The sequence below is a fragment of the Lactiplantibacillus daowaiensis genome (assembly GCF_005405085.1).
Taxonomy (GTDB): domain Bacteria; phylum Bacillota; class Bacilli; order Lactobacillales; family Lactobacillaceae; genus Lactiplantibacillus; species Lactiplantibacillus daowaiensis.
Genome location: NZ_BJDJ01000010.1, coordinates 57,672 through 102,251, shown reverse-complemented (window position 1 = coordinate 102,251; position 44,580 = coordinate 57,672). Strand labels below are relative to the sequence as shown.

Sequence of the window (44,580 nt, the reverse complement as noted above, 5' to 3'; positions counted from 1 at the left end):
GTTTGTGGTAAACACCATTTTAAAGGAAGCTGATCTTTTTTGTCCGAACAGCGTTCGGATTAATTTTACAATCTACCTAAAGAAAACTAAAATGACTTTTTGGACCGCGCTGAAGTTGTCATTTACGAATATCAAGACTAAAAAGGGCCGGACCGCGTTGACCGCGTTTGCCTCTAGTATTGGGATTATTGGGATTGCGATTGTGTTGGCTCTGTCGAATGGCTTCCAAAAGCAAATTGATAAGACGCAAAGTAACACATTAGCGCAAATGCCGATTACGATTTCGCAGACCGTTTCGAGTTCAACCGGCACTAAAGATACCACTACGGTGGCTAAGACTGGTCAAATTAAAGCGAAGACCAGCCAGGCTGACCAAGCCACCCATACGAATAAACTCACGACATCGTATTTGACTTATATCAAAAATTTGGATCCTAAGTTGAGCAAAAACGTGACCTATACGTATTCAACCGGGATGAATTTGATTCGCAAAGTCGATGGCAAAGTCAAAACGGTGTCATTTTCAAATCAAAATAGTAAGAACAGTAACAGTGCTTCAGCCGCAATGGCTAGTATGACCGGTGTCGGGACTTCCGTTTATCCCAGTGCTGAAACGAGTAAAAATAGTTTCTTGAAGAAGCACTATACGGTTTTAAATGGGAAGTTGCCAACGAAGGCTAATGAAGTTGTTTTAATTACGGATCGTAAGCGTAATACGAACATCAATGCTTTGAAAAATTTAGGGTTTGATGTTAAAAGTAATCAAAATCTGACCTACGCCAAAGTAGTTGGCACGACCGTTAAGTTGGTCACGAATAATGACTATTACCAAAGCCTGCCAACTGGGAATTACTTGCCAAATAAGTTGACGACTAGTTTGTATCAAAAGGCTGACAATCAAACCATTAAAATTGTGGGGATTTTAAAAGCCAAGAATAAGGATTCTGAAAATGTCTTGGCGACTGGGATTGCTTATAGTGATCAACTGTCGAAGAATGTCATTCAAGCTAATAAAGCGTCCAAGATTGTCAAAGCTCAGAAAAAGAGTGACAGCAATGTCATGACTGGGGCTAAGGTGGATAGTGATACAAAGACCAGCCTGATTAGTTATTTAGGTGGTTCAACAACACCAGCTAGTATTTTGATTTATCCGAATAGTTTTAAGAACAAAGATAAAGTATTGAAATATTTGGATAAATATAACAAGGGTAAGTCCAAAGCTAACAAGGTGATTTACACGGACTTGGCCGGGACAGTGTCCACGTTAACTGGGAGTTTGATGGACGCAATCACGTATGTCTTGATTGCATTTGCGGGCATCTCATTGGTGACAAGTATGATTATGATTGCAATCATCACCTACACCTCGGTTCTGGAACGGACTAAAGAAATTGGAATTTTGAAAGCTTTAGGGGCGCGGAAGAAAGATATTACCCGCGTATTTGATGCTGAAACAACCATTCTTGGGGTCGCATCAGGTTGCTTAGGGGTCTTGATTGCTTGGGCGTTGACTTTCCCAACCAATGCAGTGCTCAGTAATATTACCGGGTTGAAAAATGTGGCCCAGCTCAATCCAATGCATGGGCTGATTTTAATTATTATTAGTACTGTTTTGACCGTTCTGGGTGGCCATATTCCAGCACGGATGGCTGCGAAAAAAGATGCAGCAACTGCGTTACGTTCTGAATAGTGTTAGCGACAATGTGCCGCATGACCTTCGGGTGATGCGGCTTTTTGCTAGATATAATGACTAGCGGCCACTAGTAACTGATATGATTAGGTTATACAAAGATAAATTTTATCAAACTTTTATAAATAAAAATAAGTCAAAATAAAGTTAAATAAGCTGACGTGAACCTTGTTGTTACAAGGGTATAAAAATATAAATCAACGGATATAAAACATTATGTTATGTAACGATAAGTGTCGTCTGGTAAATGTTTTACGATTAAACAGTAACGCGATAAACTATATTTACGGCATATCAAAAGGAGGATGTTTAAAAATGTCAAAGTTATTGAAAGCCGTATTATTGAGCAGTGCCTTGTTGTTGAGTTTGAGTGCGCCAGTTAAGAGTCATGCGGCGGATACGACGCCTAGTCCAGATGCGTCTTCGGATAGTGGTTCGGCACCGGCTAGTGAAAACCGTAGTGGTAAAACAACGGTACATGCGAGTTTTACACAAGGCGATAAAAACATTAATCCAATTGACCCTGCACATCCAGATAATGATACGACAACGATTGCTAATAATGGGGCGCAAGCCGGTGGCGGTCTTTCGTTAGTTTATATTACGAATGTGTTGGATTTTGGGAGTCATCCACTGGATATCTTGCATGATCAAAGCTATCCAGCTAATTATCAAGATCCTAATAAGCGTGATAATAATGCCAATACCGATGCACTTTTGAATGGAAAAGCCGTGGTTGAAGTTTCGGATGTTCGTGGGACCAATGCTGGCTGGCAACTATCAGTTAATGGTGAACCGTTAAAAGGTACTGATGGCACGACGATCGATGGTGCGACCTTATCGGTTAATAATGGCTCAGTTAGTACACCGCTCAAAACTAGTGAGACCAATGGTGTCAATTTATCAAAAGTAACCAATGCTTTAGCAGCCAGTAGTACGCCGCTATTAACTGCCCCAATGAATAAAGGTGCTGGTTTGACGATCGCACAAGTTGATCCAAGTGATATTAAGTTGAATATCCCAGCTAATCAGGCTAAGTCACAAGGTTATGATACGACAGTGACGTGGAATTTAGGTGATTTACCAAAAAATTAGCTTAAGTACAATCCGGGTATTAGTGATGTTATAAGATACCTGGATACATAAATAGCCTGAAAAAAAGGGGGAATGACCGTGAAAATGAGTCAGCGGCTGAAATTACTATTGGTAGGGCCTGTGATGGTTGGAATATTGGGGGGCTTAGTCGGTCAAGCTGCAGTTACCAAACCGGTCAATAATATTGGGTTTAGTGTCGGGGCTAAATTACCAACTAATCAACAAAATAAGCGAGAATCGTTCTTTGATTTGGCCATGAAGCCGGGGAAGCAACAAGTCCTAAAGACCGTTATTTATAATGTTACCAATCGCGATATTCAAGTTCAAACGGCCATCCATACAGCTTATACGAATAGCAACGGGGTCATTGAATATGTCGTGCCGACCAAAACGCTTGATGCATCGCTACGGTATCCGATGCATCAAGTGACCAAATTGCAATCTGCAAAGGTGGTCACGGTACCAGCCAATGGCAATAAAACCGTGACAGCTAAAGTTAAAATGCCGCAGTCTCAGTTTAGTGGCGTGATTTTAGGGGGCTGGTTTTTTAAACGGGTGAATCAAAAAGCCACCAGTACGGTCAAAAATTCCATGAATATTCGGAATCAATATTCCTATGTGATTGGCTTAAAGTACACCGAAGATAAGCCACCTGCCCCAAACTTAAAGCTTGGGAAAGTTACTGCTGGAATGGAGAACTATCATCGAGGTGTTTTCCCTGAATTGCGAAATATTGCGGCTGTGATTGTGCCTAATTTGACAGTGAAAAGTACAGTCACGAGTAAACAGGCCGGTCGGGTTGTACATCAGGCCCGTAAAAAGAATGTGCAATTAGCACCCAATTCACGGTTTCGTTACCCCTTATTAACTGGAACAAAGCCATTGCAGGCCGGCGATTATCATTTACATCTGGTGGCAACCAATGCCGCGCATCATTGGATATTTGATCGAGATTTTACGATTAGTCCGGCAGCGGCCAAACGATATAATCAGCAGTCGGTGGATAATGCCGGTTTGAGTATTTGGTGGTTTGTCGGTGCTGGAGCGTTAGGAACCTTAGTGGTTGTTGGTAGTGCTTGGTTAATACGCAATTGGCATCGGCGACGTACGATTTAAGGGAGATGAGTAGATGCGGGTGGTTGGTTTGTTAATCAGTATACTAGTTCTGGCGACTTGGATACCGATCACCGTGCTGGCCGGTTCGACACCGGCAACGCGGGTCACAGTCGAGTTCTATCGCACAAAACAACCGGTGCCGCTGGCTAGCGCGACCACGGTGGCCATCCCAGATGGGCGAACGCCGTATCGGACAGTGACTAAACCAGCACGTCAAATTAACCGGCGCGCGCCCCAAGGCTTACCACAAACGGGAAATCACGGCGAGTGGATACTAAGGGTTTGGGGGATCTTATTAAGTTTTCTTGGTGGTATCGGTTGGTTGCTGATCCATCAATGGCGAAGGGGGTAAAGCGATGCGCGTACAGAGACAATGGTGGATAGGACTAGTGGTTGTTGGTCTAGTGCTATTAAGTCACAACATGTTGTTGGCGGTCCGTGCCGATAAAATGATGGATGTGATGAGTGGGACTTCGTTTCAACCTTCGCGAACACCTGGGGCATTAACAGCGACTGGTGGCTCACTGTCTTACCCAGATTTAACGGGAGTAACGGCTAATAATATTGAAAATGGGCGGTTGACAACGAAAACGACTAAAATCGCGATCACGTTTAGCGGCAGTGTCAGTATTAGTGGGAACAATACTAAAATGAATAATTTGTATTTTGATGTCATGACTGCGAATGGTGTTTCGCTACGTACAGACAAACCGGCCATTATAGCGAGTGGGTTTACAAGTCATTCATTTGATAGTTTCTTTTCTAGCGGCTATACCCAGACGATTAGTGTAGATTTAACTGATTTGAAAGATAAACTCCCCGTCTATGTTGGCTTTCGGTATACCCCATCAAGTAATCCCGGCTTGAATATCGGTTATCAATTCGGCGCTTTTCCAGCGGATGTGACGGTGGCGGCGCAATTAAAGCCAACAATTGATGGCAAGCTTAATGCAACTGATACGGTTATCAAAGGAACTGGGAGTCATCCCGGTGATACAATTTCCAGTAATGTGAATGGAGTAACGACCACGGTTGGTAGTGATAAGACTTATACCCTTGACTTAGGCACGAATCTAGCGTCACAGAATGCGGTAACAATCACGGAGAGTAATAGTAACGGCGATAGTGGTCATGTGACAGCCACTGTGATGCACAAGACCTTGGCGTTAACACCTAATCAACCAGTCTTAATGTTGGGGCCAAGTGATATTACCACTGAGATGAGTGATCAAGCAGTAATCGCTTGGCTGGTTAAGCAGGCCAACTTTACGGTGAATTACACGGATGGAACACCCACGACACAAGTTGAGTTTAAAAGTGAAGCTTCAAATTTAGCACGGCAGTTATTGGCACTAACCGATGGCATGAGTACGACGGTGTCGATTTACGCCCAAGACGGCGCTAATCGATCGGCTTCACAAATAGTAACGATTCGTCGGTTGCAAGGGACACTATCATTTGGAAGCCTCAGCGGGACGCTTAACTTTGAGCACTTGATGGTGCCGGTAAAAACAACCACCTATGCGCCAAATGGACCTTGTGACGTTCAACTTAGTGATACGCGTGCACCAAAGTCAACTTGGTATTTATATGCTAATGCGACAACCTTAACTTCGGTGACACATCAATTGACGGGAGATTTGATTTATCAAAATGGGCAACAAACAATGGTGATGACGAACCAGTCGACCTTAATTGCTAGTGGCACGCGTGGTGATACCGCAACTACCTCAATTACTAAAGATTGGTCTACCAATAAAGGTATTTTCTTGCGGGTTAAGCCTGGTGTTTATGCCGGTCAATACGCTGGTCAGATTAATTGGAGTTTACAAGATATCCCAGCAAGTTAAGGGAAAGCCTTGCATAGCACAAAAAAACGAGTCTGGTAAGTCCAGGCTCGTTTTTGTGAAGTTAACCGATACTAGTGGGCTGTTTTGGCAACGCTACTAGCTGTTGATCGGTTAATTGAATGCTGTCCTTAAAGTGAAAGTCGCCGGAATTTTCATTCTGGGAGGAGGCTTGGTACACTTTAACGACGTGATCGGCGATATTTAATTGATAGACTGACCGTTGACCGTCGACATCAACGCAAACCGCGGTACGACCGAATGGCTGCCACCAAAACGGCTTTGTCGGTAAAACGTTGATTTGCTTGAGGTAAAGTACTAAATCATTTGGGCTCATTAAGATGACTCCCTTCACTTTTTGAACCAACTGTATTATAAAACTTTAGGACTTAAATTTAAATTATTTTGGCTTACCTAATTTAAAATAATCAAAAACTGCGTCATTTTAACAAAATCGTTAAAGTGACGCAGTTATCTATTCTAATTCAAAGCCAGCGGTTGTTAAGACTGACTGGACTTTTTCGACTTGGTCACCAGTGATGTGTAGTTCGATAATCCGTTGGTTTTGACGACGAACGACCATCAAGGTTTCGATGCTTAAATCGTGTTCGGCTAACACTTGACCGATTTTAAAAATCACGCCAGGGTGATCATGTTGAATGACGACACGACTAATGACCGTGGCTTCACCATAGCCAGTGATATTTAAAAAGGCCGCTAAAATATCATTATTTGTAATGATACCAACGATTTGATGCGCATGCATGACCGGTAGAACACCAATTTTATGTTGGCGCATTTGATAGATGGCGTCTTCGAGTTGGTCGGTTGCATTAATCGTTTGAACGTTGGTCGTCATAATATTGGCGACGGTTGCTTTAGTCAATAAATAATTGGTTTCGTAAACGGATAAACTGGTGGCGGTGGACGGTAGTGCTCGCGAAATAATTCCCTGAGTCACTAGACCGACTAATTGATTGCCATCCATTACCGGTAAGCGATGAATATCGTTGGTGCGCATTAAGTCGACGGCCACACTGACGGTAGTTTCGGGATGAACGACGACTAATTTTTTTGTCATATAATCTGCAACACTCATGTTTAACCCCCTAAATAAGCTTTTTGGACGGCCGTATTGGCTAATAATTCGGTACCAGTCCCACTTAATTTAATTTGACCGCTTGCTAGGACATAACCGCGATCAGCAATTGCTAGTGCTTTGTTCGCATTTTGTTCAATCAATAAAACGGTGGTACCAGCGGCGTTGATGGCTTTAATGATGTCGAAAATTTCATTAATAAAGATTGGTGCCAACCCCATCGAAGGCTCATCTAGCAACATTAATTGTGGCTTTGCCATTAGCGCTCGACCCATGGCCAGCATTTGTTGCTCGCCACCAGACAAGGTGGCCGCATCTTGATGACGCCGTTGCTTTAAGACTGGAAAGTAATGATACACGTCATCGTAGGTTTTACTGATAGCGGTGCGATCTGTACGTAAAAAGGCGCCCATTTGTAAATTTTCTTGTACGGATAGGCCGGGAAAAATATGCCGTCCTTCGGGGACTTGGGAAATTCCAGCACGAACGATTTTAGGTGCAGTGACTTTCTTTAGTGGTCGATCTTGGTAAATGATTTCACCACTGACGGGATGCAAGATGCCAGAGATCGTTTTTAAAATTGTTGATTTACCCGCACCGTTGGCACCAATCAAGGTCACGATTTCACCAGTGTGAATCTCAAAACTGACTTTTTTAACGGCTTGAATGGCACCATAGTTTACCACTAGATCTTTAACAGTTAGCATTATGCGTCATCCCCTAAGTAGGCCTTGATTACGGCCGGATTTTTTTGAATCTCACTGGGCGTGCCTTCTGCCAATAAAGCGCCGTGTTCCAAGACGTATAGTCGTTCGACAACATTCATCACTAGTGACATATCGTGTTCGATCAAGACCACGGTAATATGAAAGTCTTGTTGAATTTGTCGAATCAAGCGGGTTAAATCTGCAGTTTCTTCAGGATTCATGCCAGCTGCTGGTTCATCTAAGAAGAGTAATTTAGGTTTGGTTGCTAGTGCCCGCACAATTTCTAGGCGTCGTTGCACCCCATAAGGCAAGTTCTTAGCGGGTTGATCAGCGACCGCAGTTAGGTCAAACAAGGCTAATAATTTTTGTGTAGCAGCTGTCATTGCGGCCTCTGTTCGATAAAAATGGGGTGTGCGTAATAAACAGCTATAAAAACTTTCATGATAATGGTTTGTCATCGCAATCCGGACGTTGTCACGGACACTAAGTGCCTTGAATAGCCGGATATTTTGAAAAGTTCGTGATAAACCAGCTTGGGCAATTTGGGCCGGCTTCTTGCCATTTAAAGTTTGGACACCATGGTCAGTATAAAGACTGATGGTACCAGAACTAACTGGCGTCACACCAGTGAGCAAATTAAATAACGTGGTTTTACCTGCCCCATTTGGCCCAATTAAGCCGATCAATTCGTTTTGATCAAAATGTACGGAGACATTCGCAACGGCAGTTAGGCCACCAAAGTTTTTGACTAATTGGGTGGCAGTTAATAATGGACTACTCATGATTGGTGACCTCCTTTAGATGATGACGATTGAGGCGACGAAACGATAATTCCCAAGTACCCAAGAGACCAGATGGTTTGAAGATCATAATTAAAATCAAGGCGAGGGAATAAATGATCATGCGTAAGGTCCCAAAGTTTTGCAAGATGGTATCTAGCGCACCTAGGCCAACGGCAGCAACAAAGGTACCGGTCATACTACCGACACCACCAAGGACAACGACAATCAAGATTGCGATCGAAGCCATAATGTTGAAGTCACTTGGCGCAATTGTTTGAATATAGGCGGCATGCAAAGAACCACCGATAGCTGCTGTAGCGGCGCCGAAAACAAAGGCTGCCAGTTTCCAGCGCGTGGTATTAATCCCCATTGCTTCAGCAGCGATCTCATCTTCGCGGACCGCCATAATTGCCCGCCCACTGCGACTATGAATGAAGTTGACGGTCACAATCGTGGTCAAACACATCAAGACATAAACGGTTGCCCATGAGGCTAATGCGGGAATATTGAATAGTCCCGCGGCGCCATTTGTGATTTTTAAGTTATTAATGAGCAACCGAATGATTTCGGCGGCACCCATCGTGGCAATGGCCAGGTAATCGCCACGTAGCCGCAAGGTTGGAATGCCAACGATTAACGCCGCAACGATGGCAATGAGCATCCCGACGACCATCGAGATAAAAAAGCCAGCTGGGGTCGCCATAGTTTGGGTGATGATGCCAGTGGCATAAGCCCCAATGGCCATGAAGCCGGCATGACCGAGTGAAAATTGACCAGAAAAGCCAATAATCAGATTTAAACCAGTTGCTAGAATCACGTTAATGCCGATCGTGACCAACATATTTTCAATAAAGGTATTAATTAGACCCGTAAATTCGCAACTATCGATCACGACAAAGCCTAAAACCATCAATGCTAACCAAGTGAGATTAGCGCGCAAGCGTGCTTTCATGACAATCACCTACACTTTCTCTTTAGTATGTTTGCCAAAAATCCCTGCTGGCATAACGAGTAAGATGACAATTAAAACGAAGTAAACCACGGCATCTTTATAGGCGGATAACCCAATTGCTTGGACACCAGTTTCCAAAATACCGATAATAAAGCCGCCTAATGAAGCCCCGGGAATTGAGCCAATCCCGCCAATTACAGCAGCGACAAAGGCTTTGATGCCAGGTGTCATGCCCATTAGGGGATCAATCGAGTTGTAGTACAAGCCGATGAGCACGCCAGCGGCACCCGCCATGGCTGACCCCAACGCAAAAGTAAATGAAATCGTGTGGTTCAAGTTGATGCCGACGAGTTGGGCAGCCGTTGGATCAACGGCAACTGCGCGCATGGCTTTCCCCATTTTGGTCCGCTTGATAATCAGTTCGAGTAATAGCATCAGGAAACAAGCTGATCCTAAGATCAGTAATTGAATATTTGAAATTCGCAGGCCAGCGACATGATAAGTCACGGTTTTAATGACTTGCGGGAAGCTGCGAGTATTAGCCGTAAACAAATAGGACATGCCGTTTTCAAGTAAGAATGAGACCCCAATCGCTGTAATCAATGCGGTGATGCGTGGGGAATGACGTAATGGTCGATAGGCAAAATATTCAATCACGACGCCGACCAATGCACAAAATAACATGGCTGAAAGCATTGCTAAGATAAAATTAAAATGTAGTTGATTAATGACGTAATAGCCCCAAAAGGCACCTAACATATAAATATCACCGTGGGCAAAATTTATTAGTTTGATAATGCCATAGACCATCGTATAGCCCAGGGCCAATAGGGCGTAAATACTCCCGAGCGAAAGACCGTTAATGAATTGTTGTCCAATGGTTTGCATCTGATTCCTCCTAACGTGGCGTCTTATTTGACGTTGTAAGTCTTTTTAACACTACCGTTGGTCAACTTTTCAACAACGATGGATTTTTCAGGATTATGCTGTTTGTTCATCGTAATTGTACCGGTGACCCCTTTAAAGTTTTTCAAACTAGCAAGGCCGTTAGCGATCTTAACCGAGTTGGCGGAACCCGTTTTTTCAATGGCAGCTTTGATCATATAGACTGAATCGTATGCCAAGGCTGAGAACGTTGGTGCCGTTGTGTGGTATTTGGCTTTAAAGGCACGCAAGAATTTTGCGGCGGTTGTATTGGTCGTCCCGGATTTAGTTGAAAATGGGGTCGTGTAGTAAATGTTGTTGGCATTCGTTTTACCAGCGATTTTGGTCAACTTGGCATCAGCCATCCCATCGCTACCAACGATTGGGACTTTGATGCCAGCTTGGCGGGCTTGTTTGATAATGAGTCCCAATTCAGAGTAATAACCAGGCGCATAAATGGCATCGATCTGCTTATGTTTCAAGGCAGTCAAGATGGCATTGAAATCTTTGTCGCCTTCTTGGAAGGTTTGACTGCTAGCAATTGTGCCGGTATAGGTTTTTTTAAACGCTTTGGTCAAGCCGGTACCGTAGTCACTGGAGTTGTCAGTTAGGATGGCAACACGTTTGGCTTTCAGCGTTTTCGTGACAAACTTGGCCGCTGATGAGCCTTGGAAGTTGTTTTGATAACAAGCCCGGAAAATGTATTTTTGAACACTGCCATTTTTTTGCAGGGTATAGTCAGGATCAGTGGCGGAAGGACTAACTGAAGGTACCTTAGCTTTCGTCATATTTGGAATTGACGCCGTCCCAGCATTAGTTGCGGCTGGGCCAACAACTGCGACGACTTTATCGTTGTTCACCAATTGCGCGGCAACGGAAGCAGCCGTGGTGTTAGACGTTTTGTTATCACGAATGACGAGTTGAATTTTCTTTTTAGTCTTGCCGACTTTGATCCCACCGTTTTGATTGATTTGATTGACCGCTAGTTGAATGCCTTCTTTTTCTTGTTCCCCGTAACCGGCCGCCGAACCAGAGAGTTCCATGTTGACCCCAATCTTAATCGTCTTGCCGGGATTGTTTCCTTGGCTGCTACCATTAGACTTGGCGGTACTACAGCCAGCAAGTGTCATCGCAATCGTTGCGAGTGCTGTCAATTTCATCGTTACTTTTTCCCATTTTTGCATATGTATATCCCACTTTCTTTTTTAGGTTTGTTGCTGGTTGTGAACTTCGATCCTCCTTGAAACTAACAAAAAAGCCTCATCCACCGTAGTGAATGAGGCTAAATCGCTAGTACCAAGCCTCATTACCACAATGGGAAAGAAGGGCTCAGCACTTGAATTTTGAGGGGTTAGCTCATGGTCAAGTGACCGGGTCCTTCTGCGTTAATAATAAGGCTAAGTTTTGAACGGCAAGGGTCGTTACTAGGTTAGTATGGTTAGTCAAATAAATTTTCATCATGGTAACGCCCTCGCTTTCAAAATTGTTTTGGTTTAGTTGATGTGCTCTAGAATAATTAAAATTAAATTAGATGTCAAGCTGATTTTTAATTTTAAATAGGGCTAGCGCAACATCAAAGTGGGTCATTTAGTAGTACATAACGGTCAATAAAAAAATAAATAAATTTGATGAAGCGACTAAAATTAAGCATGCGAATAAATTACTTGCAGGATTGCCATTGGTCGTTTATGATATGAATCATAAACATTAAGCTTTGATGAGAAGAGTAATGCGTCATGGACTGACTAGCGACCGTGGATCGTGTAAGCACGGCAGCATGTGACGGATGAAGATGAACTCGGAGCGTCAGTCATGGTGCAAGCTGTGGGTGCGGTTGGCCGCGTTATTTGGCTACTAAGTGGTTGCAATAGATGATGATAGCAACCAATAAGGTGGTACCACGGGTGACGCTCGTCCTTTTTTTAGGACGGGCGATTTTTTAGTTTTTGGGAGGAATTGGTGATGAAAAAAAGGTGGCAGTTAAGTCTGGTATTAGCGGTAACCCTACCGTTGCTAGCAAGTTGTGGGGCCCAGTCTCAAAGTAAGTCTAGTTCGACGAAAAAGACGTTGAATTTAATGCAGACGTCAGATTTAACGACGTTAGATAGTACCAATCAAGCCACGTTACCGGAGTTTTCGACCTTAGTGAACACGACGGAAGGGTTATATCGACTGAATCATAAAGATCAACCGGTGGCAGCGATGGCGACTAAAGTTGTCAAACCGACAAAAAATGGGACGCAATATGTCTTCCATATCCGTAAACAGGCCAAGTGGAGCAATGGGGACCCGGTATTAGCCAGTGATTTTGAGTACGCGTGGAAGCGGGCGATGAATCCGGCGAATAAACCAGTCTATACGTATATCTTTAGTGGCATTAAGAACGCGGACAAAATCAATGCCGGCAAGCTATCTTATAAAACCTTAGGTATTAAAGCGACGGGAAAGCGGACCTTAAAAATTACGCTGGATCATCCAATGAAGTCGTTTAATAAATTGGTCACCGTACCAGTCTTTATGCCACAAGATCAAAAATTTGTGCAAAAGGTCGGGACGAAAGCTTATGGGACGACGGCGGCGAACACGGTATCTAACGGGGCGTTTAGAATCACGGGCTGGACTGGCACCAATGACACGTATACGTTGAAGCGCAATAAATATTATTATGATCAAAAAGCCATTAAATTAAATCAGATTAAGTATACGACCGTCAAAGATGCCAATACCGCGCATAATTTATTTGCTGATAACAAACTAGATGATGCCACGATTACGGGGGTTACCGCCAAGAGTCTGCAAAATGATAAAAGTGTCAAACATGTTAGCAAGGCGTGGACTTATTATTTACAAGTCAATCAACGGTCGGGCCAACCATTGAAGAATCGGAAGTTACGCGAGGCATTGTCATTGGTTATTAATCGGCAACAATTGACGAAAAATATTTTAGCGGATGGTTCTAAGCCGGCCTCAAGCTTTGTTAGTCCGGGCACCGCGACTGATCCGACAACGGGCAAAGATTTTAGTACGGAAACCAGTTATTCAACCAAAGTTAATATCGCCAAGGCGAAAAAGTTGTGGGCGGCGGGCTTAAAAGAAGCTAAAATTAAAGGGACCGTTAACTTGAAAATTGTTGGTGATGACCAAGATGTGACTAAGAATGTGGCTCAATTTGTCCAAAAACAGATCGAACAGCATCTTACCCATGTCAACGTTGCCATTAAAAATGTGCCTGATAAAGGGCTACAAACCCTTAAGAGCAGTGGCAGTTTTTCGTTGAGTCAGTGGTATTGGTTAGCAGACTTTGCTGATCCAATTAACTACTTGGGCGTCTTACAAACTGGCAATACGATGAATAGTGGTCACTTTAGTGATCGCCAATATGATAAGCTCGTTAATGCCGCCAAAAAGACCAATAATACTAAGCAGTATTGGCGTTATTTGCGTCAGGCCGAACGACGCTTACAATCCCAAGCAGGGATCATTCCGTTGTATTATGTTAATGAAACGCATTTAGTGAACCAAAAACTGGCCGGAGTTGACTATCATAGTGGTGGTCAAGCCGATTACACCCGGGCTTATTTTAACTAATTAGGAGGATTTTTGACTGATGGAACGTTTACCAGAAATAACAGAAGCAGCTTTAATGGATCGCATCGCGCAAGGTAATTATATCTTGTATTTCGGGGCAGATTGGTGCCGCGAATGCCAATACATTCGGCCAAAGTTACCGGCAATTGAAAATAACTTTCCCGCTTATAAGTTTTTGAAAGTTGATCGTGATGAAAATACGCAATTATGCTTAGATTTAAACGTGCGAGGGTTACCAAGTTTTGTTGGCTTTCACAATGGCCAGGAAAATGGGCGCTTTGTCAATGGCGATTTGAAGACCCAACCAGAAATTGAAAACTGGATTCGCAGTTTGTCTATTAAGTAATCAAAGTGTGATCAAGCCGTGTCGGGCCGCCCTGACGCGGCTTTTTTAATCGAGTCGTTTAGCTTAATTGTGTTGCTGATAATTGCGTGCTAAGATGAGCTTATTCTAAATAAGCTGGAGGCCTGGAAATGCAAAAAACGCGTGTCATGCTGTATGTGGAAGATGTGGATCAGTCGGTTAAGTTTTGGCAAGATAACTTTGCCGCTAAGGTGACCGAGGTCAATAAGCTACCTGATGATTTTAAAAACTTGGTTTTGACACTATCAAGTCAAGTCGAATTGGCATTTTTCCCCCGCGCTTTTATTGCCACGTATTCACCAGAAGTCTTAAATAATACGCCATCGTTGATGTTTTTTAGCGACGATTTTAAAGGGCTGCATGCTCGACTCAAAACTGCTGGTGAGATTGTGGATAACAATGGGACGTTAACGTTTAACTTTGCTGATCCAGAAGGCAATTACTTTGTGGTGGCCCAAGCCGACTAATTCAAGTTAGGTTAGATACAACGTTAAGTAAATCGGGTATAATTAAAATTGTGGTAAGCGATTACATAATTGGAAGGAAGTTATGGTAATGGTCGAAACAGTTTTAAACAATGCGTTAGTTAATAATGACTTTAAGGATGTGATGTTTGGTCGGCGTTCAGTCCGGCGCTTCGATGCGACTATGACGATTCCAGCATCAGAGTTACAGGCCATGATCAAAGAAGCCACTAGTGCACCGTCAGCATGCAACTTACAATCTTGGCACTTTGTTGTTGCCGCTAGTGCAGCTGGCAAAGCCAAAGCGAAGTCAGTGTTGATGCCATTCAACTATCCGCAAATCGATAGTTGTTCGGCAATGATCTTTGTCCTTGGTGATACGAAATCGCATGAAGTTTATCGTGATGTTTGGAATAAAGCTTGTGATGAAGGCAAAATCACCCCTGAAAAACGCGATGAAATTTTCAAGACATTTTTGCCGATGTATGAAAGTGCGAGCAAAGAATTCTTGATTGAAGATGCGACGATTGATAGTAGCATGGCGGCGATGCAGCTCTTGTTAATTGCACGCGCGCATGGTTATGAAGCCAATCCAATTGCGGGTTATGCTGCCGATAAAGTGGCCGCGACCTTTGATTTGGATCCTGACCGCTTTGTGCCAGTTGTGGCAATCGCAATCGGTAAAGCTGCCGAAACACCGATTGCGTCTAATCGGTATGCTGCTGAAAGTTTAACCGATTTTATTTAAGAGATTAAATCCAAGCGTCATCTGGCTCAGCCGGATGGCGCTTTTACGTTGCTTGAAATTATTTTATAATTTTTCTTGACTTTTTCTAACCTAAAACTCATAATGAAACCATCATGAAAGATGAGTAGCGGCGTTTAACTGGTAACAGAGAGTCATCAATTGCTGAAAGATGATCCAGAGCGCGACGTGAAGATGGTCTTTTTTAAACAATCGATCGGTGAGCAGTAATGTAAATCGTTCGCGGGAATGCCCGTTATCGCAGCAGTTAGTTCTGCATGAGTGGGTGTCTAAGAGACACTATTAAGGTGGTACCGCGGCCGTGAAGTCGTCCTTGTTATTTGAGATAACAGGACGACTTTTTTTATTACCTTAAAACTAATAAAAAAATGAGAGATGGGGAATTGATTATGAGAAGAAATACAAAGTGGGTATTAGCATTAGTCGGGATTATTGTCGTGTTTGCAGCGATTTTTGGGTTTAGCCGGTTCGGTGGTACCCAAGCGAGCAACACGAAGTTAAAAACGGTCAAAATCGGGGTGGCACCTGGCCCTTACGGGGATATGGCGACGAAAGTCTTGGGACCTTTGTTGAAGAAGAAGGGGTACAAGGTGGTTACAAAGGAATTTAATGATTATGTGCAACCCAATAAAGCGTTGAATTCCGGCGAAATTGATGCCAACTTGTTCCAACATACCTTGTACTTAAAGACGTTTGCTAAAGCCAACCATTTGAAGTTAACCGCAATTGGTGAAACTCCAACGTTAGGGATGGGGATTTATTCTGAGAAGATTAGTCAGTTAAGCGACTTGAAGCAAGGCGATACGGTATCACTACCAAATGATCCCTCAAACTTGGCCCGGGCGTTACAACTATTAGCGGCCCAAAAGCTCATTACCTTAAAGAAAAATATCAATGTGGCCACTGCTAGTACCGCCGATATTGCAACCAATCCAGACAAGTTGAAGATTAAGACTCTTGATGCCGCCCAATTACCACAATCAATGAGTAATGTGACGATTGCGTTGATTCCTGGGAACTATTCATGGAATGCAAAATTGAAACCATCTAAAGCATTGGCCTTGGAAAAACTAAAAGAAGATTATAAAGAAGTTTTCGTCGTTAAAACCAGCAATAAGAATTCAAAGTTTGCCAAAGCAGTTAAATCAGTTTTAAACAGTAAGGCTTTCAAACAAGCAATCGCCAAATCTGAATTCAAAGATTTTGATAAACCCGCTTCATGGAAATAGGGAGGTGCGCTAATGAGTCAAATTGAATTACAACATATTGACGTGACGTTTCAGCAAAAACGGCGCACTGTCCATGCGGTCAAAGACGTGTCCTTAAGTGTTGAAAAAGGTGAAATCTTTGGCATTGTTGGCTTGTCAGGGGCCGGTAAATCAACCCTTGTCCGGACCATCAATTATTTACAAGCCCCGACTAACGGCAAAGTCTTAGTGGATGGAACTGACTTAACGCAAGCTAGTGCCAAAACGATTGCCGCTGCTCGACGTAAGATTGGGTTTATCTTTCAAAATTTTAATTTGATCGGTAATCGGACGTTGGCACAAAATCTCGCCTTTGCTTTGACGGCTGGCGGGTACCCAGAAAAAGAACAACCAGCGCGGATTACTGAATTACTGGCGCTCGTGGGTTTAGCTGATCGACAAGATAACTATCCGAGTCAGCTGTCAGGTGGACAAAAGCAACGGGTCGGGATTGCGCGCGCGTTAGCTAATGATCCCGATATTCTCTTATGTGATGAAGCAACTAGTGCTTTGGACGTTGAGACCGCTGAAGAAATTATTCAGATTTTAAAGGATATTAATCAGCGCTTGCATATTACGATTGTCTTTATTACCCATCAGCTAGAAGTTGCGCGTAGCTTGTTTGATCGAGTCGCGGTTATGGAAGCGGGATGCTTAGTCGAACAATCAGCAACTTACGATTTGTTTGCGGCACCACAATCTGACATGGGTCAACGGTTAGTGAACCGGTTCTTAGATACGACCTTACCGGCAAAAGTTCAGGCGCAATTAATCCAGCAGACCGGGCAGTTATTGGCTTTACGGTATCGCGGGAGTGATTCATTAAGTCCGATTATCACGCAAATTGCTAAAAATACTGGGGTCGATATCAATATCATTCAAGGTCGGGTCGAATTTATTCAAGATCGGGCGATTGGGGTACTCGCCGTGTACTTAACGGGTAGTGCTGTCGCCATCAGTCAAGCGATTCAGGCATTTCAACAACGGGTCGATTATGTCGAGGAGGTGAGTGTCAATGCATGAGACAATTGTGATTTTACAACAAAACTTAGGTCAAGCCTTATGGGATACCGCTAAGATGGTCTTTATCTCAGGCTTTATTGGCATTATCTTTGGCACCTTAATTGGGTTATTCCTGTATTACTTCTCGAATCCATTGTTTTCACCACATCCGGTGACAAACAGTATTGTTGGCTTTGTGATCAATGCGATCCGCTCATTGCCATTTTTGATTTTAATGGTTGTGTTGATTCCATTTGCCAAGCTTGTTGCGGGCGATCCCTATACGCCGTTGGGCGGGGCAGTGTCTTTGTCTGTTGCAGCAATTCCGTTTTTTGCTCGCCTGGCTGAAGGCGCGTTTGCTGAAATTGATGCTGGCGTCGTGGAAGCGGCCCGGTCAACCGGTGCTAGCTTTTGGTTGATTTTTCAAGAAGTGCTCTTTCCAGAAGCGTTACCAGCTTTGATTCGGGGCATCGTTTTAACGCTAATCAGTTTACTAGGTTACTCCGCTATGGTCGGAACGATTGGTGCCGGCGGGATTGGTGACTTGGCGATTCAGTATGGCTATAACCGCTATAATACCGGTGTGTTAGTCAGTGTGATTGTGATTTTAATTGTAATTGTGCAAATCGTGCAGTGGTGTGGCGATCAATTAGCAGAACACTATACACGGTCATAGATAGAAAGGAACGATTCAAATGCATTATGCCGTTTTAGGTGCCGGTGCCATGGGGTTACGGTACGGAATTTTGTTACAAGCAGCTGGTTATGAGGTCGACTTTGTGGATACGTGGGACCAACAAGTCCAAACGATTAAAGCGCAACACGGGGTCTACGTGTCTCGCGATGGTCAAAATCGTCATTTAGTTCCAGTGAATATCAGTACACCAGAAGCTTATCATGGTGACCCAGATGTCTTGATCTTCTTCACCAAACAAATGGGCTTAGCCGACATCTTAAAACGTTCTGCGCATTTCTTCAACGATCGTCAATATGCGGTAACTGCGATGAATGGGATGGGGCATATTGAGAAGTTAAATCAATATTTTAAGCCTGAAAAAGTGCTCGGTGGCACGGCTTTGATTGGGACAGTTTTGAATCAAGCCGGTGATGTCGACTTTATTGGCGCATCCGGGGCTGGCTCGATGAACATTGCCAATCAAACAGAACAACCCGACGCGACGACCCATCAAATCGTCGCCGAATTTCAAGCAGCTAACTTAAATCCAAATTTAACGACGAACTTCTTAGGGACACTATTGGCCAAAGTGATTTTTAACTCAGTTATCAACACGTTATGCACCATGTTCCAAATTCAAATGGGTGAGTTTATTCAGGCACCATCCGCTGAAAAGTTGGGTAAACAACTTATCAATGAAGCGTTTGATGTTTGTGAACGCGCTGGAATTACGTTACTGAATACGCGGGAAGAAGAATGGGCCACAATTAAGTATGTCAGCAGTGAAACCAATCCCTTACATTTTCCGTCGATGTATCAAGATTTATCTAAACAACGGCCAACGGAAGTTGATTATATCAACGGCTACCTTTATGATTTAGGGGTCAAGTATCATTATGAAGCAAAGACCCATGAGTTTTTACGGCACTTGGTCCATTTGGCAGAATTTGCGGGCACATTTGATGTGGCGAGTCTAACGGCTGTTACAGAAGGGAAGCACTAATCGTGAAATTTGAAGAATCCAAGGTCTTACAACAATTACCAAAACAGTTTTTTGCTAACTTAGTGAAAAAGGTCAATGCGAAAGTCGCGACCGGCGCTGATGTGATTAACTTAGGTCAGGGTAATCCTGATCAGCCGACACCAGAATTTGTGGTTAAAGCGATGCAAAAAGCGACTGCCAATCCGGCTGATCACAAGTATTCACTGTTTCGTGGGTTGCCTCGTTTCAAGCAAGCGGCCGCGGACTTTTATGAACGTGAATATGGCGTCAAACTTGACCCTGAAAAAGAAATCGCCGTTTTAGGTGGTAGTAAAATTGGGTTAGTCGAATTGCCATTTGCCTTGTTGAACCCTGGGGATACGATGATATTGCCAGATCCCGGTTATCCAGATTACTTGTCGGGGATCACGTTGGCACAAGTTAAGTTGGAATTGTTGCGGCTTAAGTCCCAAAATGCGTTCTTACCTGATTATGCCGATATTGATCCTAAAGTTACCGAAGCGGCTAAGTTGTTGTACTTGAATTATCCGAACAACCCAACTGGGGCCGTTGCCACCCCAGAATTCTTCCAAAAGACGGTCGACTTTGCGAATGAAAAGCAAATCGGAATCGTCCATGACTTTGCTTACGGGGCAATCGGGTTTGATGGTAAGCGACCAGTTAGCTTCTTACAAACGCCGGGCGCTAAAGAGGTCGGTATCGAAATGTATACTTTATCGAAATCCTTCAATATGGCCGGTTGGCGGGTCGGCTTTGCGGCTGGGAATGCCGATATGATCGAAGCCTTGAACTTGATTCAAGATCACTTATTCGTCAGTGTCTTTCCCGCGATTCAAGATGCTGCGATTGCGGCCCTCGATAGTGATCAAAGCACCGTCCATGCTTTAGTTGCGTTGTATGAAAAACGGCGTAATCAGTTCTGGGCGGCGGCTCGTAAGATTGGTTGGGAACCTTATCCATCCGGTGGGTCATTTTATGCTTGGATGCCAGTACCTGAGGGGTATACGAGTGAAAGCTTTGCGGATCTATTATTAGACCAGGCCGCCGTGGCAGTGGCACCAGGTAATGGGTTTGGTGAAGGTGGCGAGGGCTATGTCCGGGTTGGTCTGTTGATCGATGAACCCCGGTTTACCGAAGCATGCGAACGAATTGCCAAACTACATTTATTTGATAAATAAGTTTTTAATTCAAGCTCAGTTGCTTAGCGACTGGGCTTTTTTGTTGCAACTTGTTCGAGTTGAAAAGTGGTTATAAACAGCATTAGATAGCGACTTAACTTAAAGTTTAACTTTTTTCTTGACCTCGAACGCGTTCGAGAAAGTATGCTTAAGTCATCGAAAATCGATTGCGGAGGGAAATAAGATGATTAAATATTTATTTGCAGATTTAGATGGTACGCTGTTAGACCCCACGGGCAAGGTCAATGCCACGACCGCGCAAGCTGTGCAAGAACGGGGGCTGCCAGTGACCTTAGTTTCGGCCCGGGCACCGATGGAAATGCAAGCGGCTGTGGATGCTTTAAAGCTAACGGGCCCACAAATTGCTTTTAACGGCGGCTTGATTTACGAGCGGCAAGCTGGCAAAATGATCCCGCTACAAATGCATCCCATGAAACACAGCCGAGCGGAGATGTTATTGAATTTTATTAAAAATGAATTTCCGGGTGTTAGTTTAAGTTGCTATACGCGTGATAACTGGTATACCGAACGAATCGACGGTGGTGTCCGGCATGAACAACGGTTGACTGGTCAACCAGTACAAGTCACGAGTTATGACGACTTAATGGCCGATGCCGACCAACGGATTTTTAAAATTACCGTGATTACGTTAGACTTTAAGTTGATCAGTGCGTTGGCGGCGGCTTTAAAAAAGCTCAACTATCCAGATATTAGTGCAAAATTATCAGGCTTGACGTACTTAGAAATCACGAGTGATGCAGCGCAAAAATCGCGTGGCATTCACTTTATTCAAGCGCAGTATCAATTAGCTAAGGCTGAACTAGCGGCAATTGGTGATAGTGAAAATGACTTGCCGATGTTTGCTCAAGTTGGGATGCCGATCGTCATGGGCAATGCGGCCCCGGACATTCAAGCGGTGAGTCCATATGTGACGAAAAGCAACGCTGAAGATGGCGTTGCTTATGCCTTTCAAACTTATTTAAAAAAGGAGTGATCCCCATGACTAACATTCGCGATGTTGCACGGCTTTCGGGATACTCAGTGTCGACCGTTTCTAGAGTTATTAATCAAAAAAATTATGTCTCAGCAGCTACTCGCGCGGCGATTCAAAAAGTCGTTGATGAATTAGATTATGTGCCCAACGATGTGGCCCGTGATCTCAGTCGTGGCAAGACCTTTAACGTTGGAGTGGTGTTGCCCCATTCTGACCATCCCTATTTTACCCAGTTGATTCATGGTATTACGACGGCTGCGTTTGCAGCTAAGTATCATGTGGTTCTGTTATCGTCACGGTATGATGCAGACTTAGAGTTAGATTATTTAGAAGGCTTGCGTCGAAAAGCGTATGATGCACTGATTTTTACCTCGCATGGCTTGCCGTTGCCCCGACTGGCCCGGTATCGGAAATATGGATCAATCGTGGTGTGTGAACACCCTCATGATAGTGGCATTCCGGCGGCTTACGCCCATCGCCGCACGACTTATCGGGAAGCGTTAGCGTATCTCAAACAACATGGTTACCAAAATATCGGCTTGATGTTGAGTCGGCCGATTGCAGTTAGCGCCACTAGTCAAGCGACGGCCGATGCCTATCAAGCGGTTTTCGGGCAGCGGCCCGCGGCAGCGATTTGTGCCACGGATGTCATTACGTTAGCAGACGGACAACGGGCCGCGACTGATTTTATTAAACGTGGGTTTCAATTCGATGCCATCTTAGCGAATAGTGATGATATTGCCATTGGCATTACGCGTGCTTACCAGCAGGCTGGCCGACCCGTCCCATTTTTAATCGGGCAAGAACATCAGTTATCGGGTGAAGTCGCGCATTTACCCACAATTGATCATTATTTCAATACTGTTGGCGAAAATGCCTTACAACTCGCGATTAGTGGGGCGACGACCAACGTTGCGATTGATTCGACTTTTATTGAAAAACAGTAGTTTAGTTAGTTTCTAAAAATAAAAACTAACAATTTTTAATCACTATAAATCCTTGGTGTATCAGGACTTATAGTGATTTTATTTTACTGATAGTTAGAAAAATGGTTAGTTTTTGTTGTTTTAAACTAACTATCGTGCTAATATAATTAACATTCAATCAACAGGAGGAAAAAATAATGACAACTTCAAGTCGAGACCTATTTAATAGTTTTGGTAAATTAATGCAAAACCGGGCGTTCATGATGGCTGTAATGCATCAACGCGAATTGGCGGGGATGAATGGCATGCACGGTGGCGGTCGCGGGCAAATGCGGCTCTTGCAATTATTGTCGCAATCACCAGCAGGATTAACGAATGCTGAAATTGCGGAATTGCTTGATATTCGACCGAGTTCGGTTAGTGCCACGATCAGTCGGTTAGAAGATGCTGAGCTGGTAGAACGGATTCCGAGTGAACGTGATAAGCGGGCGGTCATCGTCCGGTTAAGCGAAAACGGCCAAAAGTTATTTGCAAACCGTGATGACCAAGTCGATGCGTTGACCGACAAATTATTCAGTGGTTTAGATGATGATGAAAAGGCTGAGCTACAACGATTATTAACCAAGCTAAGTCATAGTGTGGCGGACCTGGATTTGCGGGACTTTATGCCCCATGGGGACCATCATCAAGGCTTTCCACATCAAGCTGGCTGGGGCCGGCGTTGGTTTTAAATTTTAGAAGATCGAGGCATAAGCAATGGAACGGAGAATGGGTGCGCCACGGACTGCGGCGCCAACTAAACGTAGCAAATTTGATTTACGGGGCTTTTTACGCTTAATTCGACAGACGAAGCCGCGTTATTGGCAACTTTGGATTGGGTTACTATTAGGGATGATTGCGACTGGCTTTCAGTTGATCGTGCCTAAGTTTGCGCAAACGTTGATCAATGGGTTTAGCCACGGCATTAATCACACGTTGTTGTTAGCAGTGATTGGTTTATTTGTTGCTAGCGCGGTGATTAGTGCGTTATCAGGCACGTTGTTAGGTATCTTTGGTGAAAATGTCGTCGCTAATTTGCGACAAACGTTATGGCAAAAGCTGGTTCGTTTAAAAGTCAGTTACTTTGATGATGTTAAAACGGGTGAGATGACCTCACGACTCGTTAATGATACGACCCAAATCAAAGACTTGCTGGCCAATTCATTTCCACAAATGGTCACATCGTTGTTACAACTATTCGGTGCACTAGTCATCATGTTATTGATGGACTGGAAGATGACGGCGATCATGTTTATTGCGGTACCGCTGTTACTATTGTTGATGTTACCCATCATGAGTCAATCGAGTAAAGTTGGCCGTCAACGCCAAGATGCACTCGCGACGTTTAGTGGGGCCACGGATGAAACCTTGAGTGAAATCCGATTGGTAAAATCATCTAATGCTGAAAGTTATGAAACGACCACCGGCTTTGGGCAAATCAAAAAGCTTTACCAAATTGGCTTAAAAGAAGCGATTTATGATTCTGTTGCTGGGCCAATTATGACGGCTGGTATGCTAGCGTTGTTCGTAGGGGTGTTAGTTTATGCGGCCGCCCGAGTAGCTGCTGGGACGATGACAATGGGTACCTTGGTTTCATTTCTGATGTACTTATTCCAAATCGTGGGGCCAGCTGGGACCTTGGCACAATTCTTTACGACATTGTCTAAAGCGAATGGTTCAACAGAACGGGTGCGCGACTTATTGCAAGAACCAGAAGAAGCATTAACGACCGGTGAAACGAAGTCGGTGACAAACCAAACGTTAGCGATGCAGCATGTTGACTTTGGCTACGAAGATGGTCAACCGGTCTTAAAAGATGTTAATTTTGAGGCCAAACCGAACACGGTCGTCGCGTTTGCTGGACCTTCTGGTGGTGGTAAATCAACGATCTTTGGTTTGCTAGAACGCTACTATCAACCAAGTACCGGGCAAGTGACGATTGGTGGTCAAAATGTGGCCGATTTGAACTTAAGCGATTGGCGATCACAGATTGGGTATGTGAGTCAGGATTCAGCGATTATGGCTGGAACGATTCGGCATAACTTAACGTATGGGTTTGATCGTGAGTTTAGCGATGCTGAATTATGGCATGCATTGCAATTGGCATCTGCTGATCAATTCGTCAAAGCAATGACTGATGGCTTGGATACTCAAGTTGGTGAACGTGGTGTTAAAGTAAGCGGCGGCCAACGGCAACGCTTAGCCATTGCGCGGGCATTCTTGCGGGATCCAAAGATTTTGATGCTAGATGAAGCAACGGCTAGTTTGGATTCAGAATCTGAAGCCATGGTTCAAAAAGCACTCGGTGAGTTAATGAAAGGGCGGACAACATTAGTAATCGCGCATCGATTAAGTACGATCGTTGATGCGGACCAGATTTACTTTATTGAAGCTGGTCAAGTTAGTGGGCACGGCACGCATCAAGAGTTAATGGACAGTCTGCCATTGTATCGCGATTACGTCAAAATTCAGTTTAAAGCTTAAGCTGAATGCTTGAAATGAGGCAAGAGATAAGATGAGAAAGATTCTTTGTATTGGTAGTAGTTTTGGTAGTGATGGGACCCATTATGTGCATGACTTAGCTGCTAGTGCCGGTGTTGCCACTAAAGTCGTCAATCTGTTTTTACCAGGTGGGATGTTTGAACAACATTGGGCTAATCTACAATCAGATGTACCCGCGTACTTATATGAATTAAACGGGCAATTCACGACCGAAAAAGTGTCGTTGCAAACAGTTTTGGCTGCTGAGGATTGGGACGATATCGTGTCGCATCAAGCGAGTGGTTTTACGGGGATGCAAGATCCAGCTTGCCACTTTGCAGCGTTGCTATATGCTGATTTAAAGCAGCGGGTGCCTAATGCACGCTTGTGGTTGCAACAAACGTGGGCATTTGAAACGGGTTGTGATCGTGACGCATTTGCGAAGTATGATTATAATGAAGCGTTGATGTATCAAGAATTGACGACTGTGTATCAGGCGCTTGCAACTGAATTCAATGTCGGTCTCATTCCAGTGGGAACTGTGATTCAAAACTTGCGGCAGACTGAGGCGTTTAACGTTGCGGCTGGCGGACGTTCATTGAATCGCGACGGTATGCATTTGGATTTTGTCTACGGTCGATATGCGGCCGGGGCGACCTGGGCGCAGACATTACTGGGACTGGATTTGAAGACAGCGTCGCTTGTACCAGAATCACCATTAGTGCCGGATGAAACGACGGATAGTGGATTGGTGGCGTTGATCAATGAAGCCGTGATGCAGGCTAAAGTTTAATAGATTGGTGAGGCAATTGACCGAGGGGGTTGATTGCCTTTTTTGTACGTGAAAGGAAACAATTTCAACCTAGAATATTGTCATCTATATAATGTTTACACTAGCTATACAGTTGCTTTTCAGAAAGCTAACGGTTTCAATACAGATAATTTTCATTGACTTTACATCGGTTCGATAAGCTTAACGACATAGATTTATATCTATACAAATATAAATATGGAGTGATGATATTTTGAATTCTCGAGTGTTGACAACTATTGCGTTATGTTCTGCAACGTTAACGTTAATTACTACTGCGGCCCCAGCTGCAGCAGCGGTTAAGGCTAATGCCAACCAACCGAAAGTTAGTCGAACTGATGCGGTGATTGAAAAAGCCAAGGCATTTGCAGATATTGACTTGTCACAAGCAACGCCAATCGATACAGCGAATAATATCAAAGGTATCTCGGTTATCGGTAGTCCCAAAGTTGAAACGGATACTAATCTTAATGATGGTAAGGTGACGACGTTTGATGGCAAATCAGCTTATAAATTACCAATCAGTAATGACCAATATAAACAAGTTGAAACTGGTATCGCCTTAGAGGCGTTCTTTAAGTATTCAGGTGATAATACTAAGGGTGAGCATGATATTTTATCAAGCAAAGATAATCTTGGCTTTAGTTTGGGCATCAATGAAAATGACCAACTAACTTACTATAGTAGTGATCAGAAAAGTGCTAAAACAATTAGTGCTGATCTCAAGAAAGATCGCTGGGTCCATGTGGTGGGTGTGACCGACGTTGCCCATAATCAAACGAGCTTATACGTTAACGGCAAGTTACGAGGAACGGCCTACAATAACGGTGGCTTTAAAGCTGCTGATCAATTAAAGTCATTCATGCTTGGTGCGGATTCAGTTGATGCTAATGGTAATTTAAAAGCCGCGATGAAAGGTAAAATCAAGGCGGCGCGTATTTATACCCAGAGTCTTACTGGTGATCAAGTTAAACAATTGAGTGATACTGCTCGTAAATCGGTGCATGATGAAGCACCGATTAAACAGGCATTTGATACTCAGTTGTTTGGGGCAACTGATGTTGTTGCCGGTCATAATTACAATTTGAATGTGCACACACGTCAATTAAAAGCTGGCGATGTGGATAAGGTTGAATATGATGTGACTTTTGATCCAGCTAAGTTTGAATATGCGGGCGCTGACCAGCTATTAGGTGGGGATAAAGCAACCGCGGTGACAGCAACGAATGATCATACGCTACACATTACATCAACCGCGGACTTTTCGACTCGCGAGATGCGAGAATATAGTCAAAATAGGTTGGCACGAGTTCGCTTAAAAGCTAAGCAGACATCACATGACGATAAAACAACGGTTACATTAAAGAATGCCTCAGTCAGTCTTGCAGGTAAGAAGCAAGATAAATCTGATATGACTTTTGGTAGTAATCAAACGATTGCTATTCATGCTAAAGATAAACGGGATTTTAACGGTGATGGCTTAATTGGTGTGGGTGACGTGGCGCTAGCACCTGAAGATCAAAAAGTAGCAGTTGCTAAAGATGCTGAAATTCAACCATACAAGCATGTAATCGTGTTAACAACTGATGGTGGTGGCAATCCGTGGAATCCTAAAGGCATGTATTATGCACTAAATGAGCAATCCTTACCACTTTGGACGGATAATCCGGCTGTTATGGAAAAACGAAAGAATCCATATGCCATGGACTTATTTAATAACAAATTTGCCATGAGTACGACTGCTAAGTCAGTACAACCAACTGTTTCAGCCCAAAACTATACGTCGATGATTCACAGCGTGACTTGGGGAGATATGGATTTAAACTATCAAGATACTAATACGACGGCTGGCGAACAATATTTTGCGGATTTTGGTAAGACGAAAGAAACTGAAAAGTATCCTTCGGTATTCAAAGTTTTACAGCGCGCTCAACCGAAACGTAATTTAGCTGCTTTTTCAGAATGGGCACCATTCTTGAACGGTATTATGGAACCAGATGCCGCAATGGAAAAGGAACAACCAGCTGCATTTAAGTCTTTTGATGATGTGGCTGATTATATCGGCAGTGATAAGTTTAACGATACATCGTTTATTCATATGCAAAGTGATCAAATGGATATTCGTGCGCATGGTCATGGTTGGTATAACGATGACTATTGGGAACATTATGCGCGCTATGACCAAATGTTTAAGACCGTGATGGACAAGTTAGAAAAGACTGGTCATATTCACGATACGTTGATTATTGCGAATGCTGATCATGGCGGTAGTATGCGCGCGCACGGTCAAAAGGCTTACACCCATGATCCGTCAAACTACAATATTTTTATCGGACTTGGTGGTGAAACGGTCGATGCTGGTCGTCGTTTACATGGTGGAAGTAATACCGATATTGGGGCGTTAGTTTTAAATGCGCTTAAAGTAAAGCAACCCACCTCAATGACAGGAAAAGTTTTTGATCCTTCAGCATTCTTAGACCAAACTGAATTAGTTAAGAAACATCGTCAAGTTGAAGCGGTGAATTTGGAACGAACGGCGAACAAGTTCACGTTGAAGTTTAAGCCGGAAAATAATCGTCAAATTCGAACGATTGATACGCGTATTGATCTAGCTGGTCAAAGTGTAGACAAGGTTGAAGTGCCAACCGGTGCGCGAGTACTTCGCCAGGATGTGAAAGATGGTATCTTGAAGTTGACCTTAAGCTTCAAGCAACAACCTGGTAATACTATGGCAACTGTTTCAATGAAAGGTAACCCAACGCGATCAGCGGGCAAAGTTGCAATTAAAGAAGCCATGCTTGGGACTGATAAAGGTCAAGAAGTTTTATCTGATTTAGCAAATAAAGATGTGACTTCAATTGCTAATCCAGGTAGTGGCAGCCATGTGGTCGTACCAAGTACGTCAGGCAATACGACTAAGCCGAAGAAACCAGTTAAGCCAAGTCAAAACAAAGGTGAAACAAAGCCGACAGTAACTAAAAAGCCAAGTAAACATAAAAAGAATGCATTAAAAGGTAAGATTGTTTACGCTAAAAAGAAAATCGGTTTTTATAAGAAGACTAAGTTCACCAAGAAGAATCGTTACAAGTTCTTCACAGCTAAGTCTGAAAATAAATGGGCGCAATTTAAGATTGTGAAGAAAAAGGGTAATCGCTATCAAGTCAAAGATATCAATAAAGGTTCTAAGACTTACGGTAAGCTGGGGTATATTACCACAAGTAGCAAGTTTGTTACCCCGGCTGAATATGCTAAGAAGGCTGTTAAGGTAAAGGTTATTAATCCGCGTGGCCTGTCAGCTTATAAGACAAAGAGCCTTAAGGGCAAAGCAACTCATTATAAGAAGAATGCGGTCTTGAAGATTAAAAAGATCGTTAAGGTCAACGGCAAGTATCATTTTCAACTGAAAAATGGCAAGTACATTACTGCAGATAAACATTTGATTCATGCTTACTTTAATAAGTAGTTACATCAAGTCAGGCAATTAATTGTAAGAGGTTAATTGCCTTTTGAAGGACGTAAAAGAAACCAGTTTCTGTTTTAAGAAATGATAGATACAAAACATTTACGCAAATTAAATAATTATTTTCTGAAAATAAACATAACATTTACCAGACACTTTCGGGATTTTTACATTTATTCAGTAAACTAATTAAAGTAAGTCGATCGGCTACATCAAATAAAATAGTGGAGTGATTATATTTTGAAATCCCGAGTGTTGACAACTATCGCGCTGTGTTCAGCAACTTTAACTGTCATGACAACGACAGTCCCAGCTTTTGCGGCTGGCCAAACGAACAACCAACCGGCCATGACACAAGTTCAAAAAGATGGTGCACAGGCAACTGTTAGATCTAATATTCAATCATTTAGTGCAAAACTTGTCGGAGCCTCTGACGTTGTCACTGGTCATACGTATAGTTTGAATGTACACACCCGTCAATTGGGTGTTAAAGTGGACAAAATTGAATATGATGTTACCTACGACACCACTCAATTCGAGTATATCGGTGCGGATCAATTACTTGGTGGCGATAAAACTACCGTTACTAAAGTAAAAGATGGTATCGTCCATGTTAGTTCAACAGCAGATTTATCTGGTAAGGATTTCCGTGAATATAATAAAACCCGTTTGGCGCGGGTTAAGTTAAAAGCCAAAGCTGTTGGTAATAAGAACAGTACGGCAACAATTGCCATTAAGAGTGCCAAAGCTAGTGTTAATGGTCAAGCAGCTACGGACATGAATATGGATTATGGTGGTCAACAAAATGTCACGATCCATGCCAAAGACATTAATGATTACAATGGTGATGGTATTGTTGGTGTTGGTGACGTTGCGCTAGCACCTAAAGAACGGCAAGCAGAAGTTGCCAAAGCTGCCGAAATTCGGCCATATAAGCATGTCATCGTATTGACAACTGATGGTGGTGGTAATCCTTGGAGTCCTGAAGGAATGTACTATGCTAAGGATAAAGCAACATTACCTAAATGGGTTGCAAAATCTACTGGTAATGCCGAACAAGATAAAGCAAACGCTGAAATTTTAGCTAAACGAAAAAACACTTATACGATGGACTTGTTTAACAAGCAATTTGCTATGAGTACGACTGCCCAAGCGGTGCAACCAACGATTTCAGCACAAAATTATTCCTCAATGCTTCATGGTTTAGCCTGGGGGGATATGGATAGCAGTTATCAAATGACTAACGGTACTGCTGGTCAATTCTATTTCAATGATTTCGGTAAGCAAACGCCTAAATACCCATCAGTATTTAAGGTATTGCAACAAGCTAACCCACACCAAGGTGCCGCAGCGTTTGCTGAATGGACACAAATCTTGAATGGGATTACGGAAGCAGATGCTCCAGTTGCAACACAACCATCTAAGAGTTTGAAATCATTTGATGATGTTGCAGATTACGTTGGTACGGATCAATTTAAAGATACGTCCTTAGTTTATATGCAAAGTGATTACATGGATGGGCAAGGTCATAGCCAAGGCTGGTATGATGATAATTATTGGGATAAATATGAACAATATGATGGCTTGTTTAAGAAGGTTATGGATAAACTAGAAGCAACTGGTCATGCGCATGATACGTTAGTCATCGCTAATGCCGATCATGGCGGTAGTATGAAGAGCCATGGTTCAGCACAGTATACCAACGACGATTCTAACAAGAATATCTTCATTGCCCTTGGTGGTGAAACCATCGATAGTGGTCATCGCTTGAACGGTGGTAGCAATTCCGATATTAGTGCTTTAGTTTTAAATGCATTACGCGTGAAACAACCAGCTTCGATGACTGGTAAGGTCTTTGATTCATCAGCATTCTTGAACCAAACTGATTTGGCGAAGAAGAATCGGAATGTTGAATCAATCAAGTTAAATCGTGGTGAAGATAAAGTTGACTTGACACTTAAGGGTCGTGAATCTCGGCAAGACAGTCAAATTCGGACAGTTGATTCACGCATTAACTTAGCTGGCCGTGAAGTCGCTCAAGTGGTTGTACCAACTGGCGCTAAAGTAATCCGGCAATCTGTTGAAAATGGCGTTCTTAAATTAACAACTAGCTATGATAAGACGCCAACTGGTAAGTTAGCAACGGTTCAATTCAAGGCTGGTAAGACCAACTCAGGCCAAGATGTCACGCTTAAGGAAGCAATGTTAGGCACATCAACTGGTAATGAAATTTTACCTGACTTAACTAATAACGGTACGACAACGAGTGGTAATGGCTATACTGCCCCAAGTACTGGTGGCTCAAGTGTAACCACAACTCCAGGAACCGGCTCAACTGGTTCATCGACTTCAACTACGAAGCCAACGAAACCAACCAAGCCAACTGAAACCACTAAACCTGAAGAAACAACCAAGCCAAGCAAGCATAAAGCTAACAAGCTCAAGGGCAAAGTTGTTTACGCACAAAAGAAGATTGGCTTCTACAAGAGTACTAAGTTTACGAAGCACAATCGTTACAAGTTCTTTACTGCTAAAACTCAAAATAAGTGGGCCCAATTCAAAATCGTAACGAAGAAGGGTAATCGTTACCAAGTTAAGGATATCAATAAGGGTTCTAAGACTTACGGTAAGACTGGTTATATCACCACTAGCAGCAAATTTGTAACAGGTGCTGAATACACGAAGAAAGCCACTAAGGTTAAGGTAATCGCACCACGTGGATTATCAGCTTACAAGAGCAAGAACCTGACTGGTAAGGCAACTCATTACAAGAAGAATGCAGTCTTGAAGGTTAAGAAGATTGTTAAGGTCAAAGGTAAGTATCATTTCCAATTACAAAATGGTAAATACATTACTGCTGATAAGCACATGATTCACGCTTACTTTGCCAAATAAGACCTAATTAAAGGGAGCTATCGTCAAAATTAACTTGGCGATGGCTCCCTTTTTACTATGCTTCATCATCTGGTTTAGGAAAACTTTTACGGTAAATCAAATCCGCATCCAATAGAATCGTACGTTTGCCACGGGTATCGAAAATCAATGATTCTTTTAACGCGTTGATCGCAAGTTGGCCTAGTTCACTTGTATCGATTCTAAAAGTCGTCAGTGGCGGTGAGACGTATTGGGCAATATCAATATCATTGATACTAATAATTGCCGTATCAACTGGGACGGTGATCTTATGTTCATTAAATGCTTGTAAGACACCCACGGCTAGTGGATCAGAAGCAACCAGAAAGCCCTTAGGTAATGGTTGGTCGACTAGTGAAGTGACGACTTGTTCACCTAAGGCCCGGCCACTTTCAACTGAAAAGTCGCGGCCGATAAAGACAAAACGGCTATCAAAACAGCCAAGTTCACGCATGTGGCTTTCAAAGTATTTCTGACGCGCATCCATATGACCACCATGATGCTGATGGTCAGACCAAAAGCCGCCGCCAATAAAGCCAATCGGGGTATCATGACTAGCTCGGAACAAATCGATGGCCCGTTCAGTCATAGCTTGTAAGTCAGGTTGAACCGAACTAAAGTCATGTGAATCAGGATTGGCATCTACAAAGATACGATGTGGTGACAATTGTTTGAGCTTGGTCAAACTAGTCTTGGAAAATTCACCGACAGCAATGAACCCGTCAATATCTGGTGGTACCGCCTCCAAATTATGATAGAAGGTTAATTGGAAATTAGACTTATCACCATGTTCGACGATGCTTTTACGTAAATTACTATAGTACACATCTTCGAGTTCTTTTTGTGGTTCTACCGCAAAAAGAACGGCAATTTTGTAGGCCAAGCCATGATTGGTATTGGGCTGTTGGTAGTTCAAGCTTTGCGCGGTTTTTAAGATACGCTTGCGGGCTGTGTCGGAAATTGAAAAGGTTGGATCATTATTCAATAGCCGCGAAACGGTAGCGGGTGAATAGCCAGCCTTAGCGGCAATTTCACGAATCGTTGTCATCGTAACCACCTCCTGAGGTAATTGTTTACTAAAATTTGGTTAGTTATAAGTTGAATTAAAATGACTAACCATTAAACACGGTTAAACTCGTTACTTTAATAATACGCTTACAATCGCGAAAGTAAAGGAAGGTAATGCTAGTAAACACGTTTAAATTTTGTTTATCATCTTTTAGTAATTAATTTATTAAACCGCTTTCATCAGTGCCTGAATTCCGCTATGATTAAGCCATCAAGTTAAGCTAAAAACTTTACCAAATGAAAGTGAGCGAATTTACCAATGACGAATCCTTTAAAAGTCAATGAATTCCTACATGGTGGCGACTACAATCCTGATCAGTGGTTAGATCAACCGGAAATCATTGATCAAGATTTTACCGCTTTTAAAACCGCCAAGATTAATGCGGTTACCGTCGGTATTTTTTCCTGGGCTAAATTAGAACCAACGGAAGGACATTATGAGTTTAGTTGGTTAGATGATATTTTTGATCGCGCTGCGGCGCAAAATACCAAAGTTATCTTGGCAACCCCAAGTGGGGCACGACCACAATGGCTAGCACAAAAGTATCCTGAAGTTCTCCGGGTTGATGAAAATGGTCAGCGTAATCAATTTGGCGAACGGCATAATCATTGTTATACGTCGCCAGTTTATCGTGAAAAAGTGCAAGCAATTAATCGCAAACTGGCTGAACGTTACGGTGATCGTGACAACTTAGTGTTGTGGCATATTTCTAATGAATATGGTGGTCAATGTTATTGCGATTTATGCCAGGCTGAATTTCGGCATTGGTTACAAGCGAAGTATCAAACGTTAGATAACTTAAATCATGCTTATTGGAGTGGTTTCTGGGCCCATACGTATACTGATTGGGCGCAAGTTCAAGCACCTAATCCACATGGTGATGTTGATGTGATGGGGTTGAACTTAGATTGGAAACGTTTCGTTACGGATCGTACCATCGACTTTTACGAAAATGAAATCAAACCGTTACGTGAACTGACACCAAATATCCCAATTACGACTAACTTTATGGGTGGTAATCCACCAGAATCACACGTCTTTTACGACTTGGACTATCAAAAGTTTGCACAACATGTTGATGTGGTTAGTTGGGATTCATATCCAAATTGGAGTAACGGCTATGAAAGTAGCGCACATTTAGCCATGAAGACCGCTTTGATGAACGATATGATGCGCAGCTTAAAACATGACAATTACTTGATTATGGAAAATACGCCTTCACAAGTAAATTGGCATCCAGTTAATCGGGCTAAACGTCCGGGGATGCACGAGATGGCCAGTTTGCAAGAGATTGCACATGGTGCTGACTCTATTATGTATTTCCAATTGCATCAATCGCGTGGCGCTTCCGAAATGTTCCATGGTTCAGTGATTACGAATAACTTGAGCACCCAAACCCGCGTCTTTCATGATGTGACCACGGTTGGCAATGACTTGAAACGATTACAAGCTGCTCATGATACGCACCGAACCGCAGCTAAAGTTGCCATTGTCTTTGATTATGACAATATGTGGGCCTTAGATGATGCCCGCAATTATGCACAAGCAACGAAGCAATACTGGCAAACGATTCAAAATCATTACCAATATTTCTGGGAACATGACATTCCGGTGGAACTTGTCGGGACGACTGATGATTTAACGGCTTACGATTTAGTCATTGATCCAATGCATTTCATGATGAGTACAGATTTTGCGGCTAGACTAAAAGCTTATGTTGCGCAAGGCGGTCACTTAGTTGGAACTTATATTACCGGGATTGTTGATCGGGATTTCTTGGCTTATCAAGGTAGTTGGTTACCAGATTTACAAGCGACTTATGGTTTAGCTGTGACTGAAACTGATACCTATTATCCAGAACAACACAACCAATTGGCTGCATTTGGTAAAACGTATCAAATTAGTGATTACAGTGATTTGGTCACAGTTGATACAGCTAAAACGTTAGGCACTTACCAACAAGACTTTTATGCTGGGACCGCGGCTGTGACTGAAAATCAAGTTGACCGTGGGACCGCGTACTACCTAGCTGCGCGAACGGATAACGCATTTTTAACTGATTTTTATGACCGCTTAGCCGTTCAACTACAGTTGAAACCAAATTTGGGCATGCATAAGTCTTCGCCAGCAGTATCGATTCAAGTGCGAGAAAATGCAACGACCAAGTATTACTTTGCCATCAACTTTAGTCATGAACCAGCAACGGTCACACTGACAACTGAGTTTGCTGATGCGTTACATGCCAATCGATCAGTGACAGGTGAACAAGCGCTAGCCGCATATGGGGTCCGTGTGTTTGCAGCGACTAAATAAGTCAATATAACGGGGTGAAACTAATGGAAGAAAATGCAAGTCAACAAGTTGCAACGAAAAAGAAGTTATCCTGGCACCAAATTGACGAAGGTATCGCGTTTGCGTTAGGTAATTTAGGTCACTCGGCGTTTTATGGGGCGTTAAGTACGTATTTTATCGTCTATGTCACGAGTGGGATGTTCAGCGGCTTACCAACGTCAATCGCTAATAAGCTCATTGGATTGATTACTGGGTTAGTGGTGGTCATTCGTTTAGCCGAAGTTGTCATTGATCCAATCTTAGGGAATGTGGTCGATAATACGAAGACCCGCTGGGGAAAGTTTAAACCATGGCAAGTCATTGGGAGTATCGTTAGTTCGGTACTATTGGTCATTATCTTTACTGGTATTTTTGGCTTAGCCAAAGTTAACTGGGTATTATTTGCCATTGTCTTTGTTATTTTATTCGTCGTTTTAGATATCTTTTATTCACTAGCGGATGTTTCTTATTGGGGCATGGTACCAGCGATTAGTGAAGACAGTCATGCACGAGGAATTTTTACCTCGCTAGGGAGTTTCACTGGTTCAATTGGTTGGAACGGCTTGACGATGGTCGTTGTGCCAATTACGACTTACTTCACCTTTGTCGCCACTGGTAAACATACCCAAGGGCCTCAAGGTTGGTTAGCGTTTGCCATTATTGTCGGGATTGTGGCCGTCTTGTCAGCGCTCTGTGTGGCGTTTGGGACGACTGAAAAAAATAATGCGATTCGCCAAGCTGCTAACGAAAAAACTTCTATTAAAGATGTGTTTGTTGGGATTGCGAAAAACGACCAAATCTTATGGATTAGTTTAGCTTACTTGTTATATTCATTGGCTTACGTGGTCACTAATGGGGTCTTGTTCTATCTCTTCAAGTTCGTTGTTGGTAAGCCCAATGAATTTTGGATTGCCGGGGCCGTTGCTACTGTGATTGGCTTTGGGACTGCGCCTTTGTATCCAATCTTAAACAAGTTTATTCCTCGAAAAGTGTTATTTGCGGTTGGCCAAGTTTGCATGATTTTATCCTACGTTATTTTCATCACGGCCCATACTAACATGGTGATGTTAATCTGTGGCTTGATTTTATTCAACTTTACGTTTGCACAATTAGTGGTTGTTTTATCTTTAACCGACTCAATTGAATATGGACAATTAAAGAATGGTAACCGGAATGAAGCGGTCGTCTTAGCAGTGCGGCCAATGCTTGATAAGATTACTGGGGCCTTCTCAAACGGAATCGTTGGTTCAATTGCCTTAGTTGCTGGGATGACTGGGAGTGCCACTGCGGCTGATATGACAGCACATGACATCAATACGTTTAACACATTAGCGTTTTACTTGCCATTGGCTTGCTCGATTTTATCCTTATTAGTCTTCATGTTCAAAGTGAAGATCACTGAAAAGAAACATGCGGAAATTGTGGATGAATTACAAGCAAAGTTAGCTGAAGGCGATATGAGTATCAGCGATACACCAGCGCAGGCCGCTAGTGATGCGCTTACCACTACAGTGTTAGCACCAGTTAGTGGTCAGGTCTTAGCGTTAGCTGATGTGAATAACGGTATTGATCAGGCAGGCTTGCCTGGTACTGGTTTTGCCATTCAACCGAGTGATGGCCGCATTTATGCACCATTTGATGGTACGATCAAGTTTACATTCTCAACGAAACATACCTTTGGTATTATCTCTGAAAATGGGTTGGAAACAATTATTCATGCGGGGATTGACACCGTCAATTTACGTGGTGAAGGCTTCACGACTTATTATCAAGATGGTCAACAAGTGCACGCTGGTGACTTATTATTGACCTTTGATCGAGATCTGATTCGACAAAGTGGGTACAATGATGCCGTCATTACTTTCTTTACGCAACCTGGTCGTTTGTCAAAAACAACACCAGTTATAGCTAAAACAGTTCAGCATGGTGATCAAATCATGCAAGTCACATTGACACAAAAATAGGTTGTTTATTAAGCGCCTAATCAGGAAAAAAACTGATTAGGTGCTTTTTTACTTAGGTATAAGAAATTTTATCTATGCTTGATAAACGCTGATATAGCAACGTTTTTAATCGACATGATTAAAAAATAAATTCAGTAATATTTGACGATAGTTAAGGAAGCATGCTAATCTAAGAAAAACGTTTACAATAATAAAATCATTAAATTATAATGAGAAACTATATGAAAAACGGGGGCTTTTGCATGGAATACCTTAAATTGATTGGGATTGTCATCATCATTTTAGGCTTTGCCTTTAAACTTGATACAATTGCGGTCGTGATCGTTTCTGCCGTTGCGACGGCACTGGTTGCTGGCATTTCGGTACCAGACTTATTAACATTACTCGGGAAGAGTTTTATTGAAAACCGGGTCGTTTCACTGTTCTTCTTGACGTTACCCATGATTGGGGTTATTGAACGCCATGGCTTAAAACAGTCGGCCGTGAATGCCATCCAAAAATTGCAGAATTTAACGCCGGGTCGAATCTTGAATTTATATTTACTGATTCGCGAAGTGGCCTGTGCTTTTGGGATTACCTTATCTGGCCAAGTGCAATTTGTTCGGCCACTGATTAGTCCGATGGTTCAAGCAGCCGCGAGTGCTAAGGAAAAGCTAACGCCTAAGCAGATTGATTTGATCAAAGGCCGTTCAGCAGCGACAGATAACTTTGGGAACTTCTATGCGCAGAACTTATTCGTGGCTTCAGGTGGGGTCTTATTGATGGCCAGCACCATGAAGTCACTGGGTCATGCCGTTGAACCAACCAGTATTGTGTTGTACTCAATTCCAATGGCAGTAATTACGTTTATCATCACCAGCTTGTATAATCATCATTTTGACCGTCAATTTAACATTGATCGCGGTCGGAAATCGGAGGCTAACCATGACTAATTTTATTAATAATTTTCTGGAAGTCTTCTATGTACTGATTGGGTTGATTATGCTATTTGCCGGGATCGAATCTTTCCGCGATAAAGAAAATCCAGCTCGTATCGGGACCGGTTTATTTTGGGTCATCTTAGCAGTGATTTTTGCGGGTGGTCGGATTTTGCCATATGCTGTGATTGGGGTCTTGATTTTACTCCTCGGGGTGTTGTCATTACTCAAACAAATCAAACCTGGCAATATTAAAGGTATCGATGAAAAAGTTGCTGAGAGTTCAGCTAAACGTTTGGGCGGTTGGATTTTCTTACCAAGTGTCGTATTGGCGATCTTATCGATTGTCATTGCCCAATTTACCCCACTTGGCGGTCAAATCGGGATTGGGATATCTTCGGTGATTGCATTGATCACTGCCGCCTGGATGACGAAGTCTAGTGCCAAGACGACTTATCATGATAGTGAACGGATGGTTCGCTCGATGGGTACCGCTGGGATTTTGCCACAATTGTTAGCGATGCTTGGTGCAGTATTTACTGCTTCTGGGGTTGGCGAATTAACAGCCAAGGCCATCTCCGGCGTCTTCCCAACTGGGAACCATTTGCTAGGTGTCGTCCTTTACTGTTTGGCAATGGCGATCTTCACGATGATTATGGGGAACGCGTTTGCTGCGTTTGCCGTCATTACTGCCGGAATTGGGATTCCGTTTGTTGTGGCTCAGGGCGGGGCGCCTGTTGTGGTCGCGGCAATCGGGATGACTTCTGGTTATTGTGGGACCTTATTAACGCCAATGGCAGCCAATTTCAATTCGTTGCCAGTTGCATTGATGGAAATGAAGGACAACATGGGGGTTATTAAGCAACAAGCCCCAATCGCGATCACATTATTAGTCATTCAAATTTTCTTGATGTATTTCTTAGCATTTTAAATTCGGAGGTTTTTGTTGATGAAAATTTTAGTAACGGGCTTTGATCCCTTTGGTGACGATAAGATTAATCCAGCTATTGAAACCGTAAAACGGCTGCCAGATACGATTGCCGGCGCTGAAATTATTAAGTTGGAAATTCCAACGGTATTTGATAAGTGTGCCGAAGTTGTTCATGATGCGATCGTTGATGCGCAACCAGACTATGTGTTGAACGTGGGTCAAGCAGGTGGTCGCTTCGCTTTAACACCAGAACGGGTCGCAATTAACTTTGATGATGGTCGGATTGCGGATAACGCTGGCTTCCAACCCCTAAATCGCGCGATTCATGAAGATGGGGAGAATGCATACTTTACGCAATTGCCAGTTAAGGCGATGGCGCGTGCCATTCGAGCCGCGGGCTTACCAAGTGTGGTCTCAACGACTGCCGGGACATATGTTTGCAACCATATCATGTATCAAGTGCAATATATGCGGGCGAAGGAGTTTCCACAATTAAAAGCGGGCTTTATCCACATTCCATTCTTACCTGATCAAGTAACTGGACGGCCTAATACGCCATCAATGTCGCTAGATGACGACGTTCGCGGTTTAACGGCGGCGTTAACTGCCATCGTTGATCGAGATGGTCAAAACGATATCGAAACCATTGAAGGCAGCATTGCCTAAAAATTAACTGTTAAAAATAACCTTGTTTAAATCATATTCTGATTTAAGCAGGGTTATTTGTTTAATTAAATTTTGAAAAGGTTGTGAAAATAAAAGCCGTTCTTTCTACTATTTTTCAATTGACAATGGTATTCTAAAAGCAGCGGGTGATGATTAAGGGGTGCAACAAAATTAACGTTTAAATAAATTAATCGATCGATTGCCAACCACAATTGATTCCTTGAAAGGAAGTAAAAAAACGTGAATTGTTTGCATAGACGAGTTTTTAATGGCGACCCCAAAGTCCATTACAAAATGTTCAAGTCTGGTAGGGTCTGGGTGTTTACTGCTATGGCGACGGTTGCGTTCGTAGGCGGTACGCCGGTGCTAGTACGGGCAGCACAACCAGAATCGACCAAAGTTACGACGACTCAGGTAACGACACCAACCAGTTCGACCGCTGCTTACCAAACAAAGGTGGCGGCAATTGATCAGCATGCAGTAGCCCAAAGTAATCAGCAGAATGATAGTTCGAGTACAACACCGCAATCGGGTGGCTATACCAATCAAAACGAGGCAGTCAAAAATAGCAGCCAATCAACAGCGCCTACTAGTGAAAAATCTAAAGCAATTATTTCAGTGGCACGACCGGATAATGTTAAGACGCGGATGGCGGCACCGGCTTCGGCACCAAAAACTGGGCAAGTAACGCAACCGATCCCAGCTAAGAAAAGTCAGGCCATCACCAAGGCAACTAGCATGACCACCGCGACTGATGCGACCATTCGGCAAGCGAATACTGCGGCGTCCTATGCACAGGCTGCAAGTAGTTATGCCCAAGTTGTGCAAACACCGGCGATGCAAGCAGCACTTAAGGCTGCCAATAGTGCTTATCAAGAAGCACAGACACAAGCTAAGTTTACGCAACACTATGAAAGTTTAGCTAATATGTATGCACAGGTGATCCGAGATCAATCATCAGCTGCCACAACATTACAGGCTAATTATGATAGTGCAGTTAAGCAGGTCGATGCGGCAGTTAAAGCGAATGCCTTAGCAACAGCACAAACGGAGCGTGCTGCGGCAGTTGCACGCCAAGAAGCCATTAAAGGATTGAGTCAACAAGCTAACAGTTATTATCAACAGAATAGTCAAGCAGTCGGTCAAGCGCAGTCGGCTGCTCAAGCCGCAAGTGCTGCTGCTGATCGAACTTATTCAGATACACAGTATGATGGTCCTAGTCATCAAGTTCAAACAAATTATGAACAAGCAAGTAGTGCTGCCCAAGTTGCGGCGCAAGCCGCCCAACAGGTTGCAGATACGTTTGATAAGTTAACGAATAAACTTTCGGTTGTTAATCAAGCCGTCACGACACAAGACTACGAAGCGGAAAGTGCTGCTTTTAAGTTAATCGAAAATCAAGTTCGCCAAATTGCCACGCATTTAGCGAATGCTCAGAATGCTGATAGTCAGGCCGAACATGAATTTTCACTGGCTCATAAAACAGTTATCGATGACTTAAAGGCCAATGCGAAAGCCGCGCAACAGGCAACGGCTCAAGCGGCAAGGCAGGCGCAACAATTGGCAAAACAAGCGCAGACTTATAACGGTAATCAAGCTAAGCAATATGCGGGCCAAGTCCAAAGTGCTGCTAATGTTATTAATAATCAGTCAGTTTTACTTGATAGTATTAGTACTGGCATTGATGAGACTAGTGATTTACAGAGTATTATTGCCTTTACGAATCAGGCAATGGATACGGCTGATGCGGCAGCTGAGCAATTGAAGTTAGCCAACAAAGCGGCTCAAATGGCGGCAAACTTTAATACTGAAGTTGAAAATGCCCGCCAAGATCATGATGGTGCCGAAATCACGTTAAGTCAGTCCCAAACGATTGGTATAGATGATCCGGTTAAGTTAACAACTAATTTAAACCTAGGCACGGGGTACATTAATTGGGGGAAAACAACTTATACTTGGTATCAAACAACTGACAAAAAGACTTGGAAACAAGTTTTACAGACGAATACAGGCCAAGCCAGCTTTAGCTTTCCAAATGCGGGACCTTATTATATCCAAGTTGTTGTTAGTGGAAATAAAGTTGGCATTTTAACCAATCCTAATTATTTGGCGGCCTCTAATGTTATTTCGCTGAATGTTGCTGATGGTACTGGTAACTATGCGACGCAAGCACAACAAGCTGCGCAATTAGCTAATGAATATGCGACTCAAATGTCACATACGTTTAGCTCAGCCAGTTCTGCTTGGACAGCTGCGCATAGTGCGGCGACCGACGTAGATTTTAATTCGGTTTCAGCTGCTGCAACGGCAGATCAAGATTATCAACTATTACAACAATTAGCGACACAAGCAGCAACTGCTAACAGCAATGCCCAAAGTGCGATGCATAGCGCCCAAGTCGCTGAACAAAATGGTCAATATGCTGAAGCCCGCTCGGCAGCGCAAGCAGCTACTAGCTATGCCAATACGGTTAGTTCAGCAACAGCAGCTGCTAAGACGGCTCAAAATCAGTTTACCCAAGACTTAGATGTGACGTTAAATGCTGTCGTCGACGCGCAAAATGCAGCTGCCCATTATTTGTCATTAGAGTATGCCGATACTTTACAACAATTATGTCAATCAGTTATCGACCAAGCAAAGCCAGTTAAAGAATTGGTGGCGGCCGCGCAACGGGCGTACGATGTGTCAGGTAGTGATCATGATGGTACTGAAGCCAACCTGAAAGTTGCAGTTGAGGCAGGCAATAATATCCAAGGTCTGGTCCTTTCGGCAGACGAGATGATAAACACAATGGGTTATTATATTGACAGAAATGACTATCAAGAATTAAAGGAAAAAATTGCCTACTTTAAAACGATACTAACAGCATTAAATGATAGAAATAAAGTGGTAACCAATGCCGCCAATGATGTCCTACAAACGATTGTTACCAATCAAGGGAAACACTATGCAGCGTTGACTGAAGCGGCAAGTGAGCAAGCGGATTCAACTAGTAGCACTATCAAAACTATTGCGACTCAGACGAATAGTTTAGCTAACAAGTATGCTAATAACACAACTTTAGGCAATGCCTATATCGCCGAGACGCGTGAAAAGGTCAATACGATTTATCAATTAACAACATTAGTTGGTAACAAGAAAACAGCGGCGGCACAAGCCTTAGAAGATGCAATTGCGGCGGTTTCACAAGGTAATTTTGCCGCTGGTAGTTCATACGTTGCCGTTGCCAGTCAAGCAACAGCCGCGGCCACGGCAGCCGCTCAAGCTGCAGCTAGCGCAGCTGTTGAAAATCAACAATTATTAACGAAAGCACAAGCTTATTCAGCGGATACGAAATCATTTAAATATACTGGTGATCGTGGTAATGCCAATGTCCTTTTAGGAATGACTTTAACAAATGGGATGACCACACAGCCGACTAAATATACCGCAACACGTTCCGGTAATACGATTCACTTATCGGCAGCTTCCCACTTAGGCATCGGTAGTATAAATGGTCTCACTAAGAGTAGCGGTTGGTGGGTGTTAATTGATGGCACTTGGCAACAAGTTGAAAAGGTCAATTCTAAAATATTTAAAGCTACTGATGATTCTCGAAATGGTTTTGATTTTTCAAGCCTATTGATGATGAATAATTCAAGTGGGAGCACGCTAGAAGTTCATCTTGCTGATGATTATATTGGCACTTTGATTTTTCAATGGCGTGCTGGTTATACCGGATTGGGTAACCTTGGTTTGAGTTTAACGACATATACGGCTAGTGATTTAGCCGAAGTCGATGTCTATGATCGTGATATTTCAGCGACTGATTTAGCCATCGCTGGTGATGATTATATTGTTAGCGCGCCAATTCAGAGTAAAGCAAGTAAGGATGGTATTGTTGCAACAAGCCAATATACTGTTACAACAAATCCTGGCAATGCAACTGGTGAAGTCACTTGGAAAACGAGTGATAGCAATGTTGCCAAAGTCGATGGCTCAGGCTGGGTGGTTGCTTTTGCTACTGGAACAGTGGACTTGATTGCAACAATCACTAACTCAGATGGTAGCCAATATACTGCCGTTAAACATTTAACTATCGGTAATGGGTTACAAGAACAAACGATTAGTGCTGGTAGTCAATTGCAATGGAGCCCGGATGGTGCCTATACAGCGGAAAATAAGCAGGTTAGTTATCAATGGTATCGGACCAAAGATGTTTTAAAAGATGGCAATGCCATCGCTGGTGCCAACCAGATGACTTATATCAAAGATAATGTCACAGTTGCCGATGGAGACTACTATTACTATGTAAAAATTACAAGTAATAGTTCGGGTAAACAAACGGCAATTAAACTGGGACCAGTTAAGTTAATTGTTCAAACAGCAGTAACTGATTTAGCTAATGTCGCTGTTCAGCAAGCTCAAGCCGCTACTAAAGAAGCCAATGATTATGATAGAGTAACCCAATCATATGGAGAAGTTGCCAGTCATAACCAAGCTCAAAATGTAGAAACAAAAGGGTATGTGGATCGTATTGGTGACGAAAACAAAAAAACGACCTATAACGCCCAACAAGCCCAAGCGGAATTAGATAAA

At 43.1% G+C, this 44,580-nt stretch carries 35 protein-coding genes (1 of these 35 cut by a window edge); 27 read left to right on the top strand and 8 right to left on the bottom strand.

Annotated elements, in window-relative coordinates; translation table 11 throughout:
- The first annotated feature begins 4 nt into the window (after nucleotides 1–4).
- The 5 genes from FFM75_RS07875 to FFM75_RS07855 all read left to right on the top strand — a co-directional run bounded on the left by FFM75_RS07875 (nucleotide 5) and on the right by FFM75_RS07855 (nucleotide 5,751).
- Nucleotides 5–1,690 (top strand): ABC transporter permease, encoded by a 1,686-nt coding sequence (locus FFM75_RS07875; protein ID WP_223876635.1) that lies wholly within the window; start codon nucleotides 5–7, stop codon nucleotides 1,688–1,690.
- Nucleotides 1,691–2,005: 315 nt separating this feature from the next.
- Nucleotides 2,006–2,785: a WxL domain-containing protein gene (locus FFM75_RS07870; protein ID WP_171001458.1), complete on the top strand. Its 780-nt coding sequence runs from the start codon at nucleotides 2,006–2,008 to the stop codon at nucleotides 2,783–2,785.
- A 123-nt stretch (nucleotides 2,786–2,908) separates the two neighbouring features.
- A complete protein-coding gene (locus tag FFM75_RS07865; RefSeq protein ID WP_223876633.1) occupies nucleotides 2,909–3,901 on the top strand; it encodes a WxLIP family cell surface protein in 993 nt (330 codons plus the stop codon).
- A gap of 13 nt (nucleotides 3,902–3,914) precedes the next feature.
- Nucleotides 3,915–4,253 (top strand): LPXTG cell wall anchor domain-containing protein, encoded by a 339-nt coding sequence (locus tag FFM75_RS07860; RefSeq protein ID WP_137628626.1) that lies wholly within the window; start codon nucleotides 3,915–3,917, stop codon nucleotides 4,251–4,253.
- 4 nt (nucleotides 4,254–4,257) lie between these two features.
- Nucleotides 4,258–5,751, top strand: a complete 1,494-nt coding sequence (locus FFM75_RS07855) for a cell surface protein (RefSeq protein ID WP_137628625.1) — start codon at nucleotides 4,258–4,260, stop codon at nucleotides 5,749–5,751.
- Between the two features lie 61 nt (nucleotides 5,752–5,812).
- Here FFM75_RS07855 and FFM75_RS07850 read toward each other — a convergent pair whose 3' ends face one another.
- The 7 genes from FFM75_RS07850 to FFM75_RS07820 all read right to left on the bottom strand — a co-directional run bounded on the left by FFM75_RS07850 (nucleotide 5,813) and on the right by FFM75_RS07820 (nucleotide 11,396).
- The gene (locus tag FFM75_RS07850; protein ID WP_137628624.1) at nucleotides 5,813–6,085 is read right to left on the bottom strand and encodes a hypothetical protein; all 273 of its coding nucleotides are present in this window, start codon (nucleotides 6,083–6,085) and stop codon (nucleotides 5,813–5,815) included.
- 138 nt (nucleotides 6,086–6,223) lie between these two features.
- On the bottom strand, nucleotides 6,224–6,847 hold the full coding sequence (locus tag FFM75_RS07845; RefSeq protein WP_137628623.1) for a CBS domain-containing protein: 624 nt from the start codon (nucleotides 6,845–6,847) through the stop codon (nucleotides 6,224–6,226).
- Between the two features lie 2 nt (nucleotides 6,848–6,849).
- Entirely contained in the window at nucleotides 6,850–7,554 is a 705-nt protein-coding gene (locus tag FFM75_RS07840; protein ID WP_137628622.1) for an ABC transporter ATP-binding protein, read from the bottom strand.
- Nucleotides 7,554–8,336: an ABC transporter ATP-binding protein gene (locus tag FFM75_RS07835; protein ID WP_137628621.1), complete on the bottom strand. Its 783-nt coding sequence runs from the start codon at nucleotides 8,334–8,336 to the stop codon at nucleotides 7,554–7,556. The genes FFM75_RS07840 and FFM75_RS07835 overlap by 1 nt, the downstream gene beginning before the upstream one ends.
- Nucleotides 8,329–9,288 (bottom strand): branched-chain amino acid ABC transporter permease, encoded by a 960-nt coding sequence (locus tag FFM75_RS07830; RefSeq protein WP_137628620.1) that lies wholly within the window; start codon nucleotides 9,286–9,288, stop codon nucleotides 8,329–8,331. Before FFM75_RS07830 ends, FFM75_RS07835 begins: the two co-directional genes overlap by 8 nt.
- A 9-nt stretch (nucleotides 9,289–9,297) precedes the next feature.
- Entirely contained in the window at nucleotides 9,298–10,176 is an 879-nt protein-coding gene (locus FFM75_RS07825) for a branched-chain amino acid ABC transporter permease (RefSeq protein WP_137628619.1), read from the bottom strand.
- Nucleotides 10,177–10,199: 23 nt separating this feature from the next.
- Nucleotides 10,200–11,396: an ABC transporter substrate-binding protein gene (locus FFM75_RS07820; RefSeq protein WP_137628618.1), complete on the bottom strand. Its 1,197-nt coding sequence runs from the start codon at nucleotides 11,394–11,396 to the stop codon at nucleotides 10,200–10,202.
- 778 nt (nucleotides 11,397–12,174) lie between these two features.
- Between FFM75_RS07820 and FFM75_RS07815 the strand changes: the two genes are divergently transcribed.
- The 16 genes from FFM75_RS07815 (at nucleotide 12,175) to FFM75_RS07740 (ending at nucleotide 32,106) form a co-directional block, all read left to right on the top strand.
- Nucleotides 12,175–13,800, top strand: a complete 1,626-nt coding sequence (locus FFM75_RS07815; RefSeq protein WP_137628617.1) for a peptide ABC transporter substrate-binding protein — start codon at nucleotides 12,175–12,177, stop codon at nucleotides 13,798–13,800.
- Between the two features lie 19 nt (nucleotides 13,801–13,819).
- Nucleotides 13,820–14,146, top strand: a complete 327-nt coding sequence (locus FFM75_RS07810; protein WP_137628616.1) for a thioredoxin family protein — start codon at nucleotides 13,820–13,822, stop codon at nucleotides 14,144–14,146.
- Nucleotides 14,147–14,274: 128 nt separating this feature from the next.
- On the top strand, nucleotides 14,275–14,631 hold the full coding sequence (locus FFM75_RS07805; protein ID WP_137628615.1) for a VOC family protein: 357 nt from the start codon (nucleotides 14,275–14,277) through the stop codon (nucleotides 14,629–14,631).
- Nucleotides 14,632–14,719: 88 nt separating this feature from the next.
- The gene (locus tag FFM75_RS07800) at nucleotides 14,720–15,376 is read left to right on the top strand and encodes a nitroreductase family protein (protein ID WP_137628614.1); all 657 of its coding nucleotides are present in this window, start codon (nucleotides 14,720–14,722) and stop codon (nucleotides 15,374–15,376) included.
- Between the two features lie 407 nt (nucleotides 15,377–15,783).
- On the top strand, nucleotides 15,784–16,623 hold the full coding sequence (locus FFM75_RS07795; protein WP_137628613.1) for a MetQ/NlpA family ABC transporter substrate-binding protein: 840 nt from the start codon (nucleotides 15,784–15,786) through the stop codon (nucleotides 16,621–16,623).
- Between the two features lie 12 nt (nucleotides 16,624–16,635).
- The gene (locus FFM75_RS07790; protein WP_137628612.1) at nucleotides 16,636–17,664 is read left to right on the top strand and encodes a methionine ABC transporter ATP-binding protein; all 1,029 of its coding nucleotides are present in this window, start codon (nucleotides 16,636–16,638) and stop codon (nucleotides 17,662–17,664) included.
- Nucleotides 17,657–18,319, top strand: coding sequence for a methionine ABC transporter permease (locus FFM75_RS07785; protein ID WP_137628611.1), 663 nt, complete (start codon nucleotides 17,657–17,659; stop codon nucleotides 18,317–18,319). Before FFM75_RS07790 ends, FFM75_RS07785 begins: the two co-directional genes overlap by 8 nt.
- A 19-nt stretch (nucleotides 18,320–18,338) precedes the next feature.
- Nucleotides 18,339–19,322 (top strand): ketopantoate reductase family protein, encoded by a 984-nt coding sequence (locus tag FFM75_RS07780; protein ID WP_137628610.1) that lies wholly within the window; start codon nucleotides 18,339–18,341, stop codon nucleotides 19,320–19,322.
- Between the two features lie 2 nt (nucleotides 19,323–19,324).
- Nucleotides 19,325–20,500, top strand: coding sequence for a pyridoxal phosphate-dependent aminotransferase (locus tag FFM75_RS07775; protein WP_137628609.1), 1,176 nt, complete (start codon nucleotides 19,325–19,327; stop codon nucleotides 20,498–20,500).
- A gap of 184 nt (nucleotides 20,501–20,684) precedes the next feature.
- Nucleotides 20,685–21,494: an HAD family hydrolase gene (locus FFM75_RS07770; protein ID WP_137628608.1), complete on the top strand. Its 810-nt coding sequence runs from the start codon at nucleotides 20,685–20,687 to the stop codon at nucleotides 21,492–21,494.
- A 5-nt stretch (nucleotides 21,495–21,499) separates the two neighbouring features.
- Complete coding sequence (locus FFM75_RS07765) at nucleotides 21,500–22,441, top strand: LacI family DNA-binding transcriptional regulator (protein WP_137628607.1); 942 nt, start codon at nucleotides 21,500–21,502, stop codon at nucleotides 22,439–22,441.
- Nucleotides 22,442–22,617: 176 nt separating this feature from the next.
- Complete coding sequence (locus FFM75_RS07760; RefSeq protein ID WP_137628606.1) at nucleotides 22,618–23,151, top strand: MarR family winged helix-turn-helix transcriptional regulator; 534 nt, start codon at nucleotides 22,618–22,620, stop codon at nucleotides 23,149–23,151.
- A 25-nt stretch (nucleotides 23,152–23,176) separates the two neighbouring features.
- Complete coding sequence (locus FFM75_RS07755; RefSeq protein WP_137628605.1) at nucleotides 23,177–24,943, top strand: ABC transporter ATP-binding protein; 1,767 nt, start codon at nucleotides 23,177–23,179, stop codon at nucleotides 24,941–24,943.
- Between the two features lie 31 nt (nucleotides 24,944–24,974).
- Complete coding sequence (locus tag FFM75_RS07750) at nucleotides 24,975–25,733, top strand: DUF4886 domain-containing protein (protein ID WP_137628604.1); 759 nt, start codon at nucleotides 24,975–24,977, stop codon at nucleotides 25,731–25,733.
- A gap of 232 nt (nucleotides 25,734–25,965) precedes the next feature.
- Nucleotides 25,966–29,214, top strand: a complete 3,249-nt coding sequence (locus FFM75_RS07745; RefSeq protein WP_137628603.1) for a LamG-like jellyroll fold domain-containing protein — start codon at nucleotides 25,966–25,968, stop codon at nucleotides 29,212–29,214.
- Nucleotides 29,215–29,451: 237 nt separating this feature from the next.
- Entirely contained in the window at nucleotides 29,452–32,106 is a 2,655-nt protein-coding gene (locus FFM75_RS07740) for a DUF5776 domain-containing protein (RefSeq protein WP_137628602.1), read from the top strand.
- A 55-nt stretch (nucleotides 32,107–32,161) separates the two neighbouring features.
- Here FFM75_RS07740 and FFM75_RS07735 read toward each other — a convergent pair whose 3' ends face one another.
- Nucleotides 32,162–33,172, bottom strand: coding sequence for a LacI family DNA-binding transcriptional regulator (locus FFM75_RS07735; RefSeq protein ID WP_137628601.1), 1,011 nt, complete (start codon nucleotides 33,170–33,172; stop codon nucleotides 32,162–32,164).
- A 279-nt stretch (nucleotides 33,173–33,451) separates the two neighbouring features.
- On the opposite strand from FFM75_RS07735, the gene FFM75_RS07730 reads away from it, so the two are divergent.
- From FFM75_RS07730 to FFM75_RS07705, 6 genes are all read left to right on the top strand, one after another.
- Nucleotides 33,452–35,506, top strand: a complete 2,055-nt coding sequence (locus tag FFM75_RS07730; RefSeq protein WP_137628600.1) for a beta-galactosidase — start codon at nucleotides 33,452–33,454, stop codon at nucleotides 35,504–35,506.
- Nucleotides 35,507–35,529: 23 nt separating this feature from the next.
- Nucleotides 35,530–37,488: a sugar MFS transporter gene (locus tag FFM75_RS07725; protein WP_137628599.1), complete on the top strand. Its 1,959-nt coding sequence runs from the start codon at nucleotides 35,530–35,532 to the stop codon at nucleotides 37,486–37,488.
- A 242-nt stretch (nucleotides 37,489–37,730) separates the two neighbouring features.
- Complete coding sequence (locus tag FFM75_RS07720) at nucleotides 37,731–38,420, top strand: DUF969 domain-containing protein (protein WP_137628598.1); 690 nt, start codon at nucleotides 37,731–37,733, stop codon at nucleotides 38,418–38,420.
- Complete coding sequence (locus FFM75_RS07715; RefSeq protein WP_137628597.1) at nucleotides 38,413–39,336, top strand: DUF979 domain-containing protein; 924 nt, start codon at nucleotides 38,413–38,415, stop codon at nucleotides 39,334–39,336. The genes FFM75_RS07720 and FFM75_RS07715 overlap by 8 nt, the downstream gene beginning before the upstream one ends.
- Before the next feature lie 18 nt (nucleotides 39,337–39,354).
- Nucleotides 39,355–40,002 (top strand): pyroglutamyl-peptidase I, encoded by a 648-nt coding sequence (gene pcp / locus FFM75_RS07710; RefSeq protein WP_137628596.1) that lies wholly within the window; start codon nucleotides 39,355–39,357, stop codon nucleotides 40,000–40,002.
- 240 nt (nucleotides 40,003–40,242) lie between these two features.
- Nucleotides 40,243–44,580, top strand: the 5' portion of a protein-coding gene (locus FFM75_RS07705) for a KxYKxGKxW signal peptide domain-containing protein (protein ID WP_137628595.1). 3,603 nt of this gene lie beyond the right edge of the window; 4,338 of the gene's 7,941 nt are visible here — the first part of the coding sequence; the start codon lies at nucleotides 40,243–40,245; the stop codon falls past the right edge of the window.

Excerpts from the sequence above, each read along its gene's own strand:
- FFM75_RS07870 (WP_171001458.1), top strand. The coding sequence starts at position 2,006 with ATGTCAAAGTTATTGAAAGCCGTATTATTGAGCAGTGCCTTGTTGTTG.
- FFM75_RS07755 (WP_137628605.1), top strand. The coding sequence starts at position 23,177 with ATGGAACGGAGAATGGGTGCGCCACGGACTGCGGCGCCAACTAAACGT.
- FFM75_RS07855 (WP_137628625.1), top strand. The coding sequence starts at position 4,258 with ATGCGCGTACAGAGACAATGGTGGATAGGACTAGTGGTTGTTGGTCTA.
- FFM75_RS07750 (WP_137628604.1), top strand. The coding sequence starts at position 24,975 with ATGAGAAAGATTCTTTGTATTGGTAGTAGTTTTGGTAGTGATGGGACC.
- FFM75_RS07815 (WP_137628617.1), top strand. The coding sequence starts at position 12,175 with ATGAAAAAAAGGTGGCAGTTAAGTCTGGTATTAGCGGTAACCCTACCG.
- FFM75_RS07780 (WP_137628610.1), top strand. The coding sequence starts at position 18,339 with ATGCATTATGCCGTTTTAGGTGCCGGTGCCATGGGGTTACGGTACGGA.
- FFM75_RS07805 (WP_137628615.1), top strand. The coding sequence starts at position 14,275 with ATGCAAAAAACGCGTGTCATGCTGTATGTGGAAGATGTGGATCAGTCG.
- FFM75_RS07730 (WP_137628600.1), top strand. The coding sequence starts at position 33,452 with ATGACGAATCCTTTAAAAGTCAATGAATTCCTACATGGTGGCGACTAC.
- FFM75_RS07850 (WP_137628624.1), bottom strand. The coding sequence starts at position 6,085 with ATGAGCCCAAATGATTTAGTACTTTACCTCAAGCAAATCAACGTTTTA.
- FFM75_RS07800 (WP_137628614.1), top strand. The coding sequence starts at position 14,720 with ATGGTCGAAACAGTTTTAAACAATGCGTTAGTTAATAATGACTTTAAG.
- FFM75_RS07715 (WP_137628597.1), top strand. The coding sequence starts at position 38,413 with ATGACTAATTTTATTAATAATTTTCTGGAAGTCTTCTATGTACTGATT.
- FFM75_RS07795 (WP_137628613.1), top strand. The coding sequence starts at position 15,784 with ATGAGAAGAAATACAAAGTGGGTATTAGCATTAGTCGGGATTATTGTC.
- FFM75_RS07820 (WP_137628618.1), bottom strand. The coding sequence starts at position 11,396 with ATGCAAAAATGGGAAAAAGTAACGATGAAATTGACAGCACTCGCAACG.
- FFM75_RS07810 (WP_137628616.1), top strand. The coding sequence starts at position 13,820 with ATGGAACGTTTACCAGAAATAACAGAAGCAGCTTTAATGGATCGCATC.
- FFM75_RS07760 (WP_137628606.1), top strand. The coding sequence starts at position 22,618 with ATGACAACTTCAAGTCGAGACCTATTTAATAGTTTTGGTAAATTAATG.
- FFM75_RS07825 (WP_137628619.1), bottom strand. The coding sequence starts at position 10,176 with ATGCAAACCATTGGACAACAATTCATTAACGGTCTTTCGCTCGGGAGT.
- FFM75_RS07865 (WP_223876633.1), top strand. The coding sequence starts at position 2,909 with ATGGTTGGAATATTGGGGGGCTTAGTCGGTCAAGCTGCAGTTACCAAA.
- FFM75_RS07860 (WP_137628626.1), top strand. The coding sequence starts at position 3,915 with ATGCGGGTGGTTGGTTTGTTAATCAGTATACTAGTTCTGGCGACTTGG.
- FFM75_RS07770 (WP_137628608.1), top strand. The coding sequence starts at position 20,685 with ATGATTAAATATTTATTTGCAGATTTAGATGGTACGCTGTTAGACCCC.
- FFM75_RS07845 (WP_137628623.1), bottom strand. The coding sequence starts at position 6,847 with ATGAGTGTTGCAGATTATATGACAAAAAAATTAGTCGTCGTTCATCCC.
- FFM75_RS07720 (WP_137628598.1), top strand. The coding sequence starts at position 37,731 with ATGGAATACCTTAAATTGATTGGGATTGTCATCATCATTTTAGGCTTT.
- FFM75_RS07790 (WP_137628612.1), top strand. The coding sequence starts at position 16,636 with ATGAGTCAAATTGAATTACAACATATTGACGTGACGTTTCAGCAAAAA.
- FFM75_RS07830 (WP_137628620.1), bottom strand. The coding sequence starts at position 9,288 with ATGAAAGCACGCTTGCGCGCTAATCTCACTTGGTTAGCATTGATGGTT.
- FFM75_RS07765 (WP_137628607.1), top strand. The coding sequence starts at position 21,500 with ATGACTAACATTCGCGATGTTGCACGGCTTTCGGGATACTCAGTGTCG.
- FFM75_RS07835 (WP_137628621.1), bottom strand. The coding sequence starts at position 8,336 with ATGAGTAGTCCATTATTAACTGCCACCCAATTAGTCAAAAACTTTGGT.
- FFM75_RS07725 (WP_137628599.1), top strand. The coding sequence starts at position 35,530 with ATGGAAGAAAATGCAAGTCAACAAGTTGCAACGAAAAAGAAGTTATCC.
- FFM75_RS07785 (WP_137628611.1), top strand. The coding sequence starts at position 17,657 with ATGCATGAGACAATTGTGATTTTACAACAAAACTTAGGTCAAGCCTTA.
- FFM75_RS07735 (WP_137628601.1), bottom strand. The coding sequence starts at position 33,172 with ATGACAACGATTCGTGAAATTGCCGCTAAGGCTGGCTATTCACCCGCT.
- pcp (WP_137628596.1), top strand. The coding sequence starts at position 39,355 with ATGAAAATTTTAGTAACGGGCTTTGATCCCTTTGGTGACGATAAGATT.
- FFM75_RS07840 (WP_137628622.1), bottom strand. The coding sequence starts at position 7,554 with ATGCTAACTGTTAAAGATCTAGTGGTAAACTATGGTGCCATTCAAGCC.